Annotated in this window: 52 protein-coding genes and 1 other RNA gene (2 of these 53 only partly in view); 25 read left to right on the top strand and 28 right to left on the bottom strand. The window is 69.1% G+C overall.

What is annotated here, in order from left to right:
* The 4 genes in view from folK to hda are tightly spaced (at most 11 nt apart) and all read right to left on the bottom strand, a layout consistent with a single transcriptional unit that may run on beyond the window.
* Positions 1-54, bottom strand: partial view of a 2-amino-4-hydroxy-6-hydroxymethyldihydropteridine diphosphokinase gene (folK, locus tag QM782_RS14440; RefSeq protein WP_415203598.1) — the 5' end (the start) only. 435 nt of this gene lie to the left of the window's left edge; the window shows 54 of its 489 coding nt (coding positions 1-54); it begins with the start codon at positions 52-54; the stop codon falls past the left edge of the window.
* 11 nt (positions 55-65) lie between these two features.
* Positions 66-1,619, bottom strand: coding sequence for a polynucleotide adenylyltransferase PcnB (gene pcnB / locus QM782_RS14435; protein WP_415203597.1), 1,554 nt, complete (start codon positions 1,617-1,619; stop codon positions 66-68).
* Positions 1,616-2,305 (bottom strand): HAD family hydrolase, encoded by a 690-nt coding sequence (locus QM782_RS14430; protein ID WP_415203596.1) that lies wholly within the window; start codon positions 2,303-2,305, stop codon positions 1,616-1,618. Before QM782_RS14430 ends, pcnB begins: the two co-directional genes overlap by 4 nt.
* Complete coding sequence (hda, locus tag QM782_RS14425; RefSeq protein ID WP_415203595.1) at positions 2,302-2,976, bottom strand: DnaA regulatory inactivator Hda; 675 nt, start codon at positions 2,974-2,976, stop codon at positions 2,302-2,304. The genes QM782_RS14430 and hda overlap by 4 nt, the downstream gene beginning before the upstream one ends.
* Before the next feature lie 95 nt (positions 2,977-3,071).
* Between hda and purM the strand changes: the two genes are divergently transcribed.
* A complete protein-coding gene (purM, locus tag QM782_RS14420; RefSeq protein ID WP_415203594.1) occupies positions 3,072-4,142 on the top strand; it encodes a phosphoribosylformylglycinamidine cyclo-ligase in 1,071 nt (356 codons plus the stop codon).
* Between the two features lie 384 nt (positions 4,143-4,526).
* Here purM and QM782_RS14415 read toward each other — a convergent pair whose 3' ends face one another.
* A complete protein-coding gene (locus tag QM782_RS14415; RefSeq protein ID WP_415203593.1) occupies positions 4,527-5,438 on the bottom strand; it encodes a LysR family transcriptional regulator in 912 nt (303 codons plus the stop codon).
* 98 nt (positions 5,439-5,536) lie between these two features.
* Here QM782_RS14415 and QM782_RS14410 point away from each other — a divergent pair, with 98 nt between their 5' ends.
* On the top strand, positions 5,537-6,571 hold the full coding sequence (locus tag QM782_RS14410; protein ID WP_415203592.1) for an aldo/keto reductase: 1,035 nt from the start codon (positions 5,537-5,539) through the stop codon (positions 6,569-6,571).
* Here QM782_RS14410 and QM782_RS14405 read toward each other — a convergent pair.
* A complete protein-coding gene (locus QM782_RS14405) occupies positions 6,544-7,011 on the bottom strand; it encodes a hypothetical protein (protein ID WP_415203591.1) in 468 nt (155 codons plus the stop codon). The two genes, QM782_RS14410 and QM782_RS14405, sit on opposite strands and share 28 nt — an antisense overlap.
* A gap of 89 nt (positions 7,012-7,100) precedes the next feature.
* Between QM782_RS14405 and QM782_RS14400 the strand changes: the two genes are divergently transcribed.
* Complete coding sequence (locus QM782_RS14400; protein WP_415203590.1) at positions 7,101-7,943, top strand: symmetrical bis(5'-nucleosyl)-tetraphosphatase; 843 nt, start codon at positions 7,101-7,103, stop codon at positions 7,941-7,943.
* Positions 7,944-7,952: 9 nt separating this feature from the next.
* Here the strand turns inward: QM782_RS14400 and QM782_RS14395 are convergent, their stop codons facing one another.
* The 3 genes from QM782_RS14395 to QM782_RS14385 all read right to left on the bottom strand — a co-directional run bounded on the left by QM782_RS14395 (position 7,953) and on the right by QM782_RS14385 (position 11,519).
* Positions 7,953-9,530 (bottom strand): DEAD/DEAH box helicase, encoded by a 1,578-nt coding sequence (locus tag QM782_RS14395; protein WP_415203589.1) that lies wholly within the window; start codon positions 9,528-9,530, stop codon positions 7,953-7,955.
* Between the two features lie 129 nt (positions 9,531-9,659).
* Positions 9,660-10,757: a chorismate synthase gene (gene aroC / locus QM782_RS14390; protein ID WP_415203588.1), complete on the bottom strand. Its 1,098-nt coding sequence runs from the start codon at positions 10,755-10,757 to the stop codon at positions 9,660-9,662.
* Positions 10,758-10,859: 102 nt separating this feature from the next.
* Complete coding sequence (locus QM782_RS14385; protein WP_415203587.1) at positions 10,860-11,519, bottom strand: glutathione S-transferase; 660 nt, start codon at positions 11,517-11,519, stop codon at positions 10,860-10,862.
* A 121-nt stretch (positions 11,520-11,640) separates the two neighbouring features.
* On the opposite strand from QM782_RS14385, the gene QM782_RS14380 reads away from it, so the two are divergent.
* Positions 11,641-12,861 (top strand): polyhydroxyalkanoate depolymerase, encoded by a 1,221-nt coding sequence (locus QM782_RS14380; protein WP_415203586.1) that lies wholly within the window; start codon positions 11,641-11,643, stop codon positions 12,859-12,861.
* A gap of 42 nt (positions 12,862-12,903) precedes the next feature.
* On the opposite strand, the gene QM782_RS14375 is transcribed toward QM782_RS14380, so the two are convergent.
* Entirely contained in the window at positions 12,904-13,359 is a 456-nt protein-coding gene (locus QM782_RS14375; protein WP_415203585.1) for a CBS domain-containing protein, read from the bottom strand.
* A gap of 100 nt (positions 13,360-13,459) precedes the next feature.
* On the opposite strand from QM782_RS14375, the gene QM782_RS14370 reads away from it, so the two are divergent.
* The gene (locus tag QM782_RS14370) at positions 13,460-14,770 is read left to right on the top strand and encodes an O-acetylhomoserine aminocarboxypropyltransferase (RefSeq protein ID WP_415203584.1); all 1,311 of its coding nucleotides are present in this window, start codon (positions 13,460-13,462) and stop codon (positions 14,768-14,770) included.
* Positions 14,767-15,582: an alpha/beta fold hydrolase gene (locus QM782_RS14365; protein ID WP_415203583.1), complete on the top strand. Its 816-nt coding sequence runs from the start codon at positions 14,767-14,769 to the stop codon at positions 15,580-15,582. Before QM782_RS14370 ends, QM782_RS14365 begins: the two co-directional genes overlap by 4 nt.
* Positions 15,583-15,586: 4 nt before the next feature.
* On the opposite strand, the gene QM782_RS14360 is transcribed toward QM782_RS14365, so the two are convergent.
* Positions 15,587-16,840 carry a YihY family inner membrane protein gene (locus QM782_RS14360; RefSeq protein WP_415203582.1) on the bottom strand — a complete coding sequence of 418 codons (1,254 nt, stop codon included), beginning with the start codon at positions 16,838-16,840 and terminating at the stop codon, positions 15,587-15,589.
* A gap of 22 nt (positions 16,841-16,862) precedes the next feature.
* On the opposite strand from QM782_RS14360, the gene QM782_RS14355 reads away from it, so the two are divergent.
* Both QM782_RS14355 and QM782_RS14350 read left to right on the top strand, forming a co-directional pair.
* Positions 16,863-17,267 (top strand): DUF2069 domain-containing protein, encoded by a 405-nt coding sequence (locus QM782_RS14355; protein ID WP_415203581.1) that lies wholly within the window; start codon positions 16,863-16,865, stop codon positions 17,265-17,267.
* 16 nt (positions 17,268-17,283) lie between these two features.
* Positions 17,284-18,723 (top strand): FAD-binding oxidoreductase, encoded by a 1,440-nt coding sequence (locus QM782_RS14350; protein ID WP_415203580.1) that lies wholly within the window; start codon positions 17,284-17,286, stop codon positions 18,721-18,723.
* 150 nt (positions 18,724-18,873) lie between these two features.
* Here the strand turns inward: QM782_RS14350 and QM782_RS14345 are convergent, their stop codons facing one another.
* A complete protein-coding gene (locus QM782_RS14345) occupies positions 18,874-19,815 on the bottom strand; it encodes a 2-hydroxyacid dehydrogenase (protein WP_415203579.1) in 942 nt (313 codons plus the stop codon).
* Positions 19,816-19,956: 141 nt separating this feature from the next.
* On the opposite strand from QM782_RS14345, the gene speB reads away from it, so the two are divergent.
* Positions 19,957-20,931, top strand: coding sequence for an agmatinase (gene speB / locus QM782_RS14340; protein ID WP_415203578.1), 975 nt, complete (start codon positions 19,957-19,959; stop codon positions 20,929-20,931).
* A gap of 140 nt (positions 20,932-21,071) precedes the next feature.
* Here speB and QM782_RS14335 read toward each other — a convergent pair whose 3' ends face one another.
* Complete coding sequence (locus QM782_RS14335) at positions 21,072-22,013, bottom strand: LysR substrate-binding domain-containing protein (RefSeq protein WP_415203577.1); 942 nt, start codon at positions 22,011-22,013, stop codon at positions 21,072-21,074.
* Between the two features lie 198 nt (positions 22,014-22,211).
* Between QM782_RS14335 and argH the strand changes: the two genes are divergently transcribed.
* The 11 genes from argH (at position 22,212) to QM782_RS14280 (ending at position 31,038) form a co-directional block, all read left to right on the top strand.
* On the top strand, positions 22,212-23,657 hold the full coding sequence (gene argH / locus QM782_RS14330; protein WP_415203576.1) for an argininosuccinate lyase: 1,446 nt from the start codon (positions 22,212-22,214) through the stop codon (positions 23,655-23,657).
* Positions 23,651-24,535 carry an amino acid ABC transporter permease gene (locus tag QM782_RS14325; protein WP_415203575.1) on the top strand — a complete coding sequence of 295 codons (885 nt, stop codon included), beginning with the start codon at positions 23,651-23,653 and terminating at the stop codon, positions 24,533-24,535. Before argH ends, QM782_RS14325 begins: the two co-directional genes overlap by 7 nt.
* 3 nt (positions 24,536-24,538) lie before the next feature.
* Positions 24,539-25,312, top strand: a complete 774-nt coding sequence (locus tag QM782_RS14320; RefSeq protein WP_415203574.1) for an amino acid ABC transporter ATP-binding protein — start codon at positions 24,539-24,541, stop codon at positions 25,310-25,312.
* An 86-nt stretch (positions 25,313-25,398) separates the two neighbouring features.
* Positions 25,399-26,229 carry an ABC transporter substrate-binding protein gene (locus tag QM782_RS14315; protein ID WP_415203573.1) on the top strand — a complete coding sequence of 277 codons (831 nt, stop codon included), beginning with the start codon at positions 25,399-25,401 and terminating at the stop codon, positions 26,227-26,229.
* A 26-nt stretch (positions 26,230-26,255) separates the two neighbouring features.
* Complete coding sequence (locus QM782_RS14310) at positions 26,256-27,770, top strand: MmgE/PrpD family protein (protein WP_415203572.1); 1,515 nt, start codon at positions 26,256-26,258, stop codon at positions 27,768-27,770.
* Between the two features lie 45 nt (positions 27,771-27,815).
* The gene (locus tag QM782_RS14305; protein WP_415203571.1) at positions 27,816-28,055 is read left to right on the top strand and encodes a hypothetical protein; all 240 of its coding nucleotides are present in this window, start codon (positions 27,816-27,818) and stop codon (positions 28,053-28,055) included.
* Between the two features lie 4 nt (positions 28,056-28,059).
* Positions 28,060-28,815: a class II aldolase/adducin family protein gene (locus QM782_RS14300; protein WP_415203570.1), complete on the top strand. Its 756-nt coding sequence runs from the start codon at positions 28,060-28,062 to the stop codon at positions 28,813-28,815.
* Between the two features lie 361 nt (positions 28,816-29,176).
* Positions 29,177-29,416: a type II toxin-antitoxin system CcdA family antitoxin gene (locus QM782_RS14295; protein ID WP_415203569.1), complete on the top strand. Its 240-nt coding sequence runs from the start codon at positions 29,177-29,179 to the stop codon at positions 29,414-29,416.
* Positions 29,417-29,418: 2 nt separating this feature from the next.
* Positions 29,419-29,733: a CcdB family protein gene (locus QM782_RS14290; RefSeq protein WP_415203568.1), complete on the top strand. Its 315-nt coding sequence runs from the start codon at positions 29,419-29,421 to the stop codon at positions 29,731-29,733.
* Between the two features lies 1 nt (position 29,734).
* On the top strand, positions 29,735-30,547 hold the full coding sequence (locus tag QM782_RS14285) for a thymidylate synthase (RefSeq protein ID WP_415203567.1): 813 nt from the start codon (positions 29,735-29,737) through the stop codon (positions 30,545-30,547).
* Entirely contained in the window at positions 30,544-31,038 is a 495-nt protein-coding gene (locus tag QM782_RS14280; protein ID WP_415203566.1) for a dihydrofolate reductase, read from the top strand. The genes QM782_RS14285 and QM782_RS14280 overlap by 4 nt, the downstream gene beginning before the upstream one ends.
* Positions 31,039-31,101: 63 nt before the next feature.
* Here the strand turns inward: QM782_RS14280 and QM782_RS14275 are convergent, their stop codons facing one another.
* From QM782_RS14275 to QM782_RS14265, 3 genes are all read right to left on the bottom strand, one after another.
* On the bottom strand, positions 31,102-32,457 hold the full coding sequence (locus QM782_RS14275) for a chloride channel protein (protein ID WP_415203565.1): 1,356 nt from the start codon (positions 32,455-32,457) through the stop codon (positions 31,102-31,104).
* Positions 32,458-32,645: 188 nt separating this feature from the next.
* Positions 32,646-33,050, bottom strand: coding sequence for an Hsp20/alpha crystallin family protein (locus tag QM782_RS14270; protein ID WP_415203564.1), 405 nt, complete (start codon positions 33,048-33,050; stop codon positions 32,646-32,648).
* 26 nt (positions 33,051-33,076) lie between these two features.
* Positions 33,077-33,514 carry an Hsp20/alpha crystallin family protein gene (locus QM782_RS14265; protein ID WP_415203563.1) on the bottom strand — a complete coding sequence of 146 codons (438 nt, stop codon included), beginning with the start codon at positions 33,512-33,514 and terminating at the stop codon, positions 33,077-33,079.
* Between the two features lie 205 nt (positions 33,515-33,719).
* Between QM782_RS14265 and QM782_RS14260 the strand changes: the two genes are divergently transcribed.
* From QM782_RS14260 to QM782_RS14250, 3 genes are all read left to right on the top strand, one after another.
* Positions 33,720-34,559, top strand: a complete 840-nt coding sequence (locus QM782_RS14260; RefSeq protein ID WP_415203562.1) for a caspase family protein — start codon at positions 33,720-33,722, stop codon at positions 34,557-34,559.
* 34 nt (positions 34,560-34,593) lie between these two features.
* Positions 34,594-40,473 carry a CHAT domain-containing protein gene (locus QM782_RS14255; RefSeq protein ID WP_415203561.1) on the top strand — a complete coding sequence of 1,960 codons (5,880 nt, stop codon included), beginning with the start codon at positions 34,594-34,596 and terminating at the stop codon, positions 40,471-40,473.
* Between the two features lie 189 nt (positions 40,474-40,662).
* The gene (locus tag QM782_RS14250) at positions 40,663-41,913 is read left to right on the top strand and encodes an NAD(P)/FAD-dependent oxidoreductase (protein WP_415203560.1); all 1,251 of its coding nucleotides are present in this window, start codon (positions 40,663-40,665) and stop codon (positions 41,911-41,913) included.
* Positions 41,914-41,920: 7 nt separating this feature from the next.
* Here the strand turns inward: QM782_RS14250 and QM782_RS14245 are convergent, their stop codons facing one another.
* The 6 genes from QM782_RS14245 to QM782_RS14220 form a co-directional block, all read right to left on the bottom strand.
* Positions 41,921-42,595, bottom strand: a complete 675-nt coding sequence (locus tag QM782_RS14245; protein WP_415203559.1) for an aspartate/glutamate racemase family protein — start codon at positions 42,593-42,595, stop codon at positions 41,921-41,923.
* Positions 42,596-42,677: 82 nt separating this feature from the next.
* Positions 42,678-43,472 carry an amino acid ABC transporter ATP-binding protein gene (locus QM782_RS14240; RefSeq protein ID WP_415203558.1) on the bottom strand — a complete coding sequence of 265 codons (795 nt, stop codon included), beginning with the start codon at positions 43,470-43,472 and terminating at the stop codon, positions 42,678-42,680.
* Positions 43,473-44,276, bottom strand: coding sequence for an amino acid ABC transporter permease (locus QM782_RS14235; RefSeq protein ID WP_415203557.1), 804 nt, complete (start codon positions 44,274-44,276; stop codon positions 43,473-43,475).
* Positions 44,277-44,283: 7 nt separating this feature from the next.
* Positions 44,284-45,255 carry a transporter substrate-binding domain-containing protein gene (locus QM782_RS14230; protein ID WP_415203556.1) on the bottom strand — a complete coding sequence of 324 codons (972 nt, stop codon included), beginning with the start codon at positions 45,253-45,255 and terminating at the stop codon, positions 44,284-44,286.
* 287 nt (positions 45,256-45,542) lie between these two features.
* A complete protein-coding gene (locus QM782_RS14225) occupies positions 45,543-45,950 on the bottom strand; it encodes a group II truncated hemoglobin (RefSeq protein WP_415203555.1) in 408 nt (135 codons plus the stop codon).
* Positions 45,947-48,466: an ABC transporter permease gene (locus QM782_RS14220; RefSeq protein ID WP_415203554.1), complete on the bottom strand. Its 2,520-nt coding sequence runs from the start codon at positions 48,464-48,466 to the stop codon at positions 45,947-45,949. The genes QM782_RS14225 and QM782_RS14220 overlap by 4 nt, the downstream gene beginning before the upstream one ends.
* Before the next feature lie 109 nt (positions 48,467-48,575).
* Between QM782_RS14220 and QM782_RS14215 the strand changes: the two genes are divergently transcribed.
* Complete coding sequence (locus tag QM782_RS14215) at positions 48,576-49,514, top strand: SMP-30/gluconolactonase/LRE family protein (RefSeq protein WP_415203553.1); 939 nt, start codon at positions 48,576-48,578, stop codon at positions 49,512-49,514.
* A 22-nt stretch (positions 49,515-49,536) separates the two neighbouring features.
* On the opposite strand, the gene QM782_RS14210 is transcribed toward QM782_RS14215, so the two are convergent.
* The 6 genes from QM782_RS14210 to ompA form a co-directional block, all read right to left on the bottom strand.
* Entirely contained in the window at positions 49,537-50,247 is a 711-nt protein-coding gene (locus tag QM782_RS14210; protein WP_415203552.1) for a MarC family protein, read from the bottom strand.
* Positions 50,248-50,286: 39 nt separating this feature from the next.
* Entirely contained in the window at positions 50,287-51,633 is a 1,347-nt protein-coding gene (gene argG / locus QM782_RS14205; RefSeq protein ID WP_415203551.1) for an argininosuccinate synthase, read from the bottom strand.
* Positions 51,634-51,869: 236 nt separating this feature from the next.
* Positions 51,870-52,257: a transfer-messenger RNA gene (ssrA, locus tag QM782_RS14200) on the bottom strand.
* Positions 52,258-52,265: 8 nt separating this feature from the next.
* Complete coding sequence (locus QM782_RS14195) at positions 52,266-52,955, bottom strand: HAD-IA family hydrolase (RefSeq protein ID WP_415203550.1); 690 nt, start codon at positions 52,953-52,955, stop codon at positions 52,266-52,268.
* Positions 52,942-53,676 (bottom strand): bifunctional 2-polyprenyl-6-hydroxyphenol methylase/3-demethylubiquinol 3-O-methyltransferase UbiG, encoded by a 735-nt coding sequence (gene ubiG / locus QM782_RS14190; protein ID WP_415203549.1) that lies wholly within the window; start codon positions 53,674-53,676, stop codon positions 52,942-52,944. Before ubiG ends, QM782_RS14195 begins: the two co-directional genes overlap by 14 nt.
* Before the next feature lie 92 nt (positions 53,677-53,768).
* Positions 53,769-54,410 (bottom strand): outer membrane protein OmpA, encoded by a 642-nt coding sequence (gene ompA, locus QM782_RS14185; protein WP_415203548.1) that lies wholly within the window; start codon positions 54,408-54,410, stop codon positions 53,769-53,771.
* 213 nt (positions 54,411-54,623) lie between these two features.
* Here ompA and gyrA point away from each other — a divergent pair, with 213 nt between their 5' ends.
* Positions 54,624-55,813: the 5' portion of a DNA gyrase subunit A gene (gyrA, locus tag QM782_RS14180; protein WP_415203547.1), read on the top strand. 1,438 nt of this gene lie beyond the right edge of the window; the window shows 1,190 of its 2,628 coding nt (coding positions 1-1,190); it begins with the start codon at positions 54,624-54,626; the stop codon falls past the right edge of the window.

Genomic DNA, 55,813 nt, shown 5'->3' with positions numbered 1-55,813 from the left:
CCCCAGGCCGATGAAGGCCGTCACCGGCGCGGCATCTGCGCGCGCACCTTCCATGGCGCCGCGGATCAATCCGCTCCGTCCGGCGCAGCCGGCGCCGCGGCCGCGCGCTCGCCGGCGGGCTTGCGGCGGCGCCGGCGCTTCTTCGGTGCGGCCGCGGCGGCCTCGTCGGCCGGGGCCGCTTCCTGCGGGGCGGGCGCGTCCTCGGCCGCGGCGCGCCGCGGCCCCTTGACGACACGCACCCGCTGGCGCCCCTGCTCCTCGCGCACCTGCTCCAGCAGATCCTGGCGGCGCTCGTCGCTGGCCTGGCTGAATTCCTGCCACCACTCGGCCAGCGCCTCGTCGATCTCGCCGACGTCGGCGCGCAGCCGCATGAAGTCGAACGCGGCGCGGAAGCGCGGCTGCTCCACCAGGCTGTACGGCGCGCTGCCGCTGCGCTTGTCGAAGCGCGGCTGCATGGCCCAGGTCTCGCGCATGTCGCCGGCCAGCTTGCCGCGGCCGGAGACGTCGCCGATGCGGGCGCTGAACACGTCCTCGATCGCGTCCATCAGCGCCTGGTACGGCGGCTGGCGGCGAGCACCTTCCAGGCGTGCCTTCCAGCCGTCGCGCACGTCGGCCCACAGCACGCAGGCCAGCAGGAAGCTCGGCGCCACCGGCTTGCCCTCGCCGACGCGGCGGTCGGTGTCCTGCAGCGCGGCGTTCACGAAGGGCTGCCCGGCGCGCTCGACCACGAGGTCGAGCAGCGGATAGATGCCGCGCGCCAGGCCCAGGGCCTGGAGCTGCTCGATCGTGGCCAGCGAGTGGCCGGTCTGCAGCAGCTTGAGCATCTCGTCGAACAGCCGGCTCTGCGGCACGTCGGCCAGCAGCTGCTGCGACTGCACCAGCGGCGCGGCCGTCTTGGGGTCCAGCTTGAAGCCCAGCGCCTTGAGCTTGGCCGAGAAGCGCACGGCACGGATGATGCGCACCGGATCCTCGCGGTAGCGCGCGGCGGGGTCGCCGATCATGCGGATGCGGCGGCGCTGCACGTCCTTCAGGCCGTCGTGGTAGTCCACCACGATCTGGCGCCCGGGGTCGTAGTACATCGCGTTGATGCTGAAGTCGCGCCGCGCGGCATCTTCCTCCTGCGGGCCCCAGACGTTGTCGCGCAGCACGCGGCCGCTGGCGTCCACGGCGTGCTGCAGGCCGGCCAGCTCGCTCTTGCTGGTGCGCTCGTTGCCGGCCACCTGCTCGGCGGCGGCACTGTCCAGGTAGGCGCGGAAGGTGGAGACCTCGATCACCTCGTGCTCGCGCCCGCGGCCATAGACCACGTGCACGATGCGAAAGCGGCGCCCGATGATGAAGGCGCGGCGGAACAGGCCCTTGACCTGCTCGGGCGTAGCGTTGGTGGCCACGTCGAAATCCTTGGGCTTCAGGCCCACCAGCAGGTCGCGCACGGCGCCTCCGACGATGTAGGCCTCGTAGCCGGCCTTCTGCAGGGTCTCGACGACGTTGAGGGCGCGCTCGTCGACCAGCTTGGGGTCGATGCCGTGGATCTCGGCCGGGATTTCCTGGCGCTTGCCGAAGCGGGCCTTGCCGCGCGCGGCGCCCTTGCCCAGCAGTTTGTCGATGAATGTCTTGATCATGTGATTTTGTCGAACAGGTCCAGCACGTGCCAGCCGCGCTCCTGCGCGATGGCGCGCAGGCGGTCGTCGGGATTGGTCGCCACCGGCACCTGGACCTTCTCCAGCAGCGGCAGGTCGTTGATGGAGTCGGAATAGAAGGTGCAGTGCACGTCGTCGAAGGACAGGCCGCGCTCGGCCAGCCAGGCCTGCACGCGCGTGACCTTGCCCTCGCGCGCCGACGGCACGCCGCGGATCGCGCCGGTGATCCAGTCGCCGCTGCCGCCGGGCAGCGGCGCGCGCTCCAGCTCCACCGCGATCAGGTGGGGAATGCCCAGCCGCCGTGCGATCGGCCGCGTCACGAACTCGTTGGTCGCCGTCACCAGCACCAGCGTGTCGCCGTGCGCGCGGTGCTGCTCCACCAGCGCGTGCGCGGCCGGCAGCAGCGCCGGCTCCACCACCTCGCGCATGAAGTCGGCATGCGCGGCGGCGGCGGCCTGCGGGCCGCGCTGGCGCACCGCGTCGGTGGCGAAGCGCACGTAGTCGTGGATGTCGAGCGTGCCGGCCTTGTAGTGCGCGTAGAACTCGTCGTTGCGCTGCGCGAAGGCTTCGGGGTCCGTCCAGCCGATGCGGGTGGTGTAGACGCCCCAGGCGTAGTCGGAATCGATCTGCAGCAGCGTGTGGTCCAGATCGAACAAGGCCAGGTTCAAGCGTGCTCCAGCATGGACTTGATCAGCGGGATGGTGATGGCGCGCTGGGTCTGCAGCGCATAGCCGTCCAGCCGCTCCAACAGCTGGGCCAGGCTGGCCAGGTCGCGGCTGAAGCGCCGCAGCATGAAGTCCATCACCTCGTCGGACAGGAAGATGCCGCGCGCGTCGGCCTGCTGGCGCAGCACGGCGCGGCGCTCGGGCTCGGACAGCGGCTGCAGCTGGAACACGTGGCCCCAGCCCAGGCGGCTGCGCAGGTCCTCGCGCAGCGGCAGGTCGGCCGGCGGCAGGCTGCCGGCGGCCAGCACCCAGCGCTGGCCGCCCTGGGCGTTGACGAACCAGTTGAACGCAGCGTGCTGCTGCACGGCGGTGTAGCGCTGCACGTCGTCCAGCAGCACGGCGGCCCAGGCCTCGTCGAATTCGGGCGGCTCCGCGACCGAGGGATCCAGCCAGCCCACGCGCGCACCCTGCTCGCGCAGGGCGCCGCGCACGGCCTCCAGCAGATGCGTCTTGCCGCTGCCCTCCGGCCCCCAGAGATAGGTCGGCACCGGCGAGCGCGTCGGGCTGCCGGCCCACAGCTGCAGGTGCTGCAGCACGGCCTGGTTCGGCCCGGCGAGGAAATTCGCCAGCGTGGGGCCGGAAGCCAGACCGATGTCGAGGGCCAGTTGATGCATGGAAGAGGGCACGGATGACGGGGGAGCCCCCGTAGAATTCGCGCGGATTTTAGTCTCCCAGGCCTTTCCCCCGTGCCGTCGCTGGCACCCTCCCCATGAGCCCTACCCCCCCCTCCCCCGCCCCGCTGTCATACAAGGACGCCGGCGTCGACATCGATGCCGGCGACGCGCTGGTCGAGCGCATCAAGCCGCTGGCGAAGAAGACGCTGCGCGAAGGCGTGCTGGCCGGCATCGGCGGCTTCGGCGCGCTGTTCGAGGTGCCCAGGCGCTACCGGGAACCGGTGCTGGTCTCGGGCACCGACGGCGTGGGCACCAAGCTCAAGCTGGCCTTCGAGTGGAACATGCACGACACGGTGGGCATCGACCTGGTGGCTATGAGCGTCAACGACGTGCTGGTGCAGGGCGCCGAGCCGCTGTTCTTCCTGGACTACTTCGCCTGCGGCAAGCTGGACGTGGACACCGCGGCCGCCGTGGTCGGCGGCATCGCGCGCGGCTGCGAGCTGTCGGACTGCGCGCTGATCGGCGGCGAGACGGCCGAAATGCCCGGCATGTACCCGGCCGGCGAGTACGACCTGGCCGGCTTCGCGGTCGGCGCCGTCGAGAAGTCGAAGATCCTGACCGGCCGCAACGTGGCCGAGGGCGACGTGGTGCTGGGCCTGGCCTCCAGCGGCGTGCATTCCAACGGCTTCAGCCTGGTGCGCAAGTGCATCGAGCGCGCCGGCGCCGGCCTGCCCGCGCAGCTGGACGGCAAGCCGTTCCGCCAGGCCGTGATGGAGCCCACGCGGCTGTACGTCAAGCCGGTGCTGGCCGCGCTGGCCGCGCACCCGGCGGATGCCGCCTCGTCCGGCGGCATCAAGGCGCTGGCCCACATCACCGGCGGCGGGCTGCTGGAGAACATTCCGCGCGTGCTGCCCGAGGGCCTGGGCGCGCAGCTGGCCCAGGGCAGCTGGCCGCGCAGCGAGCTGTTCGCCTGGCTGCAGCAGACGGCCGGCATCGGCGACCACGAGATGAACCGCACCTTCAACAACGGCATCGGCATGGTGGTGGTGGTGGCGCCCGAGGACGCCGACGCCGTGGCCGCCACGCTGCGCGCGCACGGCGAGACGGTGCACCGCATCGGCCGCATCGTGCCGCGCGGCCAGGACGCCGCCGTCACGCTGGCTTGAGAAGCCGGGAACGCCTCTCTCGCACCCACACGGGGCCCTGGTCAGCAATCACCCTAGAAACGGCAGTCGGGTGACGTCGAAAACGAAGCAAAGCAAGTGCTGGCACGGGGTGGCGGCCGTTCTCGACAACTGCAGAGCCGTTCCACATGGGTGCGTCGCACAGTCGATCCGTTCCAAGGAGCGGCAAGCACTTGCCTGCGTTCCGACCAGCCAACTGCTGTTGTGAGGGCCACTCGCACTGCCAGCGCCGTGCCCGGGGCCTCGCCCTTGGGGCCGTGGCATGCCTCCCATGCGGGCGTTGCCGTCCCTGCCCTGGCATGAGCCAGGGCGGCGGCCTGCGCCTACGCCTGTGGCCCGGCACACCCCGCCGTGGGCGCGATCGATTCATGCACGGCTTCCGAGCAGCGCCCCGTCCCGCGCCGCCAGCCAGTCCAGGAAGGCCCGCAGCGCCGGGCTGACCTGGCGCCGGCCCGGGTAGTACAGCGCGAAGCCCGGCTCGTCCGGCCGCCAGTCATCCAGCACGCTCACCAGCCGCCCACCGGCCAGCGCCGGCGCGGCCATGGCCTCGTAGAGATAGGCCCAGCCCACGCCGTCCAGCGCGGCGCGCAGCGCCAGGCGCTGGTCGTCCACCGTCAGCGGGCCGTCGACCTCGATCGCGCAGGCCTGCTCGCCGCGGCGGAACTCCCAGCGCAGCAGGCTGCCGCTCGGAAAACGCTGGCGCACGCAGGGCAGGCCCGCCAGTTCCTGCGGCACGGCCGGCCGGCCGCGTGCCGCCACGGCCGGGGACGCGACCACGACGAAGCGCTGGCGCGGCCCCAGCGGCAGCGCGACCATGCCGCGCGGCAGTTGCTCGGGAAAGCGCACGCCGGCGTCGAAGCCGGCCTGCACGATGTCGACCAGCCCGTCCTGGCTCGCCACCTCCAGGTGGATGCCCGGATGCGCGCGCAGGAAGTCGGCCAGCAGCGGCGCCAGCCACAGGCTGCAGGCGCTGCGCGGCACGTTCAGCCGCAAGGTGCCGCGCACCTCGGCCCGGAACGCGCCGACATCGGCCAGCGCGGCGTCCAGGCCGGCCAGCAGCGGGCACAGTTCCGCCAGCAGGTGGGCGCCGGCCTCGGTCGGCGCCACGCTGCGCGTGGTGCGCTGCAGCAACGGCACGCCGACCGCCTGTTCCAGCGTGCGCACCGCCTGGCTCAGCGCCGAGGGCGACACGTTCAGCGCCCGCGCGGCGCGGCGGTAGCTGCGCCATTCGGCGACGGCGGCGAGTGCACGCAGATGCAGCAGTTCGGGAGCAGGCATGGTGCGATTGTGCAGCTCAGCCGCACAGTGCATGCAGCGTCGGCCGGATTGTTCAGCACACCGTGACAGCGCATCATCGGCGGCGAAAGGAACAACGCATGTCTTCGACCCCCACCCCCGCCACCCGCCCGCTCGCCGGCCGCCAGATCCATCCCCTGGGCCTGGGCTGCATGGGCATGAGCGAGTTCTACGGCCCGTCCGACGACGCCGAGTCGCTGGCCACGCTGCAGGCCGCGTTCGACCTCGGCGTGCGCCATTTCGACACGGCCGACACCTACGGCCTGGGCCACAACGAGGAACTGCTGGGCCGCTTCCTGCGCACGCTGGCGCCGGCCCGGCGCGACGAGGCCCTGGTCGCCACCAAGTTCGGTATCGTGCGCGCGCCGGGCCGCTACGAGCGGCGCATCGACAACTCGCCGGCCTATGTCCGCGCGGCCTGCGATGCCTCGCTGCGCCGGCTCGGCGTGGAACGCATCGCGCTGTACTACTGCCACCGGCGCGACCCGCAGGTGCCGCTGGCCGACGTGGTGGGCGTGCTGTCCGACCTGGTGCGCGAGGGCAAGGTCGGCGCCATCGGTTTCTCGGAGATCGGCGCGGACAGCCTGCGCGCCGCCCACGCCCAGCACCCCGTGGCCGCGGTGCAGTCCGAATACTCGCTGTGGGAACGCAGCGCCGAGGCCGAGGTGCTGCCGGCCGCGCGCGCCCTGGGCGTGGCCTTCGTGGCCTACAGCCCGCTGGGCCGCGCCTTCCTGACCGACCAGCCGCCGGCGGCCCGGGATCTCGCCGCGGACGACTTCCGCCGCGCGCTGCCGCGCCTGCAGGGCGAGGCCGGCGCCGCCAACCTGCGGCTGCAGCAGACGCTGGCCGCCGTCGCCGGCCGGCTCGGCCAGGGCAGCGCGGCCGTGGCGCTGGCCTGGCTGCTGCAGCGCCAGCCGCATGTGCTGGCGATCCCCGGCACCCGCCGGCAGGGCCATCTGCGGCAGAACCTCGCGGCCTGCGAACTGGTGCTGCCGCCACCGGTCATGGACGAACTGGACGCGCTGTTCCACGCCGGCCAGGTGCAGGGCGAGCGCTACCCGCAGGCCGGCTGGGCCGGCATCGAGCATCAGCCCAGCGGCGGCAGGGCGGCGTAGGCCTTGTCCAGCGCCATCCAGGTCACCAGCACCGCGCCGAAGCCCATCACGCAGTACAGCACGCGGTGGATGTCCTCCTTGGGCCGCGGCATGGCCCAGACCTCCTGGAACGGGCGGCCGAACGAACTGCGCACGCGGTCCAGCCGGCGCCGGCCGATGGTGATGGCCTTCTGCATGCGCCTGATCGCCAGCACGCCGTACAGGCAGACCGCCCAGGTCATCGCCACCAGGCCCCAGGCGTGCCAATTGCCGGCGCGCACGGCGTCGTCGAACTGTTGCACGCCGGCCAGCAGCATGGCGTAGATGGCCAGCGCATAGGCGCCGGCCCACCATTGCTGGCGCGTGGACAGTTCGATGTCCGCGACGCAGGCGCCGTAGAGCATGTGCAGTTCCACGCGGTCCAGTTCCGTCAGTTCCCCGAAACCCGAAGTCGAATCCATGCACCGGCCCTCCTTGATTGGCGCGCAATCTACAGCATGTGGCGTGCCATGCGCGTGTAGAGTCCCATCCCTTCCAGGAGGGTGAGCGGATGGCAGCGTATCTGATCGGCGATGTGCAGGGTTGCGACGAGGCGCTCGGCCGGCTGCTGCAGGCGATCGATTTCTCGCCCAGCCGCGACCGGCTCTACCTGCTCGGCGACCTGGTCAACCGCGGCCCGGCCTCGGCGGCAGTGCTGCGCCGGCTGATGGCGCTGGACGGCAGCGCCCGCTGCCTGCTCGGCAACCACGACATGCACTTGTTGGCCTGCGCCCATGGCGTGCGCAAGCCCCACAAGCGCGACACGCTGGACGAACTGCTGGCCGCGCCCGACCGCCCGGCCCTGCTGGACTGGCTGCGCCGCCAGCCGCTGGCGCTGCACGAGACCGTGGCCGGCCGCGAGCTGCTGATGGTGCATGCCGGCGTGCTGCCGCAATGGACGGCCGCGCGCACGGTGGAGCTGGCGGCCGAACTGCAGGACGTGCTGCGCGGGCCAGGCATCGGCGACTTCCTGCACGAGATGTACGGCAACCAGCCGGACCAGTGGCGCGAGGACCTGGCCGGCAACGACCGGCTGCGCGTGGTCATCAACGCGCTGACGCGCCTGCGCTTCTGCACGGCCGACGGCCGCATGGAGTTCGACACCAAGGAAGGCGCGGGCCAGGCCCCGGCCGGCTACATGCCGTGGTTCGAGGTGCCGGGGCGGCGCACGGCCCACGTGGCGGTGGCGTTCGGGCACTGGTCCACGCTGGGCTGGCTGGGCCGCGAAGACCTCTACTGCCTGGACACCGGCTGCGTCTGGGGCGGGCCGCTCAGCGCCCTGCGGGTCGGCGCCACGGCCGCCAGCCAGGCCCTGGTGCAGGTCGCCTGCCCGCAGGCGCAGCGGCCGGGCTGACGCCGTGCGTCAGCTGGTTTCTTCGATGGACGACGCGGCCGGGGCCGGTGCAGCAGGCGCGGCCGGCTGGGGTGCCGGCGCAGGCGCCTTGAACAGCGCCGCCAGCTTGCGCCGCTGGCGGATGTTGGCCGACACCACGCCGCTGCGCGCCGGCGCGCGTGTGTGCGCCTCCCAGGCCGGGGCGCCGGCATCGTCGCGGCGCTGCGGAGCCTCGTAGGGCTGGTCGAAGAACGGATCGGCAGGCGCCGGCGCACGGCGCGGGCCACGGGCCGTGCTGCGCTCGCCGCGGGGGCCCTGGCGCCGCTCCAGCGCGTCGCGCGGATCGTCGCCGCCCCAGGCCCGGCGGCCGTCGTTGAAGCGGCCCTGCTCGCGGACGCGCGGCATGTCCTCGTCGAACTTGAAGGCCTCCAGTTCGATCTTGCGCTTGATCAGCTTCTCGATGTCGGCGACCAGCCGCGTGTCGTTGCCGCCGCCGGCGAAGCTGACCGCCAGGCCCGAGGCTCCCGCCCGGCCGGTGCGGCCGATGCGGTGCACGTAGTCCTCGGCGTTGAACGGAATGTCGAAGTTGAACACCGCCGGCACGTCCTTGATGTCCAGCCCGCGCGCGGCCACGTCGGTGCACACCAGCAGGTCGACCTCGCCCTTCTTGAACGCGTCCAGCGCCTTCAGCCGCTCGTCCTGGCTGCGGTCGCCGTGCAGCGCGTTGGTCTTCAGGCCGTCGCGCTCCAGCGCGCGGGCCAGCCGCGCGCAGCCGAGCTTGCTGTTGACGAACACGAAGGCCTGGCGCAGCTCGCGCTGGCGCAGCACCTGGCGCAGCGCGCGGCGCTTGTTCTCCTCGGGCACCGCGTAGAAGTGCTGCTCCACCGTGGAGGCCGTGGCGTTGGCGCGCGCGACCTCGATGGTCGTCGGGTTCTGCAGGTAGCTCGAGGCCAGGCGGCGGATCTCGGGCGAGAAGGTGGCCGAGAACAGCAGCGTGGTGCGCTGCTTGGGCAGGTAGGACAGGATGCGCTGCAGGTCCGGCAGGAAGCCGATGTCCAGCATGCGGTCGGCCTCGTCGAGCACCACGTACTCGACCTGGTTCAGCACCGCGTTCTTGGCCTCGATGTGGTCCAGCAGCCGGCCCGGCGTGGCCACCAGGATCTCCACGCCCTTCTTCAGCTCGGCCGTCTGCGGCTTCATGTCGATGCCGCCGAACACCACGGTGCTGCGCAGCTGGGTGTGCTGGGCGTACAGCTTGATCTGCTGCGCAACCTGGTCGGCCAGTTCGCGCGTGGGCAGCAGCACCAGCGCGCGCACCGGGTGCCGCGCCGGCGAGGTCGATGCGTTCTCGTGGCGCAGCATGCGCTGCAGCAGCGGCAGCGAGAACGCCGCCGTCTTGCCGGTGCCGGTCTGCGCCGCGCCCATCACGTCGCGCCCCGTCAGCACCACCGGGATGGCCTGCGCCTGGATCGGCGTCATGGACTGGTAGCCCATCTCGGCCACGGCGCGCGCGAGCGGCTCGGCGAGGTTCAGCTGCGAGAACGAGGCGGTCGGGGCGGGTGCGGACGCCGCAGCGGCGTCGGCGGGAGCGGTGGCGGATTCGGTCATCGATACCAGGGTTCAGGTGCTATTCGGTCGATAGCAAACCGGCGTGCCGGGACGTGGCAAGCCTGCAATTATCGCGCAAGGGGGTGAAAACCCCGATCGGCGTGTCGGATCGGCCCGGCGGCGGGCCGGTCAGGCGCGCGCGGCCGGGATCGGCGGCACCGGCAGCCGCACGTCGCCGCACTGCGCACGGTGGCGCAGCACGTGCTCCATCACCACCAGCGCCAGCAGCGCCTCGACGATGGGCGTGGCGCGGATGCCCACGCACGGGTCGTGGCGGCCCTTGGTCACCACCTCCACCGGCTGGCCGGCGGTGTCGATGGACTGGCGCGGCGTGATGATGGAACTGGTCGGCTTGATCGCGATCGACACCTCCAGGTCCTGCCCAGTGCTGATGCCGCCCAGCACGCCGCCGGCGTTGTTGTGCTCGAAGCCCTCGGGCGTCAACGCATCGCCGTGCGTGCTGCCGCGCTGCGCCACGCTGGCGAAGCCGGCGCCGATCTCCACGCCCTTCACGGCGTTCAGGCCCATCATGGCCCAGGCGATGTCGGCGTCGAGCTTGTCGTACAGCGGCTCGCCCAGCCCGACCGGCATGCCGGTGGCCGTGACGCGCACGCGCGCGCCGCAGGAATCGCCGGACTTGCGCAGCGCATCCATGTAGGCCTCCAGCGGCGCGACATCGGCGACGGGCGCGAAGAACGGGTTCTCGGCCACGTGGTCCCAGCTCTCGAACGGGATCGCGAGCTCGCCGATCTGCGTCATGCAGCCGCGGAACACGATGCCGCAGCGCTCGCGCAGCCACTTGCGCGCGACCGCGCCGGCCGCCACCGTGGGCGCCGTCAGCCGTGCCGAGGAGCGCCCGCCGCCGCGCGGGTCGCGGATGCCGAACTTGTGCCAGTAGGTGTAGTCGGCATGGCCGGGGCGGAAGCTCTGCGCGATGGCGCCGTAGTCCTTGCTGCGCTGGTCGGTGTTGCGGATCAGCAGCGCGATCGGCGTGCCGGTGGTCCGGCCCTCGTACACGCCCGAGAGGATCTCGACCGCATCGGCCTCGTTGCGCTGGGTCACGTGGCGGCTGGTGCCGGGGCGGCGGCGGTCCAGCTCGGCCTGGATGTCGGCCTCGCCCAGTTCCATGCCGGGCGGGCAGCCGTCGATCACGCAGCCGATGGCCGGGCCATGCGATTCGCCGAAGTTGGTGACCGCGAACAGGGTGCCGAAGGTGTTGCCGCTCATAGGGGCGGGATTATCGGCGAGGCGCCGCGCACCCACCCGGGCCACGCAGGCACCGGAACAGGGCGCCGGCGGCACCGGCATGCCGCGGCCCGGACGGGACGGTCAGAACTCCGCGTCGAGCTCGTCGATCTCCTCGGGCTCGCGTTTCGCGGCGGCCACCCACTCCCGCATGGCCGGCAGCGCCATGATCCGGGCGCAGTAGTCGGCACAGGCCCTGGGCAGCGCGACGTGGTAGGTCAGGAAGCGCGTGACCACCGGCGCGTACATCGCATCGGCCATGCACGGCGCGCCGCCGAACAGGTACGGGCCGCCGTAGGCCTGCAGGCATTCGCTCCAGATCTCGACGATGCGGTCCACGTCGGCCTGCGCGCGCGACCACACCTTGAAGCCGGGGAAATCGGCCTTGATGTTCACCGGCAGCGACGAGCGCAGCGCCGAGAAGCCCGAATGCATCTCGCCGCAGATCGAGCGGCAGTGCGCCCGCGCGCCCTGGTCGCGCGGCAGCAGGCCGGCCTCGGGCCGGACCTCGTTCAGGTATTCGCCGATGGCCAGCGTGTCCCACATGTGGATGGCGCCGACCTGCAGCGCCGGCACGCGCATCGACGAGGCCAGCAGCAGCATCTCGGCCTTCATCGCCGGATCGTCCGGCGAGACCACCCGCTCCTGGAAGTCCAGGCCCGCCAGGCGGGCCATCAGCCAGCCGCGCAGGGCCCACGCTCCGTAGTTCTTGCTGGTGATCGTCAGTACTGCCTTGGTCGCCATGTCTTCGCCTCCATGCGGCTGGCGCAGTGCAAGCGCTGTGCCAGCCCGGCCGGCCGGCGCAGGCATCCCTGGCCCGCAACTTGCCTGCGCCTGCCCGTCACCACACCCCGCGAGACGCCGCATGCTCTACCAGGCCTATCAGCTCCAGTCCGATCTGATGTCGCCGATGCGCCTGCTGGCCCAGTCCCTGGGTGCCCTGCTGTGGCTGCCGAACACCGAACGCAGCCCGCTGCGCGCGCTGGCCGCCGCCTGCACCGTGTTCTCGCGCATGCGGCTGACGCACCAGCGCCCCGCCTACGGCATCGACGAGGCGCTGGTCGACGGCCAGACGGTGCCCGTGGCCGAGGAAGTCGTGCTGAAGAAGCCGTTCGGCCAGCTGCTGCACTTCAGGCGCGCGATGCCGCCGCGTGCCACGCCGCAGCCGCGCATGCTGCTGGTCGCGCCGCTGTCGGGCCACTTCTCCACGCTGCTGCGCGACACCGTGCGCACGCTGCTGCAGGACCACGACGTCTACGTCACCGACTGGATCAACGCGCGCGACGTCGCCCTGCGCCACGGCCGCTTCGGGCTGGACGACTACGTCGCCTACGTGATCGAGTTCATCGCCGCGCTCGGCCCCGGCGCGCACGTGATGGCGGTCTGCCAGCCCTGCGTGGCCGCGCTGGCCGCCACCGCGCTGATGGCCGAGGACGACCACCCGGCCCAGCCGCGCAGCCTGACGCTGATGGCCGGCCCGGTCGATTGCCGCATCAACCCCACCGCCGTGAACACGCTGGCCACCGGCCGCCCGATCGAATGGTTCGAGCAGAACCTGATCAGCCACGTGCCGCTGCCGCACGCCGGCTTCATGCGCCGCGTGTACCCCGGCTTCGTGCAGCTGGCGGCGTTCATGAGCATGAACCTGGAACGCCACCAGCACCAGTACCAGGACATGTACCGCGCCCTGCTCGACGGCGACGCGCAGAAGGCCGAGACCATCCGCGGCTTCTACGACGAATACCTGGCCGTCAACGACCTGCCGGCCGAGTTCTACCTGGAGACGGTGGAAAAGGTGTTCCAGACCCACGAACTGCCGCGCGGCCAGCTCACCTGGCGCGGGCGCAAGGTCGACACCCGCGCCATCCGCCGCACCGCGCTGCTGACCGTGGAAGGCGAACGCGACGACATCTGCGCGGTCGGCCAGACGCTGGCCGCGCAGGACCTGTGCAGCAGCGTGCGTCCCTCCCGCAGGCTGCACCACGTGCAGACCGGCGTGGGCCACTACGGCGTGTTCAGCGGCCGCAAATGGGCCCAGCAGATCTACCCGCGCGTGCGGGACATGGTGCATTCGCTGGCCGCCTGAAGCGACGCGGCCCCCTCGCCGGGCGCCGCGCGCCCGCGGCGTTCAGCTCTTCTCGGCCTCGTCTTCGGCCGGCCAGTCGCGGATGTAGGCCTTGAGCATCTTGTTCTCGAAGTTCTGGCTGTCCACCACGGCCTTGGCCACGTCGTAGAAGCTGATCACGCCCATCAGCATGCGCTTGTCCATGACCGGCATGTAGCGGGCATGGCGCTCCAGCATCATGCGGCGCACCTCGTCGAGCTCGGTCTCCGTCGTGCAGGTCAGCGGTGCGTCGTCCATCGCGCTGCGCACCAGCACCGTGCCCAGGCTGTTGCCGTTCTTCACGATGCTCTGGATCACTTCGCGGAAGGTCAGCATGCCCACCAGGTCGCCGCGCTCCATCACGACCAGCGAGCCGATGTCCTTCTCCGACATCAACTGCACCGCATCGGCCAGCGGCTCCTCGGGCGTGACGGTGAACAGCACATTGCCTTTGACGCGCAGGATGTCGCTGACTTTCATGGGGCCCTCCAAAGTGGTCATCCGCAACGCGGAACTGTCAAGGAATATAGCCCACAATCGCCCGGAATTCGCCCTTTTCGCACCTGGAGGAGACCCGCGCATGCCCGGTTATTCGGACCCCGGCTTCGATACCCTGGCACTCCATGCAGGTGCCGCGCCCGACCCGTCCACCGGCGCACGCGCCGTACCGATCCACCTGACCACCTCCTTCGTGTTCGACTCCAGCGACCACGCGCAGGCGCTGTTCAACCTGGAGCGCGCGGGGCACGTCTACTCGCGCATCAGCAACCCGACCAATGCCGTGCTGGAACAGCGCGTGGCCGCGCTCGAGGGCGGCATCGGCGCCATCGCCACGGCCAGCGGCCAGGCCGCGCTGCACCTGGCCATCGCCACGCTGGCGAGCGCCGGCGGCCACGTGGTCGCCAGCACCGCGCTGTACGGCGGCTCGCAGAACCTGCTGCACTACACGCTGCGCCGCTTCGGCATCGCCACCACCTTCGTGCCGCCCGGCGACCTGGACGGCTGGCGCGCCGCGATCCGGCCCGAGACGCGGCTGCTGTTCGGCGAGACCGTGGGCAACCCGGGGTTGGACGTACTGGACATCCCGGCCGTCGCCGCCATCGCGCACGAGGCCGGCGTGCCGCTGCTGGTCGATTCCACGCTGACCTCGCCCTGGCTGATCAAGCCCTTCGAACACGGCGCGGACCTGGTCTACCACTCGGCCACCAAGTTCCTGTCGGGCCACGGCACCGTGGTCGGCGGCGTGCTGGTCGACGGCGGCAGCTTCGACTGGGCGGCCGAGCACGCGCGCAGCGGCCGCTTCGCCGAACTGGCCGAGGCCTACGAGGGCTTCCACGGCATGGTGTTCGCCGAGGAGAGCACCGTCGGCGCCTTCCTGCTGCGCGCGCGGCGCGAGGGCCTGCGCGACTTCGGCGCCTGCATGAGCCCGCACACCGCCTGGCTGATCCTGCAGGGCATCGAGACGCTGCCGCTGCGCATGGAGCGGCACATGGCCAACACGCGGCGCGTCGTGGAATTCCTGGCGTCGCACCCGTTCGTCGCGCGCGTGGGGCACCCGCTGCTGCCCGGCCACCCCAGCCACGCGCTGGCCGGCCGGCTGCTGCCGCGCGGCGCCGGCGCGGTGTTCAGCTTCGACCTGCGGGGCAGCCGCGCGCAGGGCCGCGCCTTCATCGACGCGCTGCAGCTCTTCAGCCACCTGGCCAACGTGGGCGACTGCCGCTCGCTCGTGATCCACCCGGCCAGCACCACCCACTCGCGCATGAGCGACGAGGCGCTGGCGCTGGCCGGCATCGGCGCCGGCACGATCCGGCTGTCGATCGGCCTGGAGGATGCGGACGACCTGCTCGACGATCTCAGGCGCGCGCTCAAGGCCGCGGAGAAGGCGGCATGAACCTCGTCGTCCAGGGCCATGCCACCTACTGCTACACCGGCGGCCGGCCGTTCGACGCGGCCCGGCCCACGGTGGTGTTCATCCACGGCGTGCTGAACGACCACAGCGTCTGGATCCTGCAGAGCCGCTACCTCGCGCACCACGGCTTCAACGTGCTGGCGGTGGACCTGCCCGGCCACTGCCGCAGCGCCGGCGAGGCGCCGGACACGGTGGAGCAGGCCGCGGCGTTCGTCGCCGCGCTGCTCGACGCGGCCGGCGTCGGCCGCGCGGCGCTGGTCGGCCACAGCTGGGGCTCGCTGATCGCGCTGGAGGCCGCGAGCCGCCTGGGCGAGCGCGCCACGCACCTGGCGCTGGTCGGCACGGCGTTCCCGATGAAGGTCTCGCCGGCGCTGCTCGAAGCCGCGCAGAACGAGCCCGAGGCGGCCCTGCGGATGGTCAACCTGTTCTCCCGCGCCACGCTGGCCGCCCCGCCCTCGGTGCTGGGGCCGGGCACCTGGGTCTACGGCGCCGGCATGGCGCTCGGCCGGCGCGTGCTGCGCAGCAACCCGCGCGCCAACGTGTTCCACCGCGGCTTCCTGGCCTGCGACCGGTACGCGAACGGCGAGCGGGCCATCGCGCGCATCGCCTGCCCGGTGCTGTTCGTGCTCGGCACGCGGGACCAGATGACGCCGCCCAGGGCCGCGCAGGGCCTGATCGCGGCGGCGCGCGGGGCCGGCAAGGACGTGCGCGTGGCGCAGCTGGCCGTCGGCCACCACCAGATGGCCGAGGCGCCGGACGGCACGCTGTCCGCGCTGCGCGACTTCCTGGGCTGAGGGTTCAGGGCAGCGCGTCGCGCAGCAGCAGCGTGTCCCAGCGGCCCTTGCCCCACAGCGGCGCCAATGCCGCACTGCGGTCCACCAGCAGGCGCTCGAACAGCGGCGCCAGCGGCGTGCGGTCCGGGTCCGCCAGCAGCACGTGGCGCGCCTCCACGCGGCGGCCGGCGCCGCGCTCGGCGTCGTCCAGCCGCGCGACCCAGTCCAGCGCCACCAGCGCGCCGAGCGCCGGCTCCAGCTGCAGCCCGGCGGTGCCCAGCCGGCGTGCCAGCTCGCTGGCCGTCAGGCCGTGCACGCCGGCCGCGCGCGCCGCGTGCAGCTGCTGCAGCACCTCGATGGCCAGGTGGAAATGCCAGCCGTAGGCCGCGGCCGGCCGCGACACGCCGGCCACGACGCTCGGCAGGTAGGCCGCGATCACGGCGCCCAGCAGCACGATCAGCCAGGCCAGGTAGATCCACATCAGCAGGATCGGCGCCGTCGCGAAGGTGCCGTACATGGCCGAGTAGGTCGGCACCGAGCCGATGTACAGCGACAGCAGCCGCTTGGCCAGCTCGATGCCCACGGCCACCGTGATGCCGCCGCACAGCGCGTGGCTCCACTTCACCTCGCTGTTGGGCACGTAGCGGTACAGCGCGGCCATGCCCAGCGCCAGCAGGCCGAATTCCAGCGCGTCCAGCAGCACGCGCACGCCGCCGGGCATGCTGTCCACCAGCCCGCGCGAGGACGAGATCGCGTAGGAGGTCAGCGCCAGGCTGGCGCCCAGCAGCAGCGGGCCCAGCGTGATCAGCGCCCAGTAGATCAGCACGCGCTGGCCCAGCGGCCGCACGCGCCGCACGCGCCAGATGCGGTTCAGCGTGCGGTCGATCGTCAGCACCAGGGCCAGCGCGGTGGCCAGCACCAGCGCCAGGCCCAGGCCGCCGAGCCGGCTGGCCTGGCTGGCGAACTGCGTCAGGTAGCCCAGCACCTGGCGCGCGATGGTCTCGGGCACCAGGCTCTGGACCAGCCAGCGCTGCAGCAGCGACTGCAGCGTGTGGAACATCGGGAACACCGTGAACACCGCCAGCGCCACGGTGAACAGCGGCACCAGCGCCAGCGTGGTCGTGAAGGTCAGGCTGCTGGCCGTCAGCGCCAGCTGGTCCTCGCGGAAGCGCTCGCGCAGCGTCAGCGCCGTGGTACGCCACGGAAAGCCGGCCAGTTCGGCCGGCAGCGCACGCAGGCGCCCGATCAGCGCGGACAGCGAGGAGGTCGCGGCAGGCATGCTCGGTATCATGCCAGCCCCCATGCCCGCCGCCGCCCTGGACCCCGCCATCGCCTGGACCCGCCGCATCGCGGTCGCCAGCCTGCTCGGCTTGGTCGTGCTGGGCCTGGCCTGGGAGCTGTGGCTGGCGCCGCTGCGGCCCGGCGGCAGCTGGCTGGCGCTGAAGGTGCTGCCGCTGGCCGCGCCGCTGGCCGGCCTGCTGAAGAACCGCATGTACACCTACCGCTGGCTCAGCCTGCTGATCTGGCTGTACTTCACCGAAGGCGTGGTGCGCGCCTGGAGCGACCCGCTGCCGGCCGGCCGCTGGTGCGCCGCGGCCGAGCTGGCGCTGTGCCTGCTGCTGTTCGCCGCCTGCGCGGCGCACGTGCGCCTGCGCTTTCGCAATGCCCGCGCCGCCGCGGCCGCACAGGCCGCGGCGCGCGGCTGAACGAGGAACCTGACCGATGACCACCAACGAACTGCTCGACTCCCTGCGCGCCATCGTCGGCGACGCCCACGTGCTGGCCGAGGGCGACCTCGCGGCCTGGGAGCAGGACTGGCGCCGCCGCGCGCGCGGCAAAGCCCTGGCCGTGGTGCGCCCGGCCAGCACCGAGCAGGTGGCCGCGGTGGTCAAGGCCTGCGCGGCGGCCGGCGCCAGCATCGTGCCGCAGGGCGGCAACACCGGCCTGGTCTGCGGCTCCACGCCGGACGACAGCGGCCGCCAGGTGGTGCTCTCGACCCAGCGCATGCGCGCCGTGCGCGCGATCGACCCGGCCAACCTGACGATCACGGTGGAGGCCGGCTGCATCCTGCAGTCGCTGCAGGAAGAGGCCGAGAAGGCCGGCTTCCTATTCCCGCTGAGCCTGGGCTCCGAGGGCAGCTGCACCATCGGCGGCAACCTGTCCACCAACGCCGGCGGCACCCAGGTGGTGCGCTACGGCAATGCGCGCGAGCTGTGCCTGGGCCTGGAGGTCGTGACGGCCGAGGGCGAGATCTGGAGCGGCCTCACCGGCCTGCGCAAGGACAACACCGGCTACGACCTGCGCGACCTGTTCGTCGGCGCCGAGGGCACGCTGGGCATCATCACCGCCGCGACCATGAAGCTCTACCCGCTGCCGGCGGCGCAGCTGACGGCCTGGGCCGCCGTGCCCTCGATGGAGCAGGCCGTGGAGCTGCTGGGCCTGGCGCACCGCACGCTGGGCGCGGGGCTGACCGGCTTCGAAGTCATGGGCCGCTTCGCGCTGAGCCTGGTGGCCAAGCACTTCCCGCAGCAGCGCGTGCCCTTCGTCAGCGCGGCGGCCGAGGCACCCGACGAGACGCCCTGGTGCGTACTGCTGGAGAACTCCGACGACGAGTCCGAGGAACACGCGCGCGCGCGCTTCGAGCAGCTGCTGGAACGCGCCTTCGAGGCCGGCTGCGTGACCGACGCCGTGATCGCCGAGAACCTGGCGCAGGCGCGCCAGCTCTGGCACATCCGCGAGAGCATCACGCTGGCCCAGGTCGAGGAAGGCCTGAACATCAAGCACGACATCTCGATCCCGGTCTCGCGCATCCCCGAGTTCGTGCGCAAAACCGACGCGCTGCTGGCCGAGAAGCTCCCCGGCGTGCGCATGGTCGACTTCGGCCACCTGGGCGACGGCAACCTGCACTACAACGTGCAGGCGCCGGTGGACGTGCCGGCCGCGGACTTCCTGCACGCGCACGAGGACGAGGTCAACACGCTGGTCTACGACTCGGTGCGCGCGTTCGACGGCTCGATCTCCGCCGAGCACGGCGTGGGCAGCCTGAAGCAGCACAAGCTGCCGGACTACAAGTCGCCGGTGGCGCTGAAGCTGATGCGCGCGATCAAGGGTGCGCTGGATCCGCAGAACCGGATGAACCCGGGGCGTGTGCTGGAGGTCTGAACTCTCTTCCCGCTTCTTTGGGAAGAACCCGCCATGCCCCCTGACAGAGAAGAAACCGAGAGCGAGCAATCTGGAAAGAAGTCATTGAGAGGCTGGAGAAAATGGCGCTGCCTTCGGAGATTTTCGACGTGGTCGTCATATTTGTAGCAGTCAGTAGCCCCTCTCGAAATTCACTTGGTTGAGCAGTGCATCTCCCCGCATTGCGCGGCGGATGTTCTCTGCAACTTGTGGGGCTGCGGACTCTGGAGAAGTGATGCCTGCGATGTGAGGCGTGATCAGAATATCGGGGTGTGCCCAGAATGCATGCCCCGCTGGCAAAGGTTCGATCTGCGCCACGTCGAGAGTCGCCGCGGCAATACAGCCGTCTTCCAGTGCGCTCAGCAGATCGTGCTCTACCAGATGCGCACCACGCCCCATATTGACGAGAAATGTGCCGCGTTTGAAATGCTTGAACAGCGGCCACGCGAGAAGGTGGCGCGTCGCTTCTGTCAGCGGAAGTACGTTGACGACAATGTCCGCGCCGTTCACCATGTCATACAGACCGACGTCGCCAGCATAGGTGGAAACGCCGGGCACCTCCTTTTCGCTGCGGCTCCAGCCCTTAACGCAAAAGCCATCGGCCGCCAACCCAACGGCGATGGCGCTACCAATTTCACCGAGGCCAAGGATACCGACTGTCGTCTCCGCGTTCGACAGGGGCCGTTCGAATCGCCAAACGCCTTGGCGCGAACGGCTTTCGAACTCGTGGAACCTGCGATGGTAGCGATAAACAGCCGTCTTGGCATACGCGACCATGTGATGCGTTAGTGTCGGGTCGATCGAGCGCGACAACACCACTCCGCGCGGAAGCATTTCCGCCGAGAACTGGTTGATGCCCGCTGAGAGAGAGATCACGGCGCGCAGGTTAGTGAACGCCGAGAAGCCTTCGACTGGAGGCTTGTGCACCAGCACCACATCCACCAAGCTTGGTTCTGCGCACTGCGGGCCTACAGTGAAGACCATCTCCGGAAGGTGGCGCGCAAGCGCCCGCTCCCAGACCTCGGACGAATCCAGAGTACTACTGAAAAAGATGTGGGGGGTGAGGCTGGACATAGACGGATCTGTAGGCTCTTCATGCTACTCAACCGCAGCGTTCCGCGTCCGTACTATTTCTAAGGCAGCGTACTGAGATTTTTGATGCTTCAGTGCTCGCGTTCTCACTACCATTCGGCAACCATTTCTTCGCCCTTCATCATGTCCTCCGCATCAAACCACGAGTTTCGAAACTTCAACCAGCCGCTCGGGGGAGATGCGGTGCCGCGCTTTGCGGGCATCGCGACGATGATGCGCCTTCCCCATCAAGCCACGACTGATGGTCTCGACGCTTGCTTCGTCGGCGTGCCCTTCGATCTCGGAACGTCCAACCGCTCTGGTGCGCGCTTTGGCCCGCGCCAAGTGCGCAGCGAATCGGTACTCCTGCGACCCTACAACATGGCCACCCGCGCAGCGCCATTCGATTCGCTGCAGGTGGCGGACATCGGCGACGTAGCCACCAACGCCTACAACATCTTCGCTTCGATCGATCGCATCGAGAAAGCCTACGACGGCATCATCGCGAACGGCTGCAGGCCCGTGACCATCGGCGGCGACCACACCATCGCGTGGCCGATCCTGCGCGCCCTGCACCGGCGCTACGGGCCGATCGGTGTCGTCCACGTGGATGCGCATGCCGATGTCAACGACACCATGGGCGGTGAAAAGATTGCCCACGGCACGCCCTTCCGCCGTGCCGTCGAGGAAGGCCTGCTCGATTGCAACCGCGTCGTGCAAATCGGCTTACGCGGCACCGGCTATCACGCGGACGATTTCGACTGGTGCCGCCAGCAGGGCTTTCGCGTGGTGCAGGCCGAGGAATGCTGGTACAGAAGCCTAGTCCCGCTCATGAAGGAAGTAACGGAACGCGTGGGTCATGGTCCGGTCTATCTGAGCTTCGACATCGATGGCCTCGACCCTTCGTTCGCGCCAGGTACCGGCACCCCGGAAGTCGGCGGGCTCACGGTGCAGCAAGGGCTCGAGATCATCCGCGGGCTGCGCGGCCTGAACCTGGTCGGGGCCGATCTGGTCGAGATATCGCCGCCCTACGATCCCCATGGCACCACGGCCCTGGTCGGCGCCAATCTCGCCTTCGAAATGTTGTGCGTCTTGCCTGGCGTGCAATACAGGGACTGACACCCTACGGAAGGGTGATCTTGCCTGCCGGACGGCTCGATCAGCGCTGTCGGCAGCCACCGCCGTGAAGGCGGCGAAAAAAGCCGATCCGCCGGCTTGGTGCCGCCGCAAACATAGGCGCCCCTGGAACAAAGGACTATTCAGGACGAACTATTCACGGACAGGTTATAGGTAGCGATACCCACCCGCGTCCGAAGCCAGTCGACAAAACCGGCCACTAACGGGCTGTCGCAAATTTCAGGCCGACACACAATGTAATAGGCGTGCTTGGCCGTAATGGCTGTATTAAACAACCGGACAAGATCTCCTTTGAGAAGATCGTCGCCAACCAACAGGCTGTCCCCCAGCGCCGCACCTTGTCCATGCAGGGCTGACTCAATGGCGCTGTGCGCATTTCCCATCTCCGCCATTCGAAAGCCGTCGGAATTTGCACCTGTCGCCAGCAACCAACGCGTCCATTCGGTCCCATCGTCCTCGCACAGCAAGACGTGACGCTTCAGGTCATTCAGTTCATGCAAGCCCCCTGCTGCATTGGTCATCGCCGGACTGCACACTGGAAAAAGTTCGACGTGGCTGAGCAGTTTCACTTGTCGATTAGGCCAGATGCCCGTGCCATAGCGGATGCAAACATCCACCGAAAGCAGGTAAACCTCCTTGTCATCGTTCGATGTGATCAATTTGAAGTTCACGTCAGGATGAGCCAACAGAAACTCCCCGATGTGACGCGTGATAAGGCGCGAAGTCAATCCAATGGGGGCCGAGACGACAAGATCGCCCCTCATCGCTGAATCGTTGAGATTGGCTGCCGCGACCGCGATCATCTGAAATGCGGCACGGATCGAAGGTAGAAGCGCTTCTCCATGCGGCGTGAGTTTCAACCGGGTCTTGTTGCGGGTGAAAAGTTGCACGCCAAGCGCATCTTCCAGGATGCGCAGCTGATGGCTGACTGCGCTCGGCGTCACGCTCAGCTCGTCCGCGGCCTTGACCACGGTGAGGTGACGGGCCGTGGCATCGAAGGCACGCAAGGCGTTCAACGGCGGAAGACGAGTACGCACTTTTGGATGTTTCACATGGTCCAGCATCGGATCGTATTCTTGAGTTTCATGCGGGGAATTAAGGCATGCAAGATTCGAGCCACAATCCGTATTTTCCCGCATCTAGCGCTTCTTTGAAGTGATGCGATGCTGAGTTTTTTTGAGTGTCGGAGTGTTATTAATCTCAGTTCTCGGCGGGGTTGATGATCCCTAACATACAGTCCATCTCCTCTCCATGGCAGCGATATGGAACAGCAAGACTCTAGTGCACAAGTGACGCAGCGTCTCTGGGGCGCCCGATTCAAATCAGAACCTTCGGCGGCGCTGAAGGCACTGTCCCGCTCGGCACCAAGCTTTTTCAGACTTGTGCCGTATGACTTGGCGGGCTCGCGCGCTCATGCCCGAGAGTTGAACCGTGCCGGCGTACTGCAAGCCGACGAGTTGACACAACTTCTGGCTGCGGTCGATGCGATTGAGCTCGAATTTTCTGCTGGAGAGTTGAATCCTATCGAGACAGACGAAGACGTACATACCTTTCTAGAACGCGTATTGACGTCACGGCTCGGCTCCATAGGTGGCAAGCTGCGCGCCGGGCGCTCGCGCAATGACCAATCCGCCAACGACCTAAAGTTGTACCTGCGCGACCGGGCTCGCACGATCACGAGCGCTGTACTGGAACTGCAGGGCGCGCTCATCGCTCAGGCCGAAACGCACATCGGCACCTTGTCGGCGGGCTTCACGCATCTGCAGCCTGCACAGCCCATCGTGTTCGCGCATCACCTGATGGCGCATGCGCAGGCTGTGGGTCGCAACATCGAGCGCTTCATCGATTGGGACCGTCGCAGCGCTCGTTCACCGCTCGGCGCAGCCGCTCTGGCCGGCTCGGCCATCTGCCGTTCTCCGGAACTGTCTGCGGTGGAACTTGGTTATGACGCACCTTGTGAGAATTCGATCGATGCAGTTGGGTCGCGCGATCACGTGTGCGAGTTCCTGTTCATCACGAGCATGCTGTCGGTAGAACTCTCTCGCTTGTCGGAGGAGGTCATTCTCTGGTCCTCACGGCAGTTCCGATGGGTCGATCTCGACGATGGCTATTGCACCGGAAGCTCCATCATGCCGCAGAAGAAAAATCCGGACATCGCCGAATTGAGCCGCGGCAAGGCTGGTCGTCTGATCGGGAATCTCGTCACCATGCTGTCAGCGCTGAAATCGCTGCCGCTCGCCTACAACCGCGACATGGGCGAAGACAAGAACGCCGTCTTCGACAGTATCGACACCCTGGCACTGGTACTTCCAGCCATAGCTGGAATGATCCGCACGATGCGCGTCAATGTCGACGAGTTGCAGCGCCAGGCCCCTCTTGGTTTCACGCTGGCAACCGAGGTTGCCGACTGGCTGGCATTGCGCGGTGTGCCATTCAACGAAGCCCACGAGATCACAGGCGCACTGGTCAAGGCCTGCGAAGCGCGGCAGATCGAACTCGGTCAACTCCCTCCCGACGTGCTTGCGGAAGTCGATGCCCGACTCACGCCCGACGTACTTGAGCACTTGACATTGGAAGCCGCCGTCTCTGCCAGAACTGGCCAGGGCGGCACCTCTCCTGATCGGGTGTGCGAACAGATCAACCGGCTCAAGCTCATGCTGGAGCACCAGGCCCAATGGGTAGCCAACTATCGGGGGCCGCGATGCTGACCACGAACGCTCCTGCTACGCCAGCTTCGGGCAACTTGTCCGAATTGACCAGCATCTCCCACTTGCAACACGTACCTCGCCGCTATTGGGGGCGGTATCTTGCGACTGCACTGATCATTGTTGGCCTTTTGTTCATCGCAAATGCCTTCGCGCGCGGCCAGATCGAATGGAGCTACGTTGGCCAGTTCCTAGCTGCGCCGGTCATCCTTGAGGGACTATTCAACACCCTGGTAATGAGCATCCTCGCAATGGCGCTAGGCGTCGTGCTCGGTGTCGTCACGGCAGTAATGCGCCTGTCGGTCAACCCAGTGCTGAGCTGGGTCGCACGAGGCTACACATGGCTGTTCAGAGGCATGCCGGCGATCCTGCAGCTGCTGCTGTGGTTCAACCTGGCGCTGGTGTTCCCGACCATAGGAATTCCAGGCCTCTGGGAGTGGAAAACCGTCGATGTGATGACACCGTTCCTAGCAGCCTTGCTGGGCTTGGGTATCAATCAGGGTGCTTACACCTCGGAAGTCGTCCGAGCAGGACTGTTGTCGGTGGACGTAGGTCAATATGAAGCGGCGAAGGCCATCGGCATGCCACGCTTACAAGCGCTGAACCGCATCATCCTCCCGCAAGCCATGCGCGTGATCGTTCCGCCAATCGGCAATGAGTTCGTTGGCATGATCAAGCTGACTTCACTTGCCAGTGTGATCCAGTTCGCCGAAATCCTGCACAACGCTCAGAACATCTATTACGCCAACAACCGTGTGATCGAGTTGCTGATCGTTGCAAGCATTTGGTATCTGGTCGCCGTCACGATTCTTTCGATAATTCAATCGCGGATTGAAGCATTCTATGCGCGTGGTGCGGGACGCACCTCCGGGAGGCAGTGAGTCATGGCAAGCGTTCAACCTATCGTGCGCGCAATCGATTTGCAGAAATCCTTCGGCGACTTCGTTGCTCTCCCTGGACTTACGCTCGACGTTTCTCCAGGCGAAGTTCTTTGCGTGATCGGTCCCTCAGGTTCAGGGAAGAGTACGTTTCTGCGTTGCATTAATCAGCTCGAAGAGGTCACCGGCGGTGCGCTCTGGGTCTGTGGCGAACTGGTTGGATTCAGGCTGGTCGGCAACAAGCTGTACACGCTATCCGACTCGGAGATTGCTCGCCAGCGGCTGAAGACTGGGATGGTGTTCCAGCGCTGGAATTTGTTTCCGCACAAGACGGTCCTCGAGAACATCATGGAAGGTCCTGTGCAAGTATTGAAACGACCACGTGCCCAAGTTCAAACTGAAGCGCTCGCGCTGCTTGACAGGGTGGGAATGAGCGCAAAGCGCGATGCGTTTCCGATAGAACTCTCCGGGGGTCAGCAGCAACGTGTTGCAATCGCCCGAGCGCTCGCCATGAAGCCAGAGTTAATGCTATTCGACGAGCCGACATCAGCGCTTGATCCGGAACTGGTAGGCGAGGTGCTGGCTGTGATGCGCGATCTTGCCAAGAGCGGCATGACGATGATTGTCGTAACGCATGAGCTAGGTTTTGCGCGCGATGTGGCGACACGCGTCATGTTCATGGACAAGGGCGCGGTCGTCGAAACCGGCGACCCGTCAGAGGTTCTTTCGACACCGCAGCATCCCCGCACGAGGGAATTCATCGCCGCAGTACGCGGCTGAGCGAATTTTTCCTATCATCAAAATACCCGACCCTTCAGTTGAAGGCTCGCCTATTGGTATTGGTCTTCTTTCATAGGGGTTGAATCATGCTTTCAAAATCCATCCACCGTCTGGCCCTCTTCGCAGGTACTTTCGCCTTCCTCCTACCAGCAGCGCACGCGCAGACGGCTCGCATCAAGGGCGCACCGATCACAGCAGGCATCGTTTCAAACTACCCACCACTGGATTTCAAAGATCCCGCCACAGGTAAGCTGACCGGTTTCGATGTGGAACTGGGCGAAGCGCTTGCTGCCAAGCTTGGCACTACGGTCAAATGGCAGGAAACGAGTTTTGACCAGATGATGAGTTCGCTGGCCACGGGCCGCATCGACATCATCCTATCGGCCATGACCGACCTCCCTGCACGGCGCGATACCGTCAAGTTCATCAACTACCTCAAGACTGGGCCACATTTCTACGTGATCAAGGGGCGTGCCGCCGAACTCGCCAATATGGTCAGCATGTGTGGGAAAAAGGTAGGTGCAAGCCGGCGTACGGCATTTCCAGCTGATATCGCGAAGTGGAGCGATGAAAACTGCGTGAAGGCCGGAAAACCGCCAATCGTCGTTACTGGCACCGACGGATCGGCCGACGCACGAACGCAATTGCGCCAAGGGCGTCTTGACGCTGCAGTTCAGGGCGGTGAGACATTGCCCTACCTGATGAAGCAGGAGCCAAACACCTACGCGCCGATCGGAAGACCCCTGGTGATTCAGTACATCGGGTTGGGGGTGACGCGCAAGGACGACGCCCTGGCCTCAGAATTGAGCGGTGCCTTGGGTAGCCTGATCGCCGACGGCAGCTACGCCAAAATCGTTGAGAAGTGGGGACTGCAAGACTACGCAGTGTCCAAGGTGATCATCGACAGTGCCGAGTGAGTGCCGACGCGTACGGAGCCTCGCGAATGGATCGCAGTGATGCGCCAGCCAGTCTTTGGCCCGTGGGCATGCAGTCCAGTGTGGTGCTCGCCTTCGACGTAGCCCCACCGGCGGCGCAATGCTTGACGGCTCGCTCTTTGGCGCAATCCGACGGTGCAGCCCTGCGACTCGGCCACTTCTGCTCCCGCACGACCTTCAACGACCTGCCGCCCGAAGTCGTCACGCGTGCCAAGCGCCATATTCTCGATACCTTTGGTGCCGCGCTGGCCGGCAGCGCAGCCATTGAGCCGCGCGCGGTGATGCGCATGCTCGCCGCAGAGCCTAGCGTCGGCAGTTCCCCAGCATGGGGTACGACGCACGTGCTCGGCAGCCGTGACACGGCCTTCGCGAACGGCGTGGCGGCGCATGCGCTGGAGCTGGACGACACTGGCGGCTGCGACCATTCCGGCGCCGTCGTGCTGCCAGCGGCATTGGCGGCGCTCTCGGTACCTGTGTTGCAAGCACGCGTGGTTTCTGGCCGTGACCTGATCACTGCCGTGGTGCTGGGCTATGACGTCAGTCGGCGCGTGCTCGAAGCCTGCGGTGGCTACTCGCCGCACAACGGCAAGGGCTGGCATTCGACCGCGACCTGCGGCACGTTCGGCGCTGCTGCTGCTGTTGCGCATTTGTTCCGCCTCGACGCGGAGCGGACGACCTCGGCGCTTGGCCATGCAGCGAGTTTCAGCGGCGGGCTGTGGGCTTTCATCCACGATGCCTCGCAGACCAAGCGCCTGCACGCAGGCCGGGCAGCGGAAGGCGGCTTTACCGCAGCGCTGCTGGCCGCTCAGGGCGTCACTGGAGCAGCCCAGGTGTTCGACGACGTTTGGGGAGGCTTCTTCAACGCCTTTGCCTCCGAATCGAAGCAACCCGAAGCCCTGCTCGCCGAAGCGGGCAGCGTGTGGAAACTGATGCGCTGTGCCATCAAGCCGCATGCCTCTTGTCGCAGCAACCATTCAACCATTGATGCAGTGCTGCACCTCATGGCCGCTCATCCCGGCCTGGCGCAGCAAGTCGCGCACATCGATGTACGTCTCAGCAGCTTCGTGATGGATATGTGCGGTGGGCGTGATCTTGCAACATTGTCCAGCACCCAGATGAGTCTGCCCTACGCTGTAGCGATCAGTTGGATCTTCGGCGATGCGGGCTTGGCGCGCTACCTTGCACCGGCACGTGGGAATGCACGTATTGCTGCCGCAATGTCGCTGGTGCGCCTGCATGTCGATGCCCACATGCAGGCGCTGGAAGAGCCGACAGTAAGTATCACATCCACCTCGGGCGCCGTGGTGTCGCACCACGTTCCAATCCCACTTGGTGCTCCTGCCAATCCAGTCAGCGACGCGGTGCTGCGTGCCAAGTTCGACGCACTTGCCACCGTGGTGTTGCCCCGCGACCGTGCTGATGCGCTAGCTGACCATGTGCTGCATCTCGACGAGATCGACGATGCGCGCGCACTGCTGCCATTGCTCGCTGGGCATGCCGCTCAACACGAATCGATCCACTGAACTCTTAACGCTTCGCCGTCCTTCCCGTCATACCCGATCCGTACCATGAAAAAAAGCCGTCGCCGAACCCTCCTCCCCCTATTCACGGCGATTCCTCGCCTCGCTTCTAAGCATGCTCATGGCCTGACGATTCCGGATCGCATCACCAGAAACGGCACGCAGTTGTGCGATGCCGTGCCAGTGGCATCTAAGGTGCCGAATCTCAATGGCACGCTCGGGGCGAACATCGCCAAGTGGAACTCGCAAGCTAGCGCGATCAACCACGTAGCCGTCAACGAAGGGTGATGCCATGAAAGCTTTCGAATCTGGTGAGTGGGCAACGCGCTGCGACCTCGCTGCCCTTTACCGAGTGGTTGCACACTTCCGCATGACCGACCTGATCGACACGCACATCACGGCTCGCGTGCCAGGCCCGGAGGCGCACTTTCTCATCAACCGCTACGGCCTTCTATTTGGAGAAATGCGTGCTTCGGACCTGGTGAAAATCGATCTCGATGGTCAGGTGGTGGATGATCGAGTTGGAAGCGAAGCACCGCTTGGCTTCAACCAAGCGGGCTTCACCATTCATTCGGCGGTACATGGTGCGCGCCCAGATCTACATTGGGTCATACATACGCATACCGCCGCAGGGGCCGCCGTTTCGGCTCAGGAAGCAGGTCTGTTGCCCATCAGCCAGCACGCTCTGAAGTTTCATGGACGGCTGGCATATCACGACTATGAGGGCATTGCGCTCGACCTCAGCGAGCGGAAGCGCCTGGTGAAGGATCTCGGCCGTAGAAACGCCATGATCTTGCGTAATCATGGCGTGCTGGTCGGCGGGGCGACAGTAGCCGATGCTTTTCATGAGCTCTGGTTCTTGGAGCGCGCCTGCCAGATTCAAGTGCAGGCCTTGGCTGGCGGCACGGCGATCCGCACGCCACCCCTCGCTGTGCAGGAACGGACCGCCGAACAATTCGAGACGGATGACTCAGCAGATATTGTCCAGTTAACCTGGCAGGCGGCCCGCCGCCTCATTGAAGCGCAGCGCGCTGAGTATGAAGCTTGAACAACATGCCTATCGGCCGAGATGACGCCCGAATCGTTTTGAGCATCACCTCCGGATCTCTGCGATATAGACCCGGGGGCGTCTCGCATATCGCGGGAGTCCGACGATCGCCGTGACCCTGACGGTCAGGCTACTACGCGTGTACTTGCAATGTCGGTGGCGCCGTCGAACTGGTGGCACCAAACTCCGCGAAGACACAACTCATTTCTCCTCAACGAGGTGAACTCGCTGCACAGCCATCAGCGCCGAGTTGAAATTGCACGAGCAGCTTTCGAGTGGCGATTGGGACTACGGCTACGCAAGCCGGATGAAGTGCATGCGCATAGAATCTGCGCATTCGTTCCTGCAGGAAAGCGTCCGCATGCCACGTTTCGACAATGCTCCCAAGCGAGCCACCAACCTGTCGCTGAACGCCAAGGTGCTGGACATGGCGCGCGCACTGGGCATGAACCTGTCGCAGACAGTCGACGAACTGTTGGCAGCCGAGGTCAGGCGCCGCTACTGGGAACGCTGGAACGCCGAGAACAAGGAAGCCGTGGCCGCGTACAACGCCCGCATCGCCAAAGAAGGTCTGCCGCTGGCCAAGTACCGCAGTTTCTGAGCATGGCGCGCTTCGATGTCTTTCGTCATCCCGATGCGCAGCTGCGCGAGTCCACGCCCTACCTGCTGGACATCCAGAACGACTACATCAGCAGCCTCGACACCCGCGTCGTGCTGCCGCTACGGGCCGCCCGGCTGTCCGGTCCGCCGATGCGGGACCTGAACCCCTGCTTCGACATCGATGGTGACGCCGTCGTGCTCGACACACCGGCCATCGCGGCCTTCCCGGCCGCAGAATTGCGCCATCCCGTGTCGAATCTGCGGCTCCAGTCCGACCAGATCATCGGCGCGCTCGACACCCTTTTCGGCTCCTATTGACATGCCCCCCCGCCCGATCCGCTCCCAGTACGAAGACTTCATGCGCCACGTCCACACCCATGGCGTGGCCAAGGGCGACCGCACCGGCACCGGCACCAAGAGCGTGTTCGGCCACCAGATGCGCTTCGACCTGTCCGAGGGCTTTCCGCTGGTCACGACGAAGAAGGTGCACCTGAAGTCCATCGTCCTGGAGCTGCTGTGGTTCCTGCGCGGCGACGGCAACGCGCGCTGGCTGCAGGAGCGCGGCGTGACGATCTGGGACGAGTGGGCCGGCCCCGACGGCGACCTGGGCCCGGTCTACGGCGTGCAGTGGCGCTCCTGGCCGACGCCGGACGGCGGCCACGTCGACCAGATCGCCGAGGTCGTGCAGCAGCTCAGGGCCAACCCCGATTCGCGCCGCATCATCGTCAGCGCCTGGAACGTGGCCGACCTGCCGAAGATGGCGCTGATGCCCTGCCACGCCTTCTTCCAGTTCTACGTGGCCGAGGGCCGGCTCAGCTGCCAGCTCTACCAGCGCAGCGCCGACATCTTCCTCGGCGTGCCGTTCAACATCGCCAGCTACGCGCTGCTAACCCACATGCTGGCGCAGCAGTGCGACCTGCAGGTCGGCGACTTCATCTGGACCGGCGGCGACTGCCACATCTACAGCAACCACGTGGAGCAGGTCGAGCTGCAGCTGGGCCGCGCGCCCTACCCCTACCCGGTGCTGAACATCCGGCGCCGGCCGGCATCGATCTTCGACTACGCGTACGAGGACTTCGAGATGCTCGACTACCAGCACCATCCGGCCATCAAGGCGCCGGTGGCGGTATGACGAGCTTCCACCTGATCTGGGCCCAGGCGGCCAACGGCGTGATCGGCAAGGACAACGCCCTGCCCTGGCGGCTGCCCGAGGACATGGCGCACTTCAAGGCCGTCACGGCGGGCTGCCCGGTGCTGATGGGCCGCCGGACCTGGGAGTCGCTGCCGCCGAAGTTCCGCCCGCTGCCGGGCCGCCGCAACCTGGTGCTGACACGCCAGGCCGGCTGGCAAGCCGACGGCGCCACCCGCGTGGCCACGCTGGACGCGGCCGCGGCCGCCTGCGCACCCGACGCGCGCATCTGGGTCACCGGCGGCGCCGAGGTCTACGCGCTGGCGCTGCTGCGCGCCAGCACGGCCGTGATCACCGAGATCGAGGCCGACTTCGACGGCGACACCTGTGCGCCGGCCCTGGGCCCGGCCTGGCGGGAAGTCGCGCGCGAGCGCCACGTCGGCGCCTCCGGCCTGGCCTTCTCGTTCGTGACCTGGCGCAACACGGCGCTGTAGCGCGGCCTGCGCCGGCGACACCCGGCGGCCCCCGCCCGCCGCACCGCCGACGCCTGCCCCGGCTCAGCGCGGGACTGCCGGCGCGCCCGGCGGCGCGCGGCCGTGCAGCTCGCGCACCAGCAACTCGCACAGCGTCGCATACAGCGGCCGGCTGACCATGCGCGAGATCAGGCTGGCCAGCAGCGCGCAGCCGATCAGGCTCAGCACCATGGCATGGCCGTCGGTCATCTCCATCACGATGATCATGGCCGTGATCGGAGTCTGCGTAATGGCCGCGAGGAAGCCGGCCATGCCCAGCGCGATCAGCGCCGGCAGGTGGGGCGAGCCGGTGATGGCGGCGACGTCGGCGCCCCAGCTGGCGCCGATCGACAGCGCCGGCCCGAAGATGCCGCCCGGCGCGCCCGACCAGGCCGACAGCCAGGAGGCGACGAACTTCAGGCCGGTGTAGGTCAGGATGGCATGGTCCTGCGCGGACGCCGCGGCCAGCAGTTCGCGCGTATGGTGGTGCCCGCCGCCGACCGCCGCCCCCTGGCTGATCAGGCCGATCAGCGCCACGACGAAGCCGCAGCCCGCGGCGAAGCGCACCGGGTAGCGCCGGCGCCAGTCGCTGAACCGGTCCGGCAGCCCGGTGGCGCCGGCGATCGACAGGCGCGCCAGCAGCCCGCCGGCCAGCCCGCAGCCCAGCGCGACCAGCGTCCCGGGCAGCAGCAGGTTCCACCAGTCCAGCAGGTCCACGTGGACGCGGCCGAAGTACGAGAAGTTGCCGAAGGCCGACACCGCGACCAGCCCGCCGACCACGATGGCCGCCAGCATCAGGCCGCTGCTGCGCTGCTCGATGCGCCGCGACAGCTCCTCGATCGCGAACACGATGCCGCCGAGCGGCGTGTTGAACGCCGCCGCCAGGCCGACGGCCCCGCCGGCCACCAGCAGGTCGCGCTCGTTGACGCCCGAACGCGGCGCCAGCCAGCGTCGCGCCGCGAACATCACGCCGGCCGCGACCTGCACCGACGGCCCCTGCCGGCCGGTCGACAGGCCGGCCAGCAGGCCGCCCGACACCACCAGGATCTTGGCGCAGGACAGCCGCAGCGAGACGAAGCGCGCGCGCTGGTCCGGCGCCACGCGCGGGTCCAGCGCGGCGCAGACCTGCGGCACGCCCGAGCCGCCCGCGCCCGGGCACCAGCGGCGCGTGGCCCAGACGATGGCCGCCGTCAGCGCCGGCGTCCACAGCAGCGCCAGCCAGGGGCGCTGCGTGCGCTCGGCCAGGAACCAGTCCATCGCCCCGTCGGCCAACAGCGTCAGCGCCACGACGGCCAGCCCGGCCAGGGCCGCGAAGCCCAGCACCAGCGCGCGATCCGTCCAGATGCGCAGGTCGGACAGTTCTTCGCGCAGCCTGCGCAGGAAATCGGGTTCGCGGTCCATGACCGGAAATTCTCGCAGCGCAGCGCCGCGCCGGCCCGGGCGGCAGCCGCCAGCCGCGTGCCGGGGCAACCTTGCCGCGCACGGCCTGCCATGCGCCGCTGCAGCAGTTCCCCGGGACGTCAGGTTCGGGAGGAAACAACCGCGGCCCGCGCGGCGCCAGCCGGGGACCGTCGGTCAGGCGAGGCCGCTCAGTGCACCTGCACGTCGATGCGCCGCGGCTGCGCGTGCGCCGCCTTGGGGATGCGCAGCTTCAGCACGCCCTGCACCAGCTCGGCCGAGACGCGCTCGGCGTCGAGCTCCTTGCTCAGCGTGAAGGCGCGCCGGTAGCGCGCCAGGCCCACCTCGGTGTGGCTGGAGACCAGGCCCTCGGGCACGGGCAGGTCGAACTCGGCCTCGATGGTCAGCGTGTCGGCCTCCACCTGCAGGTGCAGCCGCTCCTTGGTCACGCCGGGCAGGTCGGCGTACAGCGTGATGCCGCCGGTGTCCTCGATCACGTCCACGGGCGGCGTCAGCGCGGCGTCCAGCGGACGCTGGGCCTGCGGGGCTGCGGCAGGCTGCGACGCCCGTACCTTGGCGATGTTGCGGTCTTCCATGGCTTGCTCCTCGTTCGGGTGGTCGGTCATTGCACGGCGATGCGGCGCGGCTGGGCAGCGGCGCGGCGCTTGACGGTGACGTGCAGCACGCCGTCGCGCAAGCTGGCCTGCACGCCGTCGGGATCGGCGTCCTCGGGCATGGACAGCGCACGCCGGAACTTGCCGTCGAAGCGCTCGTTGATGTGCACGGACGCCTTGGCCTCGGCCGGCGGCAGCACGCTCTTGCGCTCACCGGCGATGCTGAGCAGGCCGCGCTCCAGGCTGACCTCCAGCGTGGCCGGGTCGACGCCGGGCGCGAAGGCGTAGATCTCGATGCTGGTGGGCGTGCCGCCCACGTTCAGGGCGGGAAAGCCCTGGCGGGCGAAGCCGCGGATGCTGGGCGACAGATCGAAGGCCTGCTGCAAGTCGCGCTGCAGGCGATCCATCTCGGCGAACACGTCGCGCGGAAACAGGGACCGGTACATGGCGAAAACCTCCGTTGTTGAATGTGGATCGGAGCCGCGCCGGATGCGTGTCCGGCGCCTCCGGCGGGAACTTGGAGGCTGGATCCGGCGCTTTCAAGAGTCCCGGCGGCGGCCCGCTGTCATCCTCAAAACGGTGGTTGTCGCCGCCTGCGGGCGGTTCCATACTGGCCCGCGCTTCCACCCTGCGCGCCTCGAGGAGATCCCCATGGCCAAGACCGCCCTGTGCATCGGCATCAACGACTACCCCGGCACCCACATGGACCTGCGCGGCTGCGTCAACGACGCGCAGGACTGGGCGGCCGAACTGGCCGCGCGCGGCTTCGCCGTCACCACGCTGCTGGACGCCCAGGCCACCAGGGCGGCGATGGCCCAGGGCTTTCAGGCCGCCGTCGGCGGCGCACAGAAGGGCGACGTGGTCGTCATCACCTACTCCGGCCACGGCACCTACGTGCCCGACCTGAACGGTGACGAGGCCGACGGCCTGGACGAGGCCCTGTGCCCCTACGACCTGCAGACCGGCGGCGGCGCGCTGCTGGACGACGAGATCCACGCCATCTTCGCCGCGCGCGCGGCCGGCGTGCGGCTGGTGCTGATCTCCGACAGCTGCCACTCGGGCACCGTCACGCGCGCCGTGCCGCAGGACACGCCCGACGACGTGCCGCGCCCGCGCTTCATGCCGATGGGCAACTGGCTGCCGCCGGCGATGCTGCCGCGCGGCGCCAGCGGCCAGCCCCTGGCGCGCGTCGCGCAGGCCAGCGGCGCCTCGGCGTTCGCCAAGGCGGCCTCGCGCGCGGCCGGCGACCTGCTGCTGGCCGGCTGCCAGGAAGGCCCCAACAACTTCAGCTACGACGCCCGCATCAACGGGCGGCCCTGCGGCGCGTTCAGCTACTACGCGCTGAAGGCGCTGCGCAGCCTGCCGCCCAGCGCCAGCTACGCCGACTGGCACGCCGCGATCACGCCGGGCAGCCTGCCCTCGGCCAGCTACCCGCAAAGCCCTCAGATCTTCGGCAACGCGGCGGCGCGCAGGCGCAAGGTGTTCACGTGATCCCGCACCCGTTCGACCCACCCAGGAGGCGACCATGGCCGACGCCATCGAACTGCGGCTGAAGGGCCGCCAGGACGCTCAACCCGCTCTGCCGGCCCTGCTGCAGCCGGCACGGCGCTCGGCGCCGCAGGACGAGACGGGCCCGCAGCACGATTTCCTGCCACCCGGCTACCTGAAGGCCATCAGCAGCTACGACGTGGGCGCATCCGCGCGCGGCAATGCCGAGGGCCGGGCCGAGCAGTCGCAGCCGGCAGCCGGCGACGAAGTCGTGGTGCTGGAACTAGAGGACGGCAGCAGCTTCATCGGCAACGCCCGGCGGCTGCACGAAGCCTTGGAGAAGACCCACCCGGAACTGCTGGGCCCGAACCGCGAGATCCTGCTGGAGAAGCTGCGCGCCGACGCCGCGGCGCCGCGCGGATTCTTCGGCGATGCGGTCGGCGGCCTGGTGCGCAAGGTATTCACACTGGTCGTCGGCGACCGCGCCGACGACATCATGAAGGACGCGCTGAAAGACGGCGCAGTGCAGTCCGCCGCCGAACTGGGTGTCAGCTGGCTCGGCACCAAGGCGCTGATGGCGGCCGTGGAGTCGCGGCTGAACGCCGAACCCGGCGCGCTGTACCGCTGGAGCGGGCTGCGCGCCGGCAAGGAGGCGCTGCGGCGCATGCACTTCCACAAGGAGGGCGACGTCGAGCCCACCGACCGCTACGACGCCAAGGACGGCAAGCTGCCGCCCATGCTGGTATTCGTGCACGGCACCGGCTCCAGCACGCAAGGCAGCTTCGGCGACCTGCGCGAAGCCGACCGCGACCTGTGGGGCCTGCTGGAGCGCCGCTTCGGCCAGCACATCTACGCCTTCGAGCACCGCACGCTGTCCGAGAGCCCGATCGGCAACGCGCTGGCGCTGGCCCGCGCGTTGCCGCAGGACGCGCGCATCTGCCTGGTCACGCATTCGCGCGGCGGCCTGGTCGGCGACCTGCTGTGCCTGGCGGACTTCGGCTCGCTGGTCAAGTCCTACGCCTACCCGTTCCCGGGCACCGGCGATGCCGACCCGAAGGAGGCCGAGCGTGTGCTCGGCCAGATGGCGGACATGCACGCGCGCCAGCGCGAGGAACTGCTGGAACTGTGCGAGTTGCTGCGCCAGCGCCGCATCGTGGTCGAGCGCTACGTACGCGTGGCCAGCCCGGCGAACGGCACGCTGCTGGCCAGCGCGAACTTCGACCTGTTCCTGTCCAGCCTGCTGTCGCTGATCGGCCTGGTGCCGTACTTCTTCGGCAACCCGTACTACGCGGCGTTCAAGCGCGTCGTGATCGACATCGCGAAGAACCGCACCAATCCGCACCTGGTACCCGGCATCGAGGCCATGCTGCCCGATTCGCCGATGGCGCGGCTGCTGCGCGAGGCACCGGTACAACCGGGCATCCGGATGGCCGTGGTGGCCGGCGACATCGAGGGCGGCAGCCTGCTGGCACGCCTGGGCGTGCTGCTGACCGACTTCGTGTTCTTCGACAACACCGACAACGACCTCGTCGTCGATACCCGGGCCATGCTGTCCGGCGTCGCGCCCAAGGCCCAGGCCCGCGTACTGTTCGACCGCGGCAGCGACGTCTCCCACTTTCGCTACTTCGACAACCTGGACACGCGCAGCGCGCTGCGCGACTGGCTGGTCGTCGACGACACGGCCGCCGTCAGCGCCTTCACGACACTGCCGAGCCCGGCGCAGTACGCCGAGGCGCTGGCCCTGGCGGCAGCCTCGCGCGACGCCACCGCCCACGATCTCCCGGTCGTCGTGCTGCTGCCGGGCGTGATGGGCTCGCACCTCAAGCGCGGCCGCAGCGACCGCGTCTGGTTCGACCCGGCCGACATTGCCACCGGGGGGCTCAAGAAGATCAAGTTCGGCGAGCCCGACATCGAGGCCGAGGAATTGTTCTCGCTGTTCTACGGCCCGCTGTGCCGCGACCTGCTGCGCAGCCACCGCGTGGAGCGTTTCGCCTACGACTGGCGCCAGCCGCTGGACGTGCTGGCCGAGCGTCTGGCCACGCTGCTGGACCGGCTGCTGCGCGAGACCGACCAGCCGATCCGGCTGCTGGCGCACAGCATGGGCGGCTTGGTCGTGCGCGCGGCCATCCACAAGCGCCGCCCGGTCATGGACGCGCTGATGCGCCGCGACGGCGCGCGCCTGGTGATGCTGGGCACGCCGCACCAGGGCGCCCACTCCATGGTCGAGAACCTGATCGGCAAGGGCGACATGCTGCGCACGCTGGTGCGGCTGGACGTCGCGCACGACATGCAGGAGGTGCTGGACATCGTGGCGGGCTTCCGCGGCGCGCTGCAGCTGCTGCCCAAGCCCGGCTTCAAGGACATGTTCCAGGGCGACGAAGGTGGCGGCGGACTGTACGACTACCAGCAGCAGCAGACCTGGATCGACTTCAAAGGCAAGGTGCGCGATTTCTGGTTCGGCCACGGCAAGGTCGGCCAGCCCGGGCAGGACGTGCTGGATGCCGCCAGCTGGCTGTGGACGCAGGACGGCGCCGGCACGCCTGCCCTGCCCGAAGCCTACGCGGCCAAGAGCATCTATGTGTTCGGCGTCGCCCGCAACACGCCTTGCGGCGTGCGCGAGGAAAACAACCAGCTCAAGATGGTCGGCACCACGCGCGGGGACGGCACCGTGACCTGGGCCTCCGGCCGCATCGGCGGCATCGGCAGCTTCTACTACATGGACGCCGGGCATGGCGACCTGACCGCCACGCCGGAGCACTTCGATGCGCTGGTCGACCTGCTGACGGTCGGCAGCACCGCCAAGCTCTCGACCGCGCCGCCGGCGCGGCGCGCAATCGAGCAGACGGCGCCGATGCGCTACGACGCGGGCCCGCCCACAGTGGACGACGTCGACGCGCTGCAGCGCGGCTTCATGGGCGGCTCGGTGCGCCAGCGCGTGGCGCCGCGTGCCCAGCGCCGGCTGGCCGTCTCCGTCAAGGCCATGGACCTGCGCTTCGTGTCGCAGCCGATCATGGTCGGCCACTACGAACAGGACACGATCGCGGGCCCGCAGTCGCTGATCGACCAGGAGCTGCTGCAAGGCCAGCTCAGCGAGCGCTTCAATCTTGGCCTGTACACCGGCCCGCTGGGCACGGCCACCTCGGTGCTGTGCGCCCCCAACGAACTGGAACGCCGCAATGGCCTGCTGCGCGGCGCCATCGTCACGGGCCTCGGCCCGTACGACGGGGCACTGTCGCAGACCGCGCTGGCCGAAGCCGTGCGCACGGGCGTGCTGCGCTACCTGCTGCAGACGGCCGACGTGCTGGGCCGCACGCCGCGCGATCTGCCGCTGGCCACGCTGCTGCTGGGCTACAACTCCAGCGCCAACATGACCATCCCGGGCTCGGTCGAGGCGTTGGTGCGTGGCGTGCTCGACGCCAACGCCAAGTTCCACCAGACCACCGGCCTGCCGATCCGCGTGACGCGGCTGGACATCGTCGAGCTGTACCTGGACACCGCGATCACGGCCGTCTATGCGCTGCGCGAATTGCGCCCGCGCCTGGAGGCCACGGCCGCTGCGCTGAAGACCGCCCTGGTGCTGGACGAAGAACTGCGCCGCGAGGACGGCTGCCGCCAACGGCTGTTCGAGAGCCGCAGCTACCCCTACTGGCCACGGTTGATGATCACCGACGCCGACGCGCACAAGAACGCGCCGCCGGCGGCGGCTGGGCCGGACGCGCCGCGCACGCGCCTGGCCACGCGGCTGCGCTTCTTGTACGTGGGCCAGCGTGCGCGCGCCGAATCACAGCTGCTGCAACGCCAGCCCGAGCTGGTCGAGCAGTTGGTGCGCCAGCAGATCGCCTCGTCGCAGTGGCAGGACGATTTCGGCCGCATGCTGTTCCAACTGATGGTGCCGCACGACTTCAAGGACGCCGCGCGCGAACTGGCCCGCGTGGTGCTGGTCGTCGACGAAACCACCGCCAACCTGCCCTGGGAGCTGATGCTGGCCGACGACCCGCGGCGCAGCGACGACGACCGCCTGCCGATGGCACTGCGCACGGCCGTCGTGCGCCAGCTGGCCAGCAACGACTTCCGGCGCGGCGTGCGCGAAGGCTTGGGCCGCGACGCACTGGTTATCGGCAACCCCTCGCTCGACGGCTTCGTGCGCGCCTTTCCGGGCACGCCCGAGCGCCCGTCCGGCGCGCCCGATTCCCTGCCCGGCGCCGAGGCCGAGGCCCGGGCCGTGGTGCGCGTGTTCGAAGGCCTGGGCTACAAGGTCGAGCAGGTCATCGGCGCCGACCAGCCGGCCAAGAACGTGTTGGCCGCGCTGTACCGCAAGGCCTACCGCTTCCTGCACATCTCGGCGCATGGCGTGTTCGAGCTGCTGCACGCCGACGGCCAGCGCCGCAGCGGCGTGCTGCTCTCGGACGGCCTGCTGGTCACGGCAGCCGAAATCGAGGCCATGGAAGCCGTGCCCGAGATGGTGTTCCTGAACTGCTGCCATCTCGGCAAGATCGGCTTCGCCAGCGACGGCAACAAGCTGGCCGCCAGCGTCGCGCGCGAGCTGATCCGGATCGGCGTGCGCTGCGTGCTGGTGGCCGGCTGGGCCGTCAGCGACGACCTGGCACAGCTGTTCGGCCAGACCGTGTACGAGGAGCTTCTGCTGCACCGGCGCAGCTTCGGCGAGGCCGTGTTCGAGGCGCGCCGGCGCGTCTGGCGCGAGAACGCTGCGGACATCACCTGGGGAGCGTTCCAGGCCTACGGCGACCCGGGCTGGCTGGCCGAGCCGCGTGCCGACGGTGCCGACGGCCCTGGCGAAGACGGCCGCTTCGCCTCGCCGGACGAGTTCCTCGACCGCCTCGCGCGCATTCGCGTGGAACTGCGCCGGCCACACACGAAGCAGGCCGAGACCGGCCGCAGCAGCCATGCGCGGCAGATCGAGCAGATGGTCGCCAAGCGCTGCCCGCCCGGCTGGATCGCACTGCCGGCGATGCAGTCGGCGCTGGGGGCTGCCTGGTTCGACCTGAACCTGTTCGAGCAGGCCCGCGAGGCCTACCTGCGCGCGGTGCAGATCGAGGACAGCCTGGGCCAGGTGCCGATCCGCGACATCGAGCGGCTGGCCAACATCGAGGCGCGTCTCGGTGCCAAGCAAAGCGAGCAGGGAGACTCCGAAGCTGGCGAGGCGCTGATCCGCACGGCGCTGGCGCGGCTGGAAAACCTGGACCGGCTGCTCGCCGCGCGCGCGGACGACCGCTTCGAGCGCCTGTACAACTCCGAGCGCAGCGCGCTGCGCGCCAGCGCCTACAAACGCCTGGCCGGCCTCTACGCCGGGCAGATGCTGGCGCCCGGCGCCACCGCGGCGCAGCGCCGCACGCTGGGCCGCAAGCTGGACAAGGCGCTGCAGGACAGCGCCCAGGCCTATGCCGCAGGCGAGCGCGACCCCGCCACCGGCCGGCTGCAGCCCTACCCCGGGCTGAACCACCTCGCGCTGCAAGCGCTGCTGCAGGCCGATGCGGCGCAGCGCCAGGCCGCCGTCGAATCGGCGCGCCTGTGCGGGCAGGAGGCGGCGCAACTCGCCCAGTCCGATCCCACCGCCTGGAACCTGATCATGCAGCCCGAAGCGGTGCTGGTGGAGCGCCTGCTCGACGGCACGCTGGCGCAAGACGGCGAAACCGGCAAAGCAGCCATGCTGGCGCTGCAGGACGCCTACACCCAGGTGATGGGCCACGCCGCCGTCACGCCGAACGAGCTGGATTCGGTCGGCAAGCAGCTGGAGCTGCTGTCGCTCTGCGCCGACGCGCTGCGGCTGATCACCGCCGACAAGGCCCGCCAGGCCATGCTGGACGCGCTGTCCGATCGACTGCTGGCGCTGTCCTGCCATCTGCATCCGGGCCGCCCGTTGCGCCAGCGCACGCCGCCACGCGGCAGGCGCGGTTGAGCGATCGGGCGCCCCGGCGAAACGCCGGCGTGCACACGGGCGTGCAGCCGGCCCTGCCGGAGCGGCAGCCCCCGCGGCCTGCGTCTTGCACGCACAGCGCCAATGCGGCAGCACGCTGGCGCAACCACCGTCCGGCCCGCCCCACAATAGCGCCCGGGCGCGGTCGCCCGATGGACGAGGATGAGGCGGATGGACAAGCGGGTGGCCGTGCTGGGAGCCGGGATGGTGGGCGTCAGCTGTGCGCTGGAACTACGGCGGCGCGGCTGCGATGTGGTGCTGATCGACCGCTCGCCCCCGGGTCGAGAAACCTCCTACGGCAATGCGGGCGTGCTGGCCCGCAGCTCGCTGGTGCCGATGAACAATCCCGGCCTGTGGACCGCGCTGCCCCGGCTGCTGCGCAACACCGGCGTGCAGTTGCGCTACCGGCCGGAATTCATGCGACGCCACCTGGCCTGGGCGGCGCGCTTCCTGTATCAGGCCGGCCGCAGCCGCTTCGAAGCCACCGCGGCCGCGCTCGACGCGCTGATCCGGCTGTCGATGGCCACCCATGCCGACTGGCTGCACGAGGCCGGTGCCGCCGAGCGGCTGCGCACCGACGGCTGGATCTTCCTGTACCGCTCCGAAGCCGGCTTCGCGGGGAGCCGTCTCGCGCGCGAGACGTTCGCGCGCTTCGGCGTCGCAACGCAGACGCTCTCGCCCACCGAGCTGCGCGCGCTGGAGCCGGCGCTGCGGCCGATCTTCGCGCGCGCGCTGTGGATCCAGGACGCCGCCTCGGTCGACGACCCAAGCCGCGTCGTGCAGGCCTACGCTGACCTGTTCGCCGCGTGCGGCGGCCGCATGCTGCAGGCCGAAGTGCAGCAGATCGCGCCAGCCGCTGGCGGATGGACGGTGCGACACACCGGTGCCGCGGCACCGTTGGCGGCCGGGCATCTCGTCGTGGCCCTGGGGCCCTGGTCCCGGACCTTCCTAGAACGCCAGTTGCGGCTACGCGTACCGATGGCCTACGAGCGTGGCTACCACATGCACTACGCCGCCGCAGAGCCAACCCTGCGGCGGCCCGTGTACGACGCGGCGGGCGGCTACGTGCTGGCGCCGATGGCCATGGGGCTGCGGCTGTCCACCGGCGTGGAACTGGCCGACCTGGATGCGCCGCCGGACACTGCGCAGCTCCAGTTGGCCGAAGGCGCCGCTCGCGAGGCGCTGGCGCTGGGCCCGCGGCTGCAGGCGGCGCCCTGGCTCGGGCGGCGGCCCACCATGCCCGACAGCCGGCCGGTCATCGGTGCGGCGCGTGCACACCCGGGCCTGTGGTTCGCATTCGGCCACCAGCACATCGGACTCAGCACGGGGCCCGGCACGGCACTGTTGCTGGCCGACGCGATGTCGGGACAGGTGCCACGCATCGACGCCACCCCGTTCGCGCCCGGTCGCTTCGGCCTGTAGCGCCGGCTCAGCCGAGTTGGCGCCACCGCGCCAGGATCAGCGTCTCGATGTCGTGGACGCGGCGGCCCGTGGCCGTCGCCACCGCCGTGCGGTAGGGCGGCATGTTCGTGCATTCGAGCACGATGTCCTGCACGGCCGGATGCGCCTCCACCAGCGCTGTAGCGGCACGCACTACGTCGCGCCCGGCCTCGGCCAGGTCCATCCGCTCTTCGTCGTGCAGGATGCGCCTGTGCATCTCGCAGTCCACGGCCAGGCCCTGGACCGGCGTGCCCACCGGCACGTGCGCCTCGGCCAGGATGGCTGCTGTCAGCGCGGCAGCGTCGAAGGTCACGATGCCCGGCCGTGCGAAGCCCTGGCACTGCAGGATGCTGGAAGTCACCACCGGCACCGGCACCGCAGCTGCCAGCACCGACTGGTAGGCCGCCAGGAAGCCGCAGCTCGTGGTGATCAGCGCCGCGCCCTGCGCCACAAGCGCCCGGGCCGCCTGCACGAAAGGATCGAGCAGGCGCGGGTCGGCCTCCTGCACGATCCTTCGGGGCGAAGCACCCTCGACCTTCAGGAAACGCACCGGGATCTGCGCCCGGCGGTAGGTCTCCTCGTTGCCCACGTCGCCCGGCGGGCGCGGAAAACGGGTGTCCAGCATCAGGACACCGAGAAACGGGCGGGCAGGCGATGCGGTCATGTTTCGGGCGCGGTGGCTGCGGCGGTCGGTCGTGCGGCTCGGCACGTCCGGTCCGAGCGGCGATCCTGCGATGGGCCGCACCTCACGCGGCCTGGGACGTCGCCCGGGCATCGCCGGCCGTGAACCGGCCCAGAAAAACGCGGGTCGACTCCTGGCGCGGGTTGTCGATCACCACGCCGGGCGGCCCGGACTCGGCGACCACGCCATCACGCATGAAGACCACCTGGTCCGCCACCTCACGCGCGAAACCGATCTCGTGGGTGACCAGGATCATGGTCATGCCGTCGCGCGCGAGGCCCTTGATCACGTTGAGTACCTCGCCCACGAGTTCGGGGTCCAGCGCCGAGGTGGCCTCGTCGAACAGCATGACGGCCGGCTTCATGGCCAGCGCACGCGCGATGGCCACGCGCTGCTTCTGACCGCCGGAGAGCTTGTCGGGATAGTAGTCCGCGCGCTCGGCCAGGCCCACCTTACGCAGCAGCTCCCGCGCCGCCGCCTCGGCCTCGGCCCGGGGCGTGCGCAGCACGGTGACGGGGCCCTCCATCACGTTCTGCAGCGCCGTCATGTGCGGAAACAGGTTGAAGTGCTGGAACACCATGCCGGTCGACGCGCGGAACTGCGCCAGCTTCTTCTCGCCCGGCAGCGCGGCGTGCCGGCCGTCGAAGTCGAAACTGTGCTCGCCCACGGTGATGCGCCCGCCATTGGGCACCGAGAGCAGGTTGATGCATCGCAGCAGCGTGGACTTGCCCGAGCCCGAGGGCCCGATCAGCGCGACGACCTCGCCGCGCTGCACCTGCAGGTGGATATCCTTGAGCACGGCATTGCCGCCGAACGACTTCTTCAGCCCGGAGATGGCGATCAGGGGGGGTGCGGACACTCAAACCTCCCTGGGCGCACCGCCGTGTTCCATGCGCTTGGCCCACAGGGTGATCGGGAACAGCACTGCGAAGTAGGCGATCGCGGTGAAGGTGTAGACCTCCAGCGGGCGGTAGGTGTCGTGCGCAATCACCTGGCCCTGGTACAGCAGGTCAGGCACCGCCAACACCGACAGCAGCGAGGTGTTCTTCAACTGCATGATCGACTGGTTCATCAGCGGCGGGACCATCTTCTTGAACGCCTGGGGCAGGATCACGCGACGCATCAGCTGCCAACGCGTCATGCCCAGCGCCTTGGCGGCCTCGGTCTGGCCGTGGTCGACGGCGATGATGCCCCCGCGCACGATCTCCGAATAGAACGCGCCGCCGTACAGCGCCAGGCACAGGGTGGCAGCCACCACGGCGGACATCTCGATGCCGGTCAGCACCGGCAGCGCATAGTAGAACCACACGAGCTGCACCAGCACTGGCGTGCAGCGGAACACCTCGATGTAGGCGCGCAGCGGCACCGTCACGACAGGGTTGCTCGCCAGACGCCCCAGGCCGGTAACGAGGCCCACGAGCAGGCCCAATGCCACGCAGATCACCGTGAACACCAGCGTGTAGACCAGGCCCGAGACCAGCAGGCTGCGGTACTTCCACAGCACGCCGAAGTCCCAGTCGTAGCCGGCCGCCGTCGCGCCGGACGGCAGGCCCGTCCAGTGCTTCAGCACGGCCCAGACGCCGGCGGCCGCCAGCACGACGAGCAGCGCGATGCCGACGGCGCTCAGGCCTTTGCTGCGCGGGGTGGGATCGGCCTGCTGCATGGCCGTGTCAGAACTTGATCTCGGGCGGAAAGGCGCTGGCTGGCACGCCGGCGAGCTTTTCCATGTTCTTCAGGATCGTGGAGCGGACCTCGCCCTTGGCGCGCGCATCGGCCAGCCATTCGTTGACCGCCTTCTGCAGGGCGCTGTCGCTCTCCTTGCGCAGGCCGATGCTGACCGGCGCGGTGTAGGTCGGCGCGGGAATGGTCATGGTGCCGATGTTCGGGCGCTTGGCCAGCAGTGGCTGGGCCAGCAGGATCACGAGGATCTGGCAATCGGCCCGGCCGGCCGACAACGCCATCGTCGCCGCGCCGCTGTTCTCCAGCCGGCTCACGTTGGCCTTGGGCAGGATACGCGTAGCCAGTTGGTCGTGGCTGGAGCCGACGTCCACCACGACGCGGTCCTTGGAAGCATTCAGATCGTCCCAGTTCTTGACCGTGACCCCCTTGCGGCATACCACGGTGTAGGTGTTGTCGAACAGCGTGTCCGTGAAGTTCACGACCTCCTGGCGCGCAGGCGTAGGCGCCATGCCGAACATCGCGTCGATCTTGTTGGACTGCAAGTCCAGCACCGCGTTGCCCCAGGTCGTCTCGACGTATTCGACGCGGGCGCCAAGCTTCTTCGCCAGGCTCTCGGAAAAATCGGGCCCGAAGCCATCCCACTTGCCGGTCGCCAGGTCCTTGTTGAAGTACGGAATCGCCCCGGCGATGGCGCCCACGCGGAGCACCTTGGTGCGCTGTACCCGGGCCATCGAAGACTCGGTCTCCTGCGCGGAGCTGAGCCCGCTGGCGGCCATCGAGACCAGTGCCGCCACGGCACCGAGGAAGAAACGCTTAGTCGACACGGGGAAACTCCTGGCAGAAAGCCCGCATTGTAGGAACCGCCAGGCTGCGGACAGCGCGCCGCGGACCAGGACGGACAACGGCCACGCCATGCCGGCCTCCGCACGCTGCGGCTGCGACCCGACCTCGACCGACTCCATGCACGCCCTGCCGACCGGAGCACGGCCAAGCGTGCGTCGGGGGCCAAGGGTCCGGCCGCGGCCTTCACAGCGTCATGGAAGCACGGCGGCGTGGCTGGAAACGACGTTCGCAGCGCGGATCGACCACGGCCCCGTCCAAGCATTCACGGCACAGGACGACGCCAGGGCGCAACTGGAGGACGCCCCGCCGACGTTGATCGACCGCTTCGCCTCCACACCACCATCGATGGCTCGATCGCGCAGCCGGCATCCGCGCCGAAACGGCGGTGCCGGTGGATCGGCCTCTCTCACCCCCCCTTGTTCCGCATCCAGTCCGCCGTCTGGAAGAAGCTCTCGCGCAGCCGCGCGCGCAGGTCCTCGGGCACGCCGGTCTCGCCCATGGCCTGGTCCATGCAGGCCAGCCACTGGTCGCGCTCGCGGATGCCGATCGCGAACGGCAGGTGCCGGGCGCGCAGCCGCGGGTGGCCGAAGCGGTCGGTGTAGTACGACGGCCCGCCCAGCCAGCCGCACAGGAACCAGAACAGCCGCTGGCGCGCGTTGTCCAGCGCCGGCCCGTGCGCCGCGCGCAGCGCGGCGTAGGCCGGCTCCAGGTCCATCAGGTCGTAGAAGCGCTCGACCAGCGCGTGCACCCGGTCCTCGCCGCCGATCCACTCGAACGGCGTGGCCGGTGCCGGGGGGCCCGGCGGCGCCGTCATGCCGCGGCCCTGCGCAGCGTGTCCACCACCGGCCGGCGCAGAACCTCGCGCAGGCCCCACCAGCCCGCGCCCAGCGCCAGCACGGCGCCGGCCAGCGCGCCGGCCAGCGGCACCCAGGCCGAACCGGTCCAGCTGAACTCGAACACGAAGCGCGCCAGCGCCCAGCCGACCGCCATGGCCACCCCCGTGGCCAGCACGCCGGCCAGCACGCCGACGCCGGCCAGCTCGGCGCGCTGCACCTGGCGCAGCAGGGCGCTGCCGGCGCCGACGGCGCGCATGATGGCGTACTCGCGCGCGCGCTCCTCGCGCGTGGCGGTGATGGCCGCGAACAGCACCACCAGCCCGGCCGCGAGCGTGAAGCCGAACAGGAACTCCACCGCGCGCACCACCTGGTCGAGCACCGCCTGCACCTGGGCCAGCGCGCTGCTCATGTCCACGCTGGTCACGTTCGGGAAGGCGCGCACCAGCGCGTTGTCGAAGCCGGCGGCCGGCGGCGCGCGGTAGGCCGCCAGGTAGGTGATCGGCACCTCCGGCATCGCGGCCAGCGGGTACATCACGAAGAAGTTCGCGTGCAGCGAGCCCCAGTCGACCTTGCGCAGCGAGGTGATGCGGGCCTCCGACGGCATGCCGCCGACGTCGAAGCGCAGGCGGTCGCCGAGCTTCAGGCCCAGCGTCTCGGCCAGGCCCTGCTCGACGCTGACGGCGCCGGCCTCGCCCGCGGTCCAGCGGCCGCCGACGATGGTGTTGTGCGGCGGGCGCTCGGCCGCGTGCGAGAGGTTGAACTCGCGGTCCACCAGGCGGCGCGCGCGCTCGTCGGCGTAGTCCTCGGGCGCCACGGCGCGGCCGTTCACCGCCACCAGCCGGCCGCGGAACATCGGGTACCAGTCGTAGCGGTGCACGCCGGCCTCGTCCAGCATGCGGCGGAAGTCCGCGCCCTGCTCGGGCAGGATGTTGATGACGAAGCGGTTGGGCGCGTCGGGCGGCGTGGCCTGGCGCCAGGCGCCGATCAGGTCGGTGCGCAGCAGCACCAGCAGCGCCAGCGCCAGCAGGCCGACCGCCAGCGCGCTGACCTGCACCACGGTGTAGGCCGGCCGCGCCGACACCTGGCGCGTGGCCAGCACCAGCCAGCGCGGCGCCGTGGCCTCGTTCACGCCGGCGCGCAGCAGCCGCACCGCCAGCCAGGACAGGCCGGCGAACAGCAGCACCGCGCCGGCGAAGCCGCCCACGGCGATCAGGCCCAGCACCAGGTCGCGGCTGGTGGCCAGCAGCAGTGCGACGAAGCCCAGCACGCCCACGCCCAGCACGGCCAGCGAGGCCGGCTTGAGCTGGCCCAGGTCGCGCCGGATCACCCGCAGCGGCGGCACGCGCGCCAGCTGCAGCACCGGCGGCAGGCCGAAGGCGGCCAGCAGCGTCAGCCCGACGCCCAGGCCGTGCAGCGCCGGCCGGACCGTGGCGGCCGGCAGCGCGGCATCGACCAGCCCGGCCAGCAGCAGCACGAACACGTGGTGCACCGCGAAACCCAGCACCACGCCCGCCAGGCTGGCGAACAGGCCGGCCAGCAGGAATTCGAACGCATACGACAGCGCGATCGCGCGCTGCGGCACGCCCAGCACGCGCAGCATCGCGCAGTCGTCCAGGTGGCGGGCCGCGAAGCTGCGCGCGGCCAGCGCCACGGCCACGGCGCTCAGCAGCGCCGACAGCAGCGCCACCAGGTTCAGGAACTTGTCGGCGCGGTCCAGCGTCTGGCGCATCTCGGGCCGGCCGCTCTCCAGCGATTCCAGGCGCAGGCCGCGGGCCGCGGCGCCGTGGATCTCGGCCTCGGCGAAGCGCACGAAGGCCTGCACCGCCGGCTCCGCGCCGGCCACGGCCATGCGCCAGCGGATGCGGCTGGCCGGCTGCACCAGCCGGGTGGCCGGCAGGTCGCCGGCGTGGACCATCACGCGCGGCGCGAAGCTCATGAAGCCGCTGCCGCGGTCGGGCTCGACCAGGAGGATGCGCGCGATGCGGAAACTGGCGTCGCCCAGCAGCAGTTGGTCGCCGACCGCCAGGCCCAGCGCGTCCAGCAGCGGCGCATCGACCCAGGCCTCGCCGCGCGCCGGGATCTCGCGCGTGACGGCCCCGGCCTCGCCGGGCCGCGCCGCCACCTGCAGGCTGCCACGCAGCGGGTAGCCCGGCTCCACGGCCTTCAGCGCCACCAGCCGGGCCGCGCCGCCCCGGTCGTCCGGCGCGCGGCCCATGGTCGGGAAGTCCAGCGTGGTAGCGGTCTGCAGGGCCAATGCGCGTGCGCGCTCGGCGAACTGCGGCGGCGCCGGGTTGTCGCTGACCAGCACCGCGTCGCCGCCGATCAGCTGGCGCGCGTCGCGCGCCAGGCCGCCCTGCAGCCGGTCGGCGAAGAAGCCCACGGCCGTCAGCGCGGCCACGGCCAGCGTCACGGCCACCAGCAGCAGGCGCAGCTCGCCGGAGCGCAGGTCGCGCCACAGGGTGCGCCAACCGAGGGACAGGAAGGAGGGGGTCACGGGCAGGCTCCGAAGCAGGCGCGGATTATCCCGGCGGCCCGCGCCGCAGGCCATGGCCCCGCCGGCGCCGGGCATACTGCGCGGCATCCCCCCGCTCCCTGCACGCACCATGTGGCAACCCGCGTCCCGCTATCCCGATCCCGCCGTGGTCGTCCTCGATCCCCGCTTCGCGCGCTACCGCGTCGCCGCGGCCGCGGTGGAGCGCATCGCCACCGGCATGCGCTGGGCCGAGGGGCCGGTCTGGTTCGGCGACGGCCGCTACCTGCTGTGGAGCGACGTGCCGAACGACCGGATCATGCGCTGGGACGAGGCGACCGGCGCCGTCGGCGTGTTCCGCCAGCCCTCGGGCCACGCCAACGGCCACACGCGCGACCGCCAGGGCCGGCTGGTCGGCTGCGAGCACCTGGGCCGCCGCGTCGTGCGCACCGAGTACGACGGCAGCATCACCACGCTGGTGGACCGCTTCGAGGGCGCGCGGCTGAATTCGCCGAACGACGTGGTGGTCAAGTCCGACGGCAGCGTCTGGTTCACCGATCCGCCGTTCGGCATCCTGGGCTGGTACGAGGGCGTGCCGGCCGCACCCGAGCGGCCCGAGTGCGTCTACCGCCACGACCCCGCCACCGGCACGACCACGGTGGTGACGGACGCGGTGGCGCGGCCGAACGGCCTGACCTTCTCGCCGGACGAGCGGCGGCTGTACGTGGTCGAGTCCGGCGCGGCGCCCAAGCGCATCCGCGTGTTCGACGTGGCCGCCGACGGCGCCACGCTGCAGAACGACCGGGTGTTCCACACCTGCGGCCCGGACGAGTCGCCCGACGGCTTCCGCTGCGACGTGGACGGCAACCTGTGGGCCGGCTGGGGCACCGGCGAGGGCCACGACGGCGTGCGCGTGTTCGCCCCCGACGGCGCGACCATCGGCCGCATCCTGCTGCCCGAGCGCTGCGCCAACCTGTGCTTCGGCGGCCGGCACCGCAACCGGCTGTTCATGGCGGCAAGCCAGTCGGTGTACGCGCTGTACGTGAACACGCAGGGGGCGGCCGGCGGCTGAGCCGCGCCCCACCTCGGGTCGCCTACGCGCCCGGCGGCCGGACGGCCAGCAGCCCGTCGCGCAGCAGCCCCACGCCCAGTTCGTGCAAACCGTCCCAGACGATCTGCACGCCCAGGCACAGCAGGATGAAGGCCGACAGCCGCAGGAAGATGACCATGCCGGCCTCGCCCAGCGGCTTGAGCAGTTGCTCGGCGTAGCGGAACGCCAGGTACACCAGCGCGCCGACCGCCAGCAGCGCCAGCACCGCGCCGCCGGTGCGCGCCAGCGCCAGCGACAGCCGCGCGTCGGCCAGCGAGACGCCGACCGTGATCGCCGCCGTGATCGAGCCCGGCCCGGACGTGATCGGGAAGGTCAGCGGATAGAAGGCCTGGCGCCGCGCCATCTCGGGCGTGTAGGCCTCGACCAGCTCCGTGTGGCTCTTGCCCAGGGACTGCGAGGTGCTCAGCAGCCGCCAGGCGCTGGACGCCACCACCAGCCCGCCACCCACGCGCACGATTGGCAGCGAGATGCCGAAGAAGTCGAGCACGTAGACGCCGGTCAGCATGGCGCCCAGCAGCAGCCAGAACACGTTGCGCGCGATGCGGCGCGCCAGCACGGCGCGCGTCTGCGCCGAGGCGCCCTCGGTCAGGCTCAGGAACACCGGCGCCACGGCGGCCGGGTTTAGGATCGGCAGCACCGCCGCGAACGCGAAGAGGAAGCTCTTGCCCAGCGCGCTCGGCAGTTCCAGCGTCATGGCGCGGGAGCGGGTGGTCGCCCGGAGTCGCCGGGGGCCTTACTGGCCCGGCTCGCCGTGCGCCAGCAGCGGCAGGTCGGTCCCGCTGTCCTTGCCCAGCAGGCCCACGCCGCTGTAGATGGACAGCTTCTCGCGCGTGTCGGCGATGTCCAGGTTGCGCATGGTCAGCTGGCCGATGCGGTCGGCCGGCGTGAAGGCGGCGTCCTCCACCTTCTCCATCGACAGGCGCTCGGGCTTGTAGGTGAGGTTCGGACTGGTGGTGTCGAGCAGCGAATAGTCGTTGCCGCGGCGCAGCTCCAGCGTGACCTCGCCGGTGACCGCGCGCGCCACCCAGCGCTGCGCCGTCTCGCGCAGCATCAGCGCCTGGCTGTCGAACCAGCGGCCCTGGTACAGCAGGCGGCCCAGGCGGCGGCCGTTGGCGCGGTACTGCTCGATGGTGTCCTCGTTGTGGATGCCGGTGACCAGGCGCTCGTAGGCGATGTGCAGCAGCGCCATGCCCGGGGCCTCGTAGATGCCGCGGCTCTTGGCCTCGATGATGCGGTTCTCGATCTGGTCGCACATGCCCAGGCCGTGGCGGCCGCCGATAGCGTTGGCCTCCATGAACAGGGCCAGCGGCGACTCGAACGTGCGGCCGTTCAGCGCCACCGGCTGGCCTTCCTCGAAGCGCACCGACACGGTCTCGGGCTTGACGGCCACGTCCTCGCGCCAGAAGGCCACGCCCATGATGGGCTTGACGATGTTGATGCCCTTGTCCAGGAACTCCAGGTCCTTGGCCTCGTGCGTGGCGCCCAGCAGGTTGGAGTCGGTGCTGTAGGCCTTCTCCACGCTCATCTTGTAGTCGAAGCCGTTGGCGATCAGGTATTCGCTCATCTCCTTGCGGCCACCCAGTTCGTCGATGAACTGCTGGTCCAGCCAGGGCTTGTAGATGCGCAGCTTCGGGTTGGCCAGCAGGCCGTAGCGGTAGAAGCGCTCGATGTCGTTGCCCTTGTAGGTGCTGCCGTCGCCCCAGATGTCCACGCCGTCCTCGCGCATCGCGACGACCAGCACCGTGCCGGTGACCGCGCGGCCCAGCGGCGTGGTGTTGAAGTAGGTCGCGCCGCCGGTGGTGATGTGGAAGGCGCCGGACTGGATCGCCGCGATGCCCTCGGCCACCAGCTGCGGGCGGCAGTCGATCAGGCGCGCCTTGTCGGCGCCGTAGGCCAGCGCCTTGCGCGGAATGTCCTCGTAGTCGCTCTCGTCGGGCTGGCCCAGGTTGGCGGTGTAGGCGCAGGGAATCGCGCCCTTGGCGCGCATCCAGTGCACGGCGGCGCTGGTGTCCAGGCCGCCCGAGAAGGCGATGCCGACGCGCTCGCCTGCGGGCAGGCGGTTGAGGATGGTGGCGGTCATGGGATTGGGTCCGGGAAGCTCAGGAAGGGGCGGGATTTTAGGTGGAGATGCCCGGCGGGCTCCGGCGCCGGCGCCATGCCGGCCAGGCCCCTGGCACCCGGTGGGATGCGCTTCACCAAGGCTGCGGCCGCTGGGCACGGGGAGCGGCTCCCAGTCGGCGCTTCCCTGGCGACGGAGCAGTGGGCAAAGAAAAAGGGCGTTCACCGGACTTCGGCGAACGCCCTTGGACGTCATCTTGGTGGAGCTGGGGGGATTCGAACCCCCGTCCGCAAGCCATCCTCGCGCAGATCTACATGTTTAGCGGTCTGTTTTGGATCTCACCCCCCGTGGCGCGCAGCCGCACGCTCCACGAGACGCCAGCACCCTTGGATCTCGTCCCTGGCCAAGGTGCCCGGCCAGGAACCAGCCGACGTGAATGCCCTTACAGCCGGGAGCTCAGGGCTTGCGCCCATTCACCCCTTGCCCAGCCCGTCGGCGTGCTGTTGTAAGGCTCACCGGTGTTTAAGCGGCGAGTGCGAAACGTTCGTCGTTTGCAGTTACTTTGTTTGAACAGGTTTAACGAGCACATTCAGCTCGACATGCACCACTGCGATTCCGAACCCGCGTCGAAACCAATGCAGCCCCAGAACCTGTCATTTTAGGCCCAGGCCCGGATTTGCAAGACCGAGCAGGGCCAACAACTCGATCGGCGTGGCGATGACGGCATCGCTGCCCCATTGCCGCACCTCGATGGCGCGCCCCAGATAGCCGTAGCTGGCGGCCACGGTCCCCATGCCGGCGGCGCGGCCGGCCTGGATGTCGCGCTCGTCGTCGCCGACGTAGAGGCAGTCGCCCGGCGCGACGCCGAGCACCCGCGCCGCCTCCAGCAGCGGGGCCGGATGGGGCTTGGCATGCGGCGTCGTGTCGCCGCTCACGACCACGCTGGCCGATGCGAACAACGGCATCGCGCGTGTCAGCGGCGCGGAGAAGCGCGTGGCCTTGTTGGTGACCACGCCCCATGGCAGGCCATGGCGGCACAGCACCGCCACGACCTCGGACACACCGTCGAACGGCTGCGTCGACCGGGTCAGCCGCCGCTCGTAGTTGCAGAAGAACTCTTCGCGCAGTGTCGGAAAGTCCGGATGGTCCGGCGCGATCCCGAAGGCGACGCCCAGCATGCCGCGGGCGCCAGCGCCGGCCATGGGCCGGTAGCTCGCCGGGCCCAGCGCGGGCATGCCACGGTCGATGCGCAACTGGTCCGCCGCTGCGCCCAGGTCGGGCGCGCTGTCCACCAGCGTGCCGTCCAGATCGAACAGCACGGCGCGGATGTCAGCGCGCACCATCCGCAGCCTCCGCCGCTGGCCGCCGCGTGGCGATCATGTAGTTGACGCTGGTATCGCCACTGAGCCAGTACCGCCGCGTGATGGGGTTGTATTCGAGCCCGCTGCTGCGCTGCAGATCCAGCCCGGCGGCGCGGCAATGGCTGGCCAACTCGCTCGGCCGGATGAGCTTGTCGTAATGGTGGGTTCCGCGCGGCAGCAGCTTCAGCAGGTACTCCGCCCCGACGATGGCGAACAGGAACGCCTTGGCATTGCGGTTCAGCGTCGAGAAGAAAACCCAGCCGCCCGGCTTGACGAGCGTGGCGCACGCCCGCACCACCGATGCCGGATCGGGCACGTGCTCGAGCATCTCCATGCAGGTCACGACGTCGAAGCTGGCCGGCCGCTCGGCCGCCAGTTCCTCGGCGCTGACCTCCCGGTACTGGATGTTCGGCGTCTGCGCCTCCAGCGCATGCAGCTGCGCGACCTTCAAGGCCTTGGTCGATAGGTCGATGCCCAGCACCTGGGCGCCGCGGCGGGCCATGCTGTCGGCCAGGATGCCGCCGCCGCATCCCACGTCGAGCACCTGCCGCTCCTGCAGCGGCGCGCATTCCTGGATCCAGTTCAGGCGCAGCGGATTGATCTGATGGAGCGGTCGAAACTCGCTGTCCGGATCCCACCAGCGATGGGCCAGTTCGGAAAACTTCGCCAGTTCGGCCGGATCGGCATTCACGGAGGCATTCATGTCGTTGCTGGCATCCAGAAAAAAAGCCCGCGGCGTCGGAACGCGCGGGCTTCGTGAACCTCGGCTCGCGCCGAGGACATTGATCGCAAGAATCAGTTGGCGCGGGTGCCGACCACTTCGATCTCGACGCGGCGGTTCTTGGCGCGGCCGTCGGCAGTGCGGTTGTCCGCCACGGGCTGGGTCTCGCCCTTGCCTTCGGTATACACGCGGTTGCGCTCGACACCCTTGGAGACCAGGTAGGCCTTCACGGCTTCGGCACGGCGCACGGACAGGCGCTGGTTGTAGGCCTCGGTGCCGATGGAGTCGGTGTGACCCACGGCGATGATGACTTCCAGGTTGATGTCCTTGATCTTGCTGACCAGGTCATCCAGCTTGGCGCGGCCTTCGGGCTTGAGCACAGACTTGTCGAAATCGAAGAACGCATCGGCGGCGTACGTCACCTTGGTGGCGGCCGGCGGTTGCGGCACGGGTGCGGGCGGCTTCACAACCGGAGCGGGTTGAGCGACCGGAGCCGGCGGCGGCGCCACGGGAGCCTGGGCGACCAGCGCGCCGTCGCAATCCTTGGCGGCGGTGGCCGGCGTCCAGTACGAATCGCGCCAGCAGAGAGTCTGATCCGAGGTCTTCCACACGAGCGTGCCGTCAGCAGTGCGCCAGTTGTCCACGGATTGGGCACCTGCGGCGGTAGCGAGCGCTGCGGAGGCAATCAGCATCGCCACTTTATTCAATTTCTTCATGGTTCTCCTCTGGGGGAAAAAGGCGCAGCAGCGCTGCGAAACCGGAAACGCCTTCAGTGACCACCACTGAGCACGTGTGGATCGATTCTGCCACACGGCCCTGTGGCGACCGGTCGGGCGACCGTAGGACAACGGCCAAATCCGGGCCACTTGTTGCAGCAGCGCTACAGATGCCCCCGCCTAGAATGCGAGGCCTTCCTCGCCGCCGACACCATGACCCAGTTCGCCAAAGAAACCCTGCCGATCAGCCTCGAGGAGGAGATGCGGCGGAGCTATCTCGACTACGCGATGAGCGTCATCGTCGGGCGCGCCCTGCCCGACGCGCGGGATGGCCTCAAACCCGTGCATCGCCGCGTGTTGTACGCGATGCACGAAATGAACAACGACTGGAACCGGCAGTACAGGAAGTCGGCCCGCATCGTCGGCGACGTCATCGGCAAGTACCACCCGCACGGCGACCAGGCGGTCTACGACACCATCGTGCGGATGGCGCAGGACTTCTCGATGCGCCACATGCTGGTGGATGGCCAGGGGAACTTCGGTTCGGTCGACGGCGACAACGCTGCGGCGATGCGCTACACCGAGATCCGGCTGACCAAGATCTCGCACGAGCTGCTGGCCGACCTGGACAAGGAAACCGTCGACTTCGGCCCCAACTACGACGGCAGCGAACAGGAGCCGCTGGTGCTGCCGACCCGCGTGCCCAACCTGCTGGTCAACGGCTCCGGCGGCATCGCGGTCGGCATGGCCACCAACATCCCGCCGCACAACCTGAACGAGGTGGTGGACGCCTGCCTGCACCTGCTGCGCCATCCCGACACGTCCATCGACGCGCTGATGGAGATCGTCCCGGCACCGGACTTCCCCACGGCCGGCATCATCTACGGCATCAGCGGCGTCAAGGAAGGCTACCGCACCGGTCGCGGCAAGGTCATCATGCGGGCCAGGTGCCATTTCGAGGACATCGACCGCGGCCAGCGCCAGGCCATCGTCGTCGACGAACTGCCCTACCAGGTCAACAAGAAGACGCTGCAGGAGCGCATGGCCGAGCTAGTGCACGAGAAGAAGCTCGAAGGCATCAGCCACATCCAGGACGAGTCCGACAAGTCCGGCATGCGCCTGGTGATCGAGCTCAAGCGCGGCGAAGTGCCCGAGGTGGTACTGAACAACCTGTACAAGCAGACGCAGCTGCAGGACACCTTCGGCATGAACATGGTGGCGCTGGTCAACGGCCAGCCCAAGCTGTGCAACCTGAAGGACCTGATCGAGGTCTTCCTGGACCACCGGCGCGAGGTGATCACCAGGCGCACGGTGTTCAACCTGCGCAAGGCGCGCGAACGCGGCCACGTGCTGGAAGGCCTGGCCGTGGCGCTGGCCAACATCGACGAGTTCATCCGCATCAT

The organism is Pseudorhodoferax sp. (assembly GCF_047601025.1).
Lineage (GTDB): Bacteria > Pseudomonadota > Gammaproteobacteria > Burkholderiales > Burkholderiaceae_C > Pseudorhodoferax.
Note: the sequence above shows the minus strand (reverse complement) of the source record. Positions and strands in the feature narration are given on the sequence as shown.

Coding starts and splice junctions, on each gene's coding strand:
- pcnB (WP_415203597.1), bottom strand. CDS start 1,619: ATGATCAAGACATTCATCGACAAACTGCTGGGCAAGGGCGCCGCGCGC.
- hda (WP_415203595.1), bottom strand. CDS start 2,976: ATGCATCAACTGGCCCTCGACATCGGTCTGGCTTCCGGCCCCACGCTG.
- purM (WP_415203594.1), top strand. CDS start 3,072: ATGAGCCCTACCCCCCCCTCCCCCGCCCCGCTGTCATACAAGGACGCC.
- QM782_RS14415 (WP_415203593.1), bottom strand. CDS start 5,438: ATGCCTGCTCCCGAACTGCTGCATCTGCGTGCACTCGCCGCCGTCGCC.
- QM782_RS14410 (WP_415203592.1), top strand. CDS start 5,537: ATGTCTTCGACCCCCACCCCCGCCACCCGCCCGCTCGCCGGCCGCCAG.
- QM782_RS14405 (WP_415203591.1), bottom strand. CDS start 7,011: ATGGATTCGACTTCGGGTTTCGGGGAACTGACGGAACTGGACCGCGTG.
- QM782_RS14400 (WP_415203590.1), top strand. CDS start 7,101: ATGGCAGCGTATCTGATCGGCGATGTGCAGGGTTGCGACGAGGCGCTC.
- QM782_RS14395 (WP_415203589.1), bottom strand. CDS start 9,530: ATGACCGAATCCGCCACCGCTCCCGCCGACGCCGCTGCGGCGTCCGCA.
- aroC (WP_415203588.1), bottom strand. CDS start 10,757: ATGAGCGGCAACACCTTCGGCACCCTGTTCGCGGTCACCAACTTCGGC.
- QM782_RS14385 (WP_415203587.1), bottom strand. CDS start 11,519: ATGGCGACCAAGGCAGTACTGACGATCACCAGCAAGAACTACGGAGCG.
- QM782_RS14380 (WP_415203586.1), top strand. CDS start 11,641: ATGCTCTACCAGGCCTATCAGCTCCAGTCCGATCTGATGTCGCCGATG.
- QM782_RS14375 (WP_415203585.1), bottom strand. CDS start 13,359: ATGAAAGTCAGCGACATCCTGCGCGTCAAAGGCAATGTGCTGTTCACC.
- QM782_RS14370 (WP_415203584.1), top strand. CDS start 13,460: ATGCCCGGTTATTCGGACCCCGGCTTCGATACCCTGGCACTCCATGCA.
- QM782_RS14365 (WP_415203583.1), top strand. CDS start 14,767: ATGAACCTCGTCGTCCAGGGCCATGCCACCTACTGCTACACCGGCGGC.
- QM782_RS14360 (WP_415203582.1), bottom strand. CDS start 16,840: ATGCCTGCCGCGACCTCCTCGCTGTCCGCGCTGATCGGGCGCCTGCGT.
- QM782_RS14355 (WP_415203581.1), top strand. CDS start 16,863: ATGCCCGCCGCCGCCCTGGACCCCGCCATCGCCTGGACCCGCCGCATC.
- QM782_RS14350 (WP_415203580.1), top strand. CDS start 17,284: ATGACCACCAACGAACTGCTCGACTCCCTGCGCGCCATCGTCGGCGAC.
- QM782_RS14345 (WP_415203579.1), bottom strand. CDS start 19,815: ATGTCCAGCCTCACCCCCCACATCTTTTTCAGTAGTACTCTGGATTCG.
- speB (WP_415203578.1), top strand. CDS start 19,957: ATGTCCTCCGCATCAAACCACGAGTTTCGAAACTTCAACCAGCCGCTC.
- QM782_RS14335 (WP_415203577.1), bottom strand. CDS start 22,013: ATGCTGGACCATGTGAAACATCCAAAAGTGCGTACTCGTCTTCCGCCG.
- argH (WP_415203576.1), top strand. CDS start 22,212: ATGGAACAGCAAGACTCTAGTGCACAAGTGACGCAGCGTCTCTGGGGC.
- QM782_RS14325 (WP_415203575.1), top strand. CDS start 23,651: ATGCTGACCACGAACGCTCCTGCTACGCCAGCTTCGGGCAACTTGTCC.
- QM782_RS14320 (WP_415203574.1), top strand. CDS start 24,539: ATGGCAAGCGTTCAACCTATCGTGCGCGCAATCGATTTGCAGAAATCC.
- QM782_RS14315 (WP_415203573.1), top strand. CDS start 25,399: ATGCTTTCAAAATCCATCCACCGTCTGGCCCTCTTCGCAGGTACTTTC.
- QM782_RS14310 (WP_415203572.1), top strand. CDS start 26,256: ATGGATCGCAGTGATGCGCCAGCCAGTCTTTGGCCCGTGGGCATGCAG.
- QM782_RS14305 (WP_415203571.1), top strand. CDS start 27,816: ATGAAAAAAAGCCGTCGCCGAACCCTCCTCCCCCTATTCACGGCGATT.
- QM782_RS14300 (WP_415203570.1), top strand. CDS start 28,060: ATGAAAGCTTTCGAATCTGGTGAGTGGGCAACGCGCTGCGACCTCGCT.
- QM782_RS14295 (WP_415203569.1), top strand. CDS start 29,177: ATGCCACGTTTCGACAATGCTCCCAAGCGAGCCACCAACCTGTCGCTG.
- QM782_RS14290 (WP_415203568.1), top strand. CDS start 29,419: ATGGCGCGCTTCGATGTCTTTCGTCATCCCGATGCGCAGCTGCGCGAG.
- QM782_RS14285 (WP_415203567.1), top strand. CDS start 29,735: ATGCCCCCCCGCCCGATCCGCTCCCAGTACGAAGACTTCATGCGCCAC.
- QM782_RS14280 (WP_415203566.1), top strand. CDS start 30,544: ATGACGAGCTTCCACCTGATCTGGGCCCAGGCGGCCAACGGCGTGATC.
- QM782_RS14275 (WP_415203565.1), bottom strand. CDS start 32,457: ATGGACCGCGAACCCGATTTCCTGCGCAGGCTGCGCGAAGAACTGTCC.
- QM782_RS14270 (WP_415203564.1), bottom strand. CDS start 33,050: ATGGAAGACCGCAACATCGCCAAGGTACGGGCGTCGCAGCCTGCCGCA.
- QM782_RS14265 (WP_415203563.1), bottom strand. CDS start 33,514: ATGTACCGGTCCCTGTTTCCGCGCGACGTGTTCGCCGAGATGGATCGC.
- QM782_RS14260 (WP_415203562.1), top strand. CDS start 33,720: ATGGCCAAGACCGCCCTGTGCATCGGCATCAACGACTACCCCGGCACC.
- QM782_RS14255 (WP_415203561.1), top strand. CDS start 34,594: ATGGCCGACGCCATCGAACTGCGGCTGAAGGGCCGCCAGGACGCTCAA.
- QM782_RS14250 (WP_415203560.1), top strand. CDS start 40,663: ATGGACAAGCGGGTGGCCGTGCTGGGAGCCGGGATGGTGGGCGTCAGC.
- QM782_RS14245 (WP_415203559.1), bottom strand. CDS start 42,595: ATGACCGCATCGCCTGCCCGCCCGTTTCTCGGTGTCCTGATGCTGGAC.
- QM782_RS14235 (WP_415203557.1), bottom strand. CDS start 44,276: ATGCAGCAGGCCGATCCCACCCCGCGCAGCAAAGGCCTGAGCGCCGTC.
- QM782_RS14230 (WP_415203556.1), bottom strand. CDS start 45,255: ATGGAGTCGGTCGAGGTCGGGTCGCAGCCGCAGCGTGCGGAGGCCGGC.
- QM782_RS14225 (WP_415203555.1), bottom strand. CDS start 45,950: ATGACGGCGCCGCCGGGCCCCCCGGCACCGGCCACGCCGTTCGAGTGG.
- QM782_RS14215 (WP_415203553.1), top strand. CDS start 48,576: ATGTGGCAACCCGCGTCCCGCTATCCCGATCCCGCCGTGGTCGTCCTC.
- QM782_RS14210 (WP_415203552.1), bottom strand. CDS start 50,247: ATGACGCTGGAACTGCCGAGCGCGCTGGGCAAGAGCTTCCTCTTCGCG.
- argG (WP_415203551.1), bottom strand. CDS start 51,633: ATGACCGCCACCATCCTCAACCGCCTGCCCGCAGGCGAGCGCGTCGGC.
- QM782_RS14195 (WP_415203550.1), bottom strand. CDS start 52,955: ATGGTGCGCGCTGACATCCGCGCCGTGCTGTTCGATCTGGACGGCACG.
- ubiG (WP_415203549.1), bottom strand. CDS start 53,676: ATGAATGCCTCCGTGAATGCCGATCCGGCCGAACTGGCGAAGTTTTCC.
- ompA (WP_415203548.1), bottom strand. CDS start 54,410: ATGAAGAAATTGAATAAAGTGGCGATGCTGATTGCCTCCGCAGCGCTC.